Genomic DNA, 56,378 nt, shown 5'->3' with positions numbered 1-56,378 from the left:
GAACCGCGAGCTGGATGTTCGCCGGGGTGGTGCCGACCACCCGGATCGTGAACTTCTTCAGGGTGGCGCCGTAGTTGATGATCCGCTCGTAGGCCTGGTGGGTCGGGGCCTGAACCGAACAGCTCACGACAGCACAGTTGCCGGCATAGGTGGGCCCCACGGCTCGTCCATCCGCCCACCACGACCAGCTGTAGTAGCCCGAGCCGACGGAGAACGTCGCTCCGGCGTAGAACTCCGGTTTCGCCGCCACGTCGTGGACCTGGCCGAACTGGATCGAGCTCGCCGCCTGCGCGGGTGCGCCGGCGGAGCACAGGAGCGCGACCACTCCCGCCGCGACAACCGCTCCGATCTTCTTCATCGTCATCGCCCGCTCCTTATTCGCTGGTGCCTTTGCCTGCGACGCAACGGTCGCAGAGCACGACCGGCGGGACGCTGAACGGAATGCGGCAATCGGTGCCGGCTTTCCGCCCATCGCGGATGGAGGCACTGCGCAGGCACACCTCGGAATGCCCTAACGAACGGCAACCGCACCGAACCGGCGGGCGCTTAGCGTGGCGCTCGGAACTCGTTGGCGTTCAAGGAGGTTGGCACATGCAGCACAGCAGCACCATCCCGGCGAGGCTGCTGGCGTTCGCGCTGGGCGACGACAGTGGCCGGCCTGAGGTCTCGGGACGGCGGTGGGAGCGCAAGCTGCACACGTTCAGCCGGACGATCGCGAACCGCGTCGGCACCGGGTGTTCCTCACTCCAGGAAGCACTCCTCGCCGTGAGGAGGTTGGAGTTGCTCGTGCAGAGGGAAGTGTGGCCGGCGTCCCCGGCTGGTGATCTCGCCAGTGCGGCGGCACGGTCCGAGCAGGTGGCCGAACGGTGCGCGCAGCTGCGGTCCTCGGTGTTGCTGCTCCTGCTGCGGCAAAGCGGAGAGCACGGCACCGCAGAACGAGAGCTCTGGGCGCAGGCACTGCTCGCCGACCCCGGCACCGCTCACGCCGTCGCAGAAGTGCTCGGTACACCGCTCCCCCGCCGGTGGGTGGTCTCCGCCACCGCTGACGCGCAGCTCGCTCGACACCTGGCCGAGCCGGGGCACCTGATCACCTGGCACGAAGACGTGTGGTGCGTCCTCTCCGCCTGTACCGGCCCCGACGAGGAGCAGTCTGCTCGTCGGGCAGCCGGGAACGCACACCCGGTCGTCGTCGGGCTGGCAGGGCCGGTCCGGTCGGAGGACCTGCCAGACGTGGTGCGGCAGGTCGCGGGGTTCGCCTCGCTCGGTAGCGCGGGCGGGCTGGCGGGAGTGGTGACCGGGCTCGACGTCGTGGTGGAGGCGTCGGTGGCCACCGACGCCGAGGTGTCCGCACGGGTCGCCGTCGTCATGGCGCGACTCCGTGCTGCAGGGGCTCACCTGGTGGAAGCGTTGGAGGCCCTGTACGACCACGACCTGAGCCGTACCAGAGCCGCGCAGGCGTTGGGCGTGCACCGCAGCACGCTCGAGTACCGGCTGCAACGAGTCCGCCGGCTCACCGGGGTCTGCCCGACGTCCACTCGCGGTGTGCTGCTGTTCTCGACCGCGTTGACGGTGGTGCGTGCACGAGGCCGGCGGCGGCTCGCCGGCTGATCCTCAGGCGGTCACGGGTGGCCAGTCCGCCGTCTTCAGCCACCCGTGGTGGTAGGCGAAGGACGTCAGGTGGGCGCGGTCGCTCGTGCCGGTCGACCGGAGCAGGCGGGTGACGTGGTACTCGACCGCCTGCCTGCTCACGCCGAGCGCTCCGGCGATCTGCTGGTTCGTCCTCCCGGAGGCGATCATCTCGACGATCCTCCTCCGCACCGCCGACACCTCGCGCACCGCCGGCCGGACCGGACGGCCTCGCACCGATCGCACGTGCCAGGTCGTCCGCCGTGCTTCGGCCCACACGCGCACAAGGGTGATCTCCGCGGGTAGCACGCTGCCGCACGACGGCCGCGAGATCTCCACCGAGAACCGCCCTACCTCTCCGGAACGGGCCAGGCGGCGCGCACACGCCCTGTCGCGCGCGGCGTCACGGGTGGACAGGAACTCGTACCAGGACCGCCCGAGCAGCGCTCTGCCCGGCCTGCCGACCAGGTCGCTGAACGACGCGCTGACCGCCACCAGCACTCCGGTGGTCGTGGTGATCGCCTGCACCGAATCGGAGGCGTCACGCAGTGCGTGGTCGAGAAGAACGCTTGGTCCGGGCATGTTCACTCCTGGTGTCGAACGACCCCGCGACGCGGTGACTCGGCGTGGTCACAGTCGACGTTTCCGGTGACGGCGAGTGCGAGCAAGGGAGAGCAACGGTGCATCCGCACACCACCCGACCAGCGGAGGCGGCATCGGAGGGCAACACTCCCGTTCGGTGATCCACGTGTGCATGACCGGGTGGCATGCCTGCTTATCCGCATTTCAGCCCGCACCTCCGCTGCCCCTAGCTTGGGGGTGCACGAACTGCGGGAGCGGGACGGGGGCGACACCATGCGGACACCGGTCACAGCGGGCGGAACAGCAGGGCAAGGAAAGTTGGTCGCCCTGATGAGAGAAGTTCCTGAAATCCACACCGGACATACGCCGCACCCGCACGACGTGGTGCTGCAGCACGTCGCCCGTTGCGTGTCCGCCAGGTTGCAGCAGGTCACCGGTCCCCCACGGACAGAGGAGACCGCACCTCTCGTCGACCACTTCGTGGGTTCGGCACTGGCGGGAAACGCTGCCGGAGACACCAACGCGGTTCTGCGGGCGGCTTTGTACGCTGTCCTGCACCACCTGTGGGACCGTGCCGCACCGGACGACCAGCCGCGTCTGCGCGAGGTCGGAGCGTGGTGTGCCGCGCTCGAGTCGGTCGTCACCCGCAACACGCGGCACGCCCTGGCTCGTGCGACCTCGTCCCAGGTTTCGTGGCGCACGGCCAGGTCACGGCTCACGACCGCGTTGGTGGAAGGCGGACAGATCTGTCCCGCCACCGCGAGGCAGGCCGGGATAGCGGTCGCCGGCACGTACGTGGTCGTCTACCTGCTCGCCCCTCCCGACCTCGTCCTCCCAGGCCTGATCTGCGAGCAGGAGGACGTGCTGAGCTCGTCGGACGGCCGCAACCTGGTGGTGCTGCTCCCCGGCTCGCCACCGCGCGCCACCGTCGACGCGCTCATCGGCGATCTCACCGCCGGCCTCGGTGTCCCGGTGAGCGCGGGCCTGTCCCTCCCCCGTTCCCCGAGCGGGATTCCCGCCGCGGTGGCCGAGGCGCGCACCACCGCCCAGTTGGCCGCCGCTGCGGAGCAGCACGGTGGCTGCGCCCTCGACGACGTGCTCGTGGAGCGGGCGCTGTCCCGCGACGAGACGGCCAGGCGGCACCTGTCCGGCCTGCTGACCGCGCTGTCCGGCGGCCCGGACCTCCTGGCCACCCTGGAGGCGCTCTACCGGCACGACCTGGACAGAAGGGCGGCCGCGGCGGCCATGCACGTGCACCGCGCGACGCTGGACTACCGCCTCAAGAAGATCGAGGAGATGTGCGGGGTGCACCCGCTCACGACCCGAGGGGTGCGTCTGCTCTCCTCGGCGCTGTTCACCTCGCGATTGGACGCCGCCCCGCACCACAGTGCATCCGCACACCACGACACCACGCCACGCAGCCTCCGGTCGTGATCACATGCTGAAGGTCCGGCGTGCGCAGGGGAAGGGCGGGCCATGACCGCGTTGCAGGTCGCCCACGAGGCAGGTTCGGGTGCGGTGCCGGCGTGGGACGACCTCAGAGCGTTCCTCGCCGTGGCCAGGACCGGCAACTTCACCAGGGCAGCAGAGGAGTTGCACACCTCCCAACCCACGGTGACGCGGCAGGTCCAACGGCTCGAACGGCAGCTGGGAACCGCGTTGTTCGGCCGCACCCGCAGGGAGGTCTGGCTCACCGCGGAGGGCCGGACGCTGCTGAAGTGGGTCGCGCGGATGGAGGACAACGCGCTGCGCGGCATCGCCGCCTGCACGCGACCGTTGCCTGCCGAGGTGCACATAGCCAGCTACTCCTACTCGGTGGGCCACCTCATGGAGGAACTGGAGGCCGAGGACTCACAGGTGGAGTGGCACGTGGCCACACTCCCGCCAGAACCCGCGCTGCACCAGCTCGCACGGGACGAGGTGCACGCGGCACTCTGCTACACGACGACCTCCTCCCAGCGCGCCGAGATCGCCTCCTCTTCGCAGGGTCTCGCCGTGCAGGACCTCGTACAGGAGCCCGTGTGGCTCGCGCTTCCGCTGGGGCACCGGCTCGCGACACGCGCTTCGATCACCCCGGCCGACCTCGTGCGGGAGAAGTGGATCTCCGCTGGACGCGGCCCGCTGCACGAGATGCTCGCGGAGATGTGCTCCGCCGCGGGATTCGTCCCCGACGTCCGCCACGTCGCCGAGGACCCGTCGACCGTCGGCGCGCTGCTCTCCCACGGCAAGGCCCTCTCCCTCAGTTCGCCCACCATCGACACCAGGGGCGAGTTCCTGTTGAAGCCGCTGGAGAACGGCCCCACCCGGCGGATCTTCCTCGCGTGGAAACCGGAACGGCTGCGACCCGAGGCGACGTCGGTCGTGCTCGCCGCGGCCCGCCGGTGGTACCGGCGGCGGGCCGCGACCAACCCCGACTACCTCGCCCTGCTGAACTCCCAGCTGGGCGAGGCGCTGGAAGCGGATCACCGGGAACGGAGGTAGACGTTGTAGTACCGGTAGTACTGGCTGCCGGTGACGGTGGTCGTGCCGCAGAAACCCTTGTCCCACTGGCCTCCCACGACCACCTTCTCGCGGACGACCGCGTCGCAGGTCTCCTGGTTCCAATAGGAGCCGGCCGGGTAGTGGTGGCCGTCGCGGACCTGGCCGGATGGGTTCTGCGAGTTGAACGACGTGCACCAGTCACCACTGACCGGCGGCGGGGTGCTGCACGCGGGTGGTTGCGGGTCGAGCGTCGGCCATTCGCTCGCCGACGCGACGGCGGGGGCGCAGACCGCACCGACCGCCAAGATCGCCGCGACTGCTCTCGACAACACCACGAGCCACCTCCTGGGGTTCAGTTCCACGAACACGATGTGACCCAACGAAACCACCTCCGTGCGGCTTCGGGAATCCGCGAGTCGCGCAAGTGGCACGACGCGATCCGCCAAGCGTGCAGAGACGGTCGGCCGTCCACTTGGCACAGTCGAACCGATCTCGTCCCCCTTCCCAGAGGAGTCCACGTGAGAAGGTCGATCCGAGTCGGCGCGGTCCTGCTGACGACCGCCCTGAGCGCACTCGGTCTCGCGGGTACCGCGAACGCCGGGCAGTACAACGACATCGCCACCCAGACCGTGTACAGCGCCGCGTGTCCGGAGGCGTACCAGACGCTCGTCGCCTGGAACTCGTCCTCCGCCCGGCCCGGGCAGGTGGAGGCGTCCACGACGGCGAACAACGCGTTCACCGCCAACGACTGCGCCGCGGGCACCGTGCTGGCGCAGCAGTTCCTCGTGGGTTACAAGGACGGAAGGCTCGTCGACTACGGCGTGCGCACGGCAACGGTGAGGGACACGGTGTACACCTGGTCGATCGACCAGAACGCCACCTTCGACTACTCGGCTGTCGCGTACTTCCAGCTGAACAGCTGGACGTGCACGTCCGGCGCGTGCTCACGGGTCCACTACGCCCAGGTGTTCACCGACGGCCGCACCGGCACCGGAATCGCCTGACAGCGCACGGGAAGGGCGGGGTCACGTCGTGGCCCCGCCCTTCCCGTCGTTCAGCACACCTCGGCGTAGAACGTGATGGGCCCGTTGATCTGCTTGTAGGCCGGAGCCGGGCTCACCTCGGCCGATGAGAAGGAGAACCCGCGCCACGCCGTGGTCGTCGGACGCTTCGGCTGGCCGAGGGAACGCCCGGTCGCGATCGGGTCGGTGAACGCGTCGACCGGGCACGCCGGACGTGGGAAGCGGGCGGTGACGTAGTAAGTACCCGGGTTGTCCGCCGACCAGGTGAGCTGCGGTGCGCCGGTCGGTCCGGGGTACGAGTTGCCCGACAAGGACGCGAGCACGGTGTTGCGCCCGTCGACGACCTGGAACTCCAGCGCCGGGGGCGTTCCGCAGGCGGCGGGGTTCGTCAGCGCGGGCAACCGGTACTCGATGGTGATCACACCGCCCGCGGGGTAGCGCGGCGCCGCGCCGCCGGGGCACGTCGAGGCGACCGCACCGGGAGTCGCGGCGAGCACGAGACACGCCGTGGCCGCCGCCACGACGGGGAGCAGTTGGGTGGAACGCATGGGTGTCATCTCCTGGACTCGGACTGCAAGGACCTCCAGCCTCGGAGGAACGACGTGCGGCATCCATGCGCGATGCGCGGAATTCCCCTGTCCGTCATCGGCGGTCGAGCACGAAGGCGCGGCAACGCCCCCTGCGTCGAGTCCGGCGTGGACTTGACCGCCCCTGGTCCGGCCGACCGGCACGGCGTGCACAGCGCACGGACCCTTCTGATCACGCGAATCCAGTCAGCACGACCGAGCCGGCAGCCGGTCGGGCACACAGTGGCTCGGCCGCGACTCGGACCATCCGCGCGGTGCGGAACCTGATGGCGAGATTCCCGTCCTGGCCGGTGCCGGACTCACCAGCAGGACCCCGAGGATTCGAACTACCGGCACGAGCACGTGTCGAGCCGGTCCGCGAGAACAGACCCAATTCGGGAGTCCTCATGAAATTCTCCTTGCGCCTCGTCCCCGTCGTGCTGGTGGCGCTCGCCTCCGCAGTGCTCGGTGCCGCGCCGTCGTCGGCGGCACCACAGGCACCACAGGCACCTCAGGCTGCGGTGAGCGCGAATTCCGACTTGTGCGCGCCGTTCGGCTGCTACGTGTCCAACAAGAAGTTCGTCGGGTTCTACACGGTTCCGGGCGCGTCGCCGCTGTGTTCCGCCTCCGCCGTGGGAGCAGGCACGATCACGTGCGGCTACAACCGCACCTACACCGTGACCGCCGGCGTCAACGCCAGCGTCAACGTGACCCTGATCAAGGACTCGCTGCAGACGACCTTCGGTGTGGACGCCAGTCTCTCGAAGAGCATCGCGATCACCAACGGCTGCACGGCGACGGTCGGTGCCCGCGGCGGCCGGGTGTGGGGCGTGCCCGAGTACTCGAAGTACGAGTACCTCGTGCGCAACAGGGCGATCGGTGGCGGTGGCGCGAACGACGTCGTGGTGGGCAACGGCTGGATCGGCGTGCCGACCGGCATGAAGTGCTACTTCGTGCAGAACTGACCCACGCCCCAGGCGGGGTGCGGTGCTGGACGGCGCCGCACCCCGTTCATCCACGTCACGAAGTCACCACCAGCATCGACACAGCTCTCCTCCGGTGGCGGTCCCGGCTCTTCTCCAGCGTCGTCACGACGTCCCTCCGCACGAGGCCTTCGACGAGCGAGGTGAGCACCGGCCCCTCCACCACGGGGAAGATCCGCACTTCGCCGTGCGTGACGTGCACGAGTCTGAGCAGGAACTCCACCAGCTCGTCACCCTCGGGGGCATCAGGTCGCTCGTGCACGAAGTGGTTGACCAGGGTCAGCGCGAAGTGGCCCGCCGGCACGTCCAGCCCGTCGTGGGGAAGCCGGTAGTTGCGTCCTCCGGGGCGGTAGTCCACGACGAACCAGTGCGCGTTGTCCGTCCACGTGGAGACGAACTTCTCGGGATCGCGCGCGATCAGCGGTCGGAAGAGTTCGGGCTGCCGCAACGCCGTCGCCGCTTCCTGCCGCGCGGTACGGCGCACCGCGTCCAGCAGTGCCGCGCCCGGCAGACCGTAGAGGGGGTCGAGGGCCACGACCTGGCCGCCACGAGACCGCAGCTGCGCGCCGAACGTGCCGGCGGCTCCTCCGACGTCCAGGATCGGGCCCGCCTGCAGGTCGGCCTCGGCCAGCGCGAACATCGAGCGGTAGTCGTGCAGGTCGTGCGACCGCACGGCGACCGCGTGCGGAACACCGGTGCGGTCGAGTGCTCTTCGTGAGGTCACGTGCACTCCCGATGGCGCGGTCGCTGACGCTGCGGCGGTCGCAGTCGCGGCACCCATTGCACCTCGAACCGGTGTCGAACCGCTCACCCACGAGTGTGCATCCGCACTCTTGATCACCATGATCAGCCGTTGCCGTCATGTGCGAACCACGTCAGGAATGGACGATGGGAACGCAGAGCGACCGAGTGGTGGGCCGGAGGGGTCGGAAGACTGATGGGTGACGCTGGGCAGCACACCCGGTTCGACGCGTTCATGCGGCTCGCACCGGTCGGCGCGTGGATCAAGGACAAGGCCCACCGCTACGTGTGGGCCAACGAACTACACCTGCAGCACCTCGGCGGGCTGACGCTGCGGGACGTGGTCGGGCGCACGGCGGAGGAGCTCGGCGCGCCCTGGCACACCGGGGACTCCGACGCCGAGGACGACACGGCCCTGCGCCTCGGCACCCCGCTCGAGGTGCGCGGGGACTACGTCGTCGACGGCACGCGCAGGATCCAGAAAGGACAGGTCTTCCGGCTGTTCCCGAGCGGTGGCGCGGACGAGGAGGGCCTGCTGGCCGGGGTGTTCACCGACGTGACCGAGCTCGAACAGGCGCGGTCGGCGGCCGCGGTCGCGCACGACCGGTTCGAGGCGTTCATGCGGCACGTTCCCGCGGCCGCCTACATCAAGGACTCCGAAGGCAGGCACGTCTGGGCCAACCCCACGTACCTCGCCTTCTACCGCACGACCCTCGGCGAACTGGTCGGCATGTCCACCCGCGATCTCGACCCGCCGGAGCTCGCGACCGGCAACATCGCGGAGGACGAGGCCACGCTGCGCGGCCGCACCGCCCGCCGGATCCGCAACGACGGCTCGCACGGCGAGGCCTGCGCCACCGGCTACCGGTTCCCGCTGCCGTTGCCCGACGGGCAGACCGGGGTCGCCGGCATCTGGATCGACACGACCGAGCTGCACCAGGTCCGCACCGAACTGGGTCGCTGGCGCGACCGCTACCGCACCCTCTTCGACCGCAACCCGACACCGATGGCGATCACGGACCTCGACGGGGTCGTGCTCGACGCGAACCCCGCTTTCTGCGAGCTGCTCGGTCTGCGCGCATCCCAGCTGCGGGACCGCCACGTGCGCGAGTTCTCCGAAGCGGACCAGGACGATGCGGAGCACAGCGCCCTCGCGGACGTCATGGCGCGCCGCACCACCACGGCCAGGTTCCGCAAGACCTACGTGCGGGCAACGGACCAGGCGCGCACGCAGGTCGACATCACCGCCATCAGGGTCAGCGACCCGGCCGACCGCGCCGACACCATCGTCGGTATCGCGCAACCGCTGGCACCGCCACAAACACCGCGCACGACGCTGCGGCTGTCCCCGACCGAGGCCGCTGTTCTCGCCCTGCGCGCGGAGGGCCGCGCCCTCACCGACATCGCCGCCCAGCTGGACATGACGCGTCGCGGCGTCGACTACCACCTGCGGCAGCTGGCCAGGAAGCTGCGCTGTCCCGCGAACAACGCCGGGGCGATCACCGCCCGCGCCTACCACCTGGGCGTGCTGACCCCCGACGCGTGGCCGCCCGTCGTCGTGGCGAGGCACGTGCGTTCCGAGGACGGGGCCGGCCCTCGATGAACGCCAGGGCACGACGTCCGCTCGTCGCGAGCCGTCGTGCCCTGTGCATCGCGGGGTTCTCGGTACGTCAGACCTGCTTGCAGGTCGCGCGGTAGTGCACGTCGACCTTCCAGATTCCGCTCTGGTCGATCGGCACGGTCCGCAGGAGGGTCGTGTCGCCGCACGACACCTGGTGACCCCGGTCGTGGACGTACCGGGCGAGCTTGGCGCGGGCGTCGGTGGAGGCGTAGTTGAACGCCGCCGAGTAATCCGCGCTGTACCCCTGCCCGCTGTAGTAGTAGGGGCTGCCCGCGGCGTTCACGGTGGCGTTCGGCCTGGGTTCGGTGCCCAGCGCCATCGCGGGTCCGCTGTGGACGGCAACCGCCGCGAGAGCGGCACCGCTGACCACGGCGATGCGAGCAATGAGAGAACCGGAGTTCGCAAGATTCATTTCTCGCCCTCGACGTGTGCGAGGAACCTGTACCGCCCGGAAACTCATCGCTGCAGCTCAAGCCGCATATCGGTGCTCGTTGATCACCCCGCCGAGGATCCGCGTGCGGACGGGTCGACAGCCAGAGGCGTCAAGATCGTGCACCGTTCCGGTGTGTTCGTGAACGTCTGGCGGTACCTGGTGGGGCCGGTGCTCGTTGTAGTGCTTTTGGTAGGCAGCAGGGACATGACGCGCGTGACCTTCTCCCATGATGACGACGTGGTCGAGAATCTCGCGGCGGGTGCTGCCGATGATCCGTTCGCAATGCGCGTTCATCCGCAGAGCTCGTGGTGCAGTCGCAATCACACGCAGTTCCTCTGCCTCAACTACGGCATCGAACGCGTCTCCATACTTGCCGTCGCAGTCACGCAGCAAGAAGCGGAGAGACTCCATGCGCGATCCAAGCTCGTCGGCCAAGTTCCTTGCCTGCTGCACCGTCCACTCCCGCGTCGGATGCGTGGTGACGCCGGTGATGCGCAGGCGCCTGGTGCCGTGTTCGAGAAACGCCAGCGCGTACAGGCGTGCTCCGAGCACGGTGTCGATGTGGAAGAAACCCGCCGCGATGATCCCCTCGGCCTGCGCGGTCAGAAACTCCCGCCACGTCGGGCCGCATCGCCGCGGCGCCGGATCGATGACCGCGCGGTCCAGGATCTCCCAGACCGTCGAGGCACCCAGGCGATGACCAAGCCGAACCCAGCTCACCATGGATCCGCCGATGGCCCCACCGCGGATTCTCTCTGGCGAGTCGGAGCACGAGCGCCTTGATCGCTGCTGCGGTTGAGGGACGCCCGGTTCGGCCGCGCGTGGTGTACTCCCACTTGCGGGCGATGAACCTGCGATACAACAGCGAAGCGATCACCCAGGCATGCTCTCAGCTGGGAATACCTCACCGCTCACAGCACCGATGACTTTCCGGGCGGCACAAGCCTCGGCGCAATGCGGCTTCACCGCGCGAACGATCGCCCCGTGCATGCCGTCGGCCGCCTCGAAGGTCGGCGTGATCTCGATGTCGGAAAACCCCCGCGGCCTCCAGTCCGTCGCGGTACTCGGCGAAGGTGAGCGCACCGGCGACACAGCTGACGTAGGAGCCGCGTTCGGCGCGCTCCGCCGGGGTGAAATGGTCGTCGGCGACTACGTCGGAGATACCGAGGCGACCACCGGGACGCAGGACGCGGAAGGTCTCGGCGAAGACGGCGGGTTTGTCGACGGAGAGGTTGATGACGCAGTTGGAGATGACGACGTCGATGGTGTTGCCGGGCAACGGGATCGACTCGATGTTGCCCTTGAGGAACTCGACGTTGGTGGCGCCGGACTTGGCCGCGTTGGCGATCGCCGGCGAGAGCATCTCGTCGGTCATGTCGAGGCCGTAAGCCTTGCCGGAGGGCCGACGCGGCGGGCGGAGAGCAGGACGTCGATGCCACCGCCGGAGCCGAGGTCGAGCACCCGCTCTCCTTCGCGGAGTTCGGCGACCGCGGTGGGGTTGCCGCAGCCGAGTGACGCGGCGACCGCTTCGGCGGGGAGCTCCTCGCGCTGAGCCGCCTGGTAGAGCGTGGCGCCGAAGGTCTCGTCGACCGCGACGGCCTGACCGCTGCAACAGCCGCCACCGCCTTCGGTGATGGCGATCGCGGCCGCGGCGTAGCGGGCTCGGACGGTCTCGCGCAGTTCAGTCTGCTCGCTCATGAGCGGCACTCCTCCAGGTTGTATAGACGTTTGTCTATGTTGTGTTTGCACCGGGGGCGAAGTCGCGTCAATATTGAAGTATGTCGAACCAAGGTCAGGGCTGCTGCGCGCCGCTGTCAGAGGAACCGCTCGCGAAGGAGCAGGCCGAGGAGATGGCGACGGTGTTCAAGGCGCTCGGTGACCCCGTACGACTGCGCTTGTTCTCGATGATCGCGTCGGGGCCTTCGGGCGAGGTGTGCGTCTGCGATCTGACGCCAGCGTTCGACCTCTCTCAGCCGACGATCTCACATCACCTCAAGCTGTTGAGGCAGGCCGGTCTGGTCGACTCCGAACGACGCGGGACGTGGGTCTACTACCGGTCGCGGCCGGAGACCACTGATCGGATGGCCGCGCTCTTGGCGAGCGTGAGCGCAGACCGCGCCTCGGCGTCGTGAGCAACAACGAACGGGACAGTCCGACTCGGACGGTCCCGTTCGTCGTTCAGGCGCGAGCTTCGACGCCCAACTCCGCGAGCAGCCCGCGGATCTTGCGTTCGATCTCGTCGCGCACGAGGCGGACGTCGGCGACGTCCTCGCCCGCAGGGTCGTCGAGGGTCCAGTCGAGGTAGCGCTTGCCGGGGAACACGGAGCAGGCGTCGCCGCAACCCGTCGTCACGATCACGTCGGCGGCGAAAGGCGCCGAGGCCTACATCCGCGAAGAGGACGGCGGTCTCGCGGATCACCCCGTGATCAGCATTTTCGGCAGTTTCCTCGCGGCTGCCGCGGTCTCCGTGGTCCAGGTGGCTCTCACGATCAACGACCTGCTCAACAACGAGACGCTGTCAGCCTCGATCAACGAAGCCCAGGAACTGCTCGACGTCACGATCGAGCGTCCAAAGCCGAGCTGATCTTCGCCACGGTGGCCTTCGCTGTAGGCCCTACGCCGATCAGGGTCGCGGACGCGGCTCCGGTCCAGCCGCCGTAGCCGAGCAGGTGCAGACGCGGCTCCCCGATCGCGGTCGTTCCGTCCACCGCGATACGGCCGTGTTCGTCGCGCAGCTGCAACGGCGCGAGGTGACCGAGAGCGGGCCGGAACCCGGTGGACCAGATCACGGCGTCGGCCTCGGCAAGCACACCAGGATCCATCGGTGTGGCCACGAGCAGACCGCTGTCCCGAGCTTCCCGTACCGGCGGCACCGCCACGATGTCGCCAAACTCGCCGACCCCGCCCACGCGACGGCCGGCGATGTCGAACAGCGCCTTTCCGTCGATCTCGTCGGGCATGTACCGCGGCGGTCGCCGGGTCATCCACGTCAGGGACGCGTGCGGCAGGAGGTCGGCGGCGATCTGCGCGCCTGAGTTGCCGCCACCGACCACGACGACCTTCTTCCCGGCGAACTCCTGCGGGTCGCGGTAGTCGACGGTGTGCAGCTGGCGGCCCGGCAGGTCCATCAGCGGCCGGAAGGGCCGCCACCAGGTGCCGGTCGCGCTGATCACGTGCCGCGCGGACCAGTCCCCGGAATCGGTGCGCACCACCAGCTCGTCGCCGTCATGACTCACCGAGTTCACCACGACCGGCCGTTGCACCGTCACGTCGTAGCGCTTTTCGTAGGCGGCCAGGTAGTCGACCACATGCTGCGCGGTCGGGTAGCCGTCCGAGAAGGCCGGCATCGGCCATCCGGGCAACGAGCTGTGGCGGGCGATCGAGAACAGCCGCAGGGAGTTCCACCCGTGCGGCCACGCCCCGCCGGGCATCGGCTGGGCGTCGAGCACCACATAGGACAGACCGGCGCGGCGCAGGTAGAAGGTGGCGGCCAGACCTGCCTGGCCGCCACCGATCACCACGACATCAGACTTCCGCACGGGCCGCCCAACGACGCCGCAACCACAAACTCACGTAGACGAGCCCGACGAGCACCGGCACCTCGATCAGCGGCCCGACCACACCGGCCAGGGCCTGCCCCGAGGTCACGCCGAACACGCCGATCGCGACGGCGATGGCGAGCTCGAAGTTGTTGCCGGCCGCCGTGAAGGCCAGGGTCGTGGTCCGCTCGTACGACAGCCCGGACGCCTTGCCCAGCGCGTACGAACCAGCCCACATGATCGCGAAGTAGACCAGCAGCGGCAGCGCGATCCGTACGACGTCCAGTGGGCGGCTCGTGATGGTCTCGCCCTGCAGTGCGAACAGGATGACGATCGTGAACAGCAGCCCGTACAACGCGATCGGGCCGACGCGGGGCAGGTACTTCGACTCGTACCACTCCCGGCCCTTCGAGCGCTCCCCCAGCTTGCGGCTGAGATACCCGGCCAGCAGCGGGATGCCGAGGAAGATCAGCACGGACTTCGCGATCTCCCAGGCGGAGAAGTTCACCGAGGCGGTGTCGAGGCCGAGCCAGCCGGGCAGCAGGTCGAGGTAGAACCAGCCGAGCACCCCGAACATGATCACCTGGAACACCGAGTTCAGCGCCACGAGCACCGCGGCGGCCTCGCGGTCACCGCACGCCAGGTCGTTCCAGATGATGACCATCGCGATGCAGCGGGCCAGGCCGACGATGATCAGGCCCGTCCGGTACTCGGGCAGGTCGGCGAGAAAGATCCAGGCGAGCGCGAACATCAGCGCCGGGCCGAGGAGCCAGTTCAGGACCAGCGACAACACCATCGTGCGACGGTCGCGGGTGACGGTGTCGAGCTTGTCGTAGCGGACCTTGGCGAGCACCGGGTACATCATCAGCAGCAGGCCGAGGGCGATCGGGAGGGACACCTCGCCGATCTTCACCGCCTCGAGCACGCCCTGCAGGCCCGGTACGAACCGGCCGAGGCCGAGCCCGGCGACCATGGCGAGGCCGATCCACACCGGCAGCAGCCTGTCCAGGAAGGACAGTCGGTGCAGCACGTCTGGTGCCGCGGTCTGGTTGGTGGTCAACGGGTTCTCCTGGGTGTGGGCAGGCGTGATCGCCCGACGAGGGTCGGGTAGGGCTGTTCGGTCAGATCAGTCGCAGCAGGCGCTGGCGTCGCGCAACGGCCCTCCCGGCGCGAGCACGGCCGCGAGGGTGTCGATGGCGGCGTTGTCGATGCGGTACCAGCTCCACGTGCCGCGACGTTCGCGGCTGAGGACTCCGGCCTGCACGAGGATCTTGAGGTGGTGGCTCAGGGACGACTGCGGCATGTCGAACTGGTCGGCGAGGTCGCAGAAGCAGGCTTCCTGGCCCTCGGTCCGGCGGACCAGCCCGACCAGCTCGACGCGGATCGGGTCGCCGAGCGCCTTGAACAGGCGGGCGGCCGTCGTCGAGTCGAGCAGCGTCTGGTCCTGGCTCGTCATGAGCAAGACCATAGCCGCTTGGATTGACAAAAGTCGATACACCGAGTGTGATCTGCATCGACAAACTTCGGTCCAAGGAGATTTGATGTCCCGCACCAGCGGACTCCCCCAGCACGAGCTCAGCGCCCAGCTGCTCCGGATCACCGACGAACTCTCGGACAAGTTCCACGGCGTGTTCGGGCGCGAGACCATCTCCAAGGTCGTGGACGAGACCTACGACCTGCTCGCCGACAACGCCACCGTCACCACCTACCTGCCTGTCCTGACCGCGAGGTTCGCCCGCCAGCGGCTGACCGACCAGGGCCGCGCCGACGGCCTGACGACCATCACCGTGCCGCAGGTGCTGTTCATCTGCGTGCACAACGCCGGCCGCTCGCAGATCGCCGCGGCACTGCTGGAGCACCACGCGTTCGGCAAGGTCTCCGTGCGCTCGGCAGGCAGCAGGCCCACGAGCACCATCCCCCAGACCGTGACCGACGCGCTCGCCGAGCTCGGCATCGAGCTCACCGAGGCGTTCCCGAAGCCGCTGACCGACGAGGTCGTGCGCGCCGCCGACGTGGTGGTCACCATGGGCTGCGGCGACTCCTGCCCGGTCTACCCCGGCAAGCGCTACCTCGACTGGGACGTCGCCGACCCGGCCGGTGCCTCGCTGAAAGCCGTCCGCGACGTACGCGACGACATCGATCGTCGCGTGCGTGGTCTGCTGTCCGAACTGCTCCAAGACTGAGAAACCCGCTGGAAAGCAAGGAGAAACCGACGTGTCCAAGACTCCCGAAGTGCTGTTCGTCTGCGTGCACAACGCCGGCCGCTCGCAGATGGCCGCGGCACTGCTGCAGCACTACGGCATGGGCCGCATCGCCGTCCGCTCGGCAGGCTCCGAACCCGCCGAGAAGGTCAACCCCGCCGCCGCGGCCGCACTGGCCGAGTGGGGCCTGGACATCACCGCCGAGATCCCGTCGAAGCTCACGACCGCGGACGTCGAGGCGTCCGACGTGGTGATCACCATGGGCTGTGGCGACACCTGCCCGGTGTTCCCCGGCAAGCGCTACCTCGACTGGCAGCTGGAGGACCCGGCCGGGCAGGGCATCGACGCGGTCCGGCCGATCCGCGACGACATCGACCGCCGCGTGCGCGGCCTGCTCGCGGAACTGCTCGACTGACTCAGTCATGACGAGCGATCTTCACCGCTGAGATCAGCAGGATGATCGCGAGCGCGGGGATCAGGACCAGGTCGGGGACGACTCCGAGGAGCAGTCCGCCGAGCAGGGCGCCGACGATCGACCCGGCGACCATGACGGTGGCGAAGCGCAGGTTCTGACGCAGGACGCTGAAGCTGTTGTCCCTGCTGTAGCGGGCGAAGGCCACGAGCATGGTGGGCCAGGACTGCCTGGTGATCGCCACGACCGGCCGGCAGCCCGTCGACGTGCTGGGACCGTTGCCGCCCAACGTCCGTGCCACGGACTACGTCCCGTATTCGAAGCTGTTGCCGCACGTCGACGTGTTCGTCTGCAACGGCGGGTTCGGCGGCGTGCAGCAGGCGCTCGGATGCGGCGTTCCGCTCGTGCCGGCAGGGGAGACCGAGGAGAAGATGGACTCCACGGCGCACGCGGCGTGGACCGGTGCGGCCGTGAAACTCGCCACCGGCAGGCCGCACGCCGAAGACATCCGCAAGACGGTCGGCACCGTGCTGGGCGACGACTCCTTCCGCTCGGCCGCACGGCGACTCCAGGCGGAGTACGCCGAACACGACGCGCTGCGCGCGATCGGGAAGCTCGTCGCCGAGCTGGGCGAACCGGCGGCGAACGCACAGCCGCACAACCGGCCCGCCCGACTCCCTACCCGGCCTGACCCGTGCGGCCGGTACCGGCGTTGCGGTTGGTCAGCGTGACGCGGACCGAGCGTCGCCAACGACATCATTTCCCGCGAGCTCGTGACGCCTGACGACGTCGGCGGCGTGCGACCGTTGCGGGACTTCACAAGCAGCGCCGACGGGGTCGTGATGCAACGGCACAACACCGGAGACCTGCTCTTCGACCCCGTGCACCTGGTGCGGTACGTCTCGACCGCGCTGCCGGGTCGGACCCGCAAGCACCTCGTCGCTCACCTCGCAGGCAACGCCGAAGGGCTGACGAACCTCGCGACGGGGACCGCACCGGTGCCGAGACGCCGATGTACCCGTCGCCGCAGGCACGGCTCGATGCGATCGAGCAGGGCGCCACGCTGCCAGGCGCACGGCTGCGCGACTGTTTCGACGTCAGCGCATCCGCACTGGACGACGCTCCGGCCCGGATGACGGACGAACAGTGGAACGCGCGAATCCGCACCGCGCAAGGCCGAAGGTTGCCCGCGAGCGAAGAGCCGTGGTTGCGTGCCCGCGAACTGGTGGTGCACGCCGTCGACCTCGCCACCGATGTCCCGTTCGCCGCTCTGCCGAGAGACTTCACCACCGCACTGACAACGGAGATCCGCGCCAGACGCGGCACCGTTCCCGAAGTGCACGGCGAGGCAGCCGAGATCGCCGCCTGGCTGGCGGGGCGCGCCTTCCACGACGTCGTCACCGCATCGGGCCAGCCCGCTCCCGCAGTGGCTCTAACCGAGAACGCGGTGGACGAGGTAGGCGACGCAGGCCAGCCCGAGCAGCACCGTCGTGGCGGCCAGTGCCAGCACCGGCACACCGGGCGAGGGCGCGGTCCCGGCACGGACCAGGCCCCGGAGCACCCGCCCGTAGCGGAGCGCCGAGGCCAGGTACGCCCACCCGGCCAGCGCGATCCCCGCCAACCCGAGCCCGACCGCGAGACCACCACCGACGGCCTCGGCCGCGAACTTCACGGACGTCGCGCACGCCACGGCGAGAGCCAGACACGTGCGCCGCCACGCCAGCAAAGTGCGCTCGGGCTGCAAACCGGAGTCGAACGGCGTGCTCACCAGAAGAAGCCGATCACCATCAGCACGACCGCGATCACCACGCCGAGCGAGAGCACCGCTCCCAACGCGGGCGAAGGCAAGGTGCGGTCCTCCCGCAACGCGCGCTCAGTCCGCATCCAGCCGAACCAGGCCCGTACCGCCGACAGCAGCCCCAAGGCCACGAACACACCCGCAGCGGCGGTGCGGAAGCCGTGCTGAATGGGCACTTGCAGGGCCTCCAGCGCGACCCCAGCCGCGAGGAACGCCAAGGACGTGCGGATCCACGCCAGGAACGTGCGCTCGTTGGCGAGGCTGAACCGCGGATCCGGCCTGCTCCCACATCGGTACACAGAGGACGGAAAGGGTGTCAGCTCGTCCCGGCGAGAATTCCGTTCGTCCATGCCCAATTCTAACCGAGTCGACGTAGTCCAAAGAGGACAGAAGCATCGAGGGCGGGAGAATCCCGCTGCACGGCAGAAACCGGGGACGGACGGCCACATCGCGTCGGCTACGGGCACCACGAACCTGGCCGGGCGGCCTGACCTGCGCATCACGCGGCCGCAGGCTCATACTCGTCGATCAACCGTCGAATCATCGGCAGTGTCCAGGACATGCCGCTCCGCCTCACCATCGGGTGGTCGGGGCTCGGCCGCGTGCAGTGCCGCGCTCCCACCGTCGACGGCAGCCATGGCGAGACACGTAACGGTCCAGCACTGATTTCAGGTGATGAGCGACCTGACGGTGCGAGCGAACCGCGTGCACGGCAGTCGACTCACGCGAAGCGCAGCAGGCCTTCACCAAGGGAGCGCAACAGGTCGGCACCGTCGAGCTGGCAACCTCTTGCCCGAGCCAACAGCCAAAAGGCATCGTGACGACGCCCTGTCCATCGCCACCCGAACAGACCACGAGCGGGCCACACCAGAAATCCGGCCAGCTCACCGACACGGCGAACCAACTCAGCGATGTCATCCCACAGTGCTGCAGGCCCCTTCCAGATCGCAGCCGACCCATGTCGGCGGTGAGTTCGCCTGCGCCGTGCGAGGTGGTCGCCGGCCTCTGTCCCAGCCCGGAGTCCTCCCCCACGGGCCACTCAAACCAGGCTCGACATGCTCGCCTGGATCACCTTCCCTCAAGGCCCGCGTGATGCCTCGACACCGAGAGCCATCCGTCCGGGGCTTCAGCACCACGACCAGGACACGCTTCCCGAGGCCGCAAGAAGCAGCCACCCCACGGCGGCGTGGGTCAGGCGGTCGTGACGTCGTAGGTGTGGCCGGCGAGCCGCAGGCGATCGATCAGAGGCCGGCCCATCGCCGTCGCAGGCGTGAGAGAGCCGGACCGCTGCGGGAGGTCGTCGAGGGCCAGGCACAGGGCGCTCTGCCCGAGCATGACGGCCGTGGCGGCGTAGCCGGGATCACCTGGTCCGGCGACCGTGGCCCGGTAGCGGCGCCCCGAGCCGGTGGTGGCGTGCAGCACCGAACGGAACCAGCCCTTCGCACGAGCCTGCTCACTGGGCCCGGTACCGGGCGCGGGCAGCACCCGGTCGAGCAGGCCGCGGACGGGCTTGACCGACATCGCGCCGACCAGCCCGGCCAGCCCACCGGTGATACCGGCCGCCATGAGCGCTCCGGTGACGCCCTTCCCCGCGCCCATGACCTCGCCGTAGCGCAGCTGCGGCCCGTAGGCCCAGTCGAGCAGGGCGTTGCTGCGCCGCACGATGCGGGTGTTGAACGGGGCCATCACGAACGGCGCCTGCCACGTCCCGTCGGCGGCGCGGGAGGGCATCCCCGCGTCACGGGGCTGGGCGGGCGCCGGCTCCGCTGCGCGGTCGGGACTGAGCGCATGCGGATCGGCGGCGACGCGGCGCAGGCCGGGATTGCTCTCGTAGGCCTCGATCTGCGCCCGCAGCGAGTCGATCGTGCCGCCGCTGAAACCGCCGCGGACCGCAGCCACCAACCGCACGTCGGTGAGCGGACCCGCGCCGTCGGCCACGGCCCGCTCGTGCAGCAACACCATGCCCAGGTCCGACGGAATCGAGTCGTAGCCGCAGGCGTGCACGATCCGGGCTCCGGACTCCAGGGCCAGCTCGTGCACGGCGTCGATCGCGGCCCGGACGAACAACACCTCGCCGGTCAGATCCGCGTAGTGCGTGCCGGCCCGCGCGCACGCCTCGACGACCGGGAGCCCGTAACGCGCATACGGGCCGACGGTGGTGGCGAGCACCCGCGTCGACGCGGCCAGCGCCGCCAGCGCGACCGGGTCCCCCGCATCGGCGACGACCAGCGGCCACTCCCGCGCCGCCACAGGCAGCGAGGCCCTGGTGGCGGCGAGCTTGTCCGCAGACCGCCCGGCCAGCGCGAACCGCACGCCCTCGGGGGCGTGCCGAGCCAGGTATGCGGCCGTCAGCGCCCCCACGAACCCGGTAGCGCCGTAGACGACGACGTCGTGCTCACGATTCATGACCGTCAGCATGCCCCCCGGCTCCGGCCACCGCACCGGTCGGGTGGCCTCGGCGCGGTATGGGAAAAACGCGGTCGTGCTCCCACAACGCCGTGCTCACCCGCAGGCCGCTCGCGTGACTGGCACGATCGGGCCGACGTGCTGTTCGCCACGAGCCTTGCTGTTGAGCCACCGTGATCGCGCTGTCGAAGTGATCAACTCCGATCCCGTCTGCCACGCCCCTTGCTGGTGCTGCTCGGCGGATGGACCGCTCAGCGCTCATCCGCTCGCTGAGGACGTGGGCCTCTTTGCCCGAGCATTCGGCGGAGCAGACGTGGTGGCAGCCGGTGTCGGCGCACAAACCGCGTGCGTGCTCGCGCGGCACCTCGACGTCGAACGGGCTGGTGGGTCGGGCTCGCCGTTCGAGCTGCCGCCACAGATCCGCGAGCACTCCCCGGCCGGCTGATTCCCGGACCCGGTGGCTCTCGGCGGTCGCCGACGTCACCGCCGGGACCGCCAGAGATCTCCGCTGAGCCTTCCAGAACGCTCCGGCCCCAGTTGCGGTCACCGATATGGAGCATCAGGGGCGTCGCAACCTTTGCGCGCTCCTGCCGCAACCGGATCACAGCACCTCACGGGCACACGTTCCGTTGTGAAGCCTGGTGACGCGCTGCAGGAGCCTCATCCAGGCGGAGTCGGCGCCTCGCGGATGCCTGAGTCGAAGGACACCTCCACAGTGGCGAAGCGGTTCGCGTCGACATGAACGTCGACCGGTTGAGCGACTGGCAGCGGTGTTCCGGCCAGGTTCGCAGCGTGCAGCGTGTAGTCGCCCGGCGCCAGGGCGATGCGGAACCGCCCGTCCTCGCCGCTGGTGACCGTGACGACGGCTTCGTCCGAGCCCGCTCGAGTCACCCTGAGCTCGGCGGCGAGCGGTTCGTCCGGGCAGGGTGGCGCATCGCGGGCCGGCGGGCAACCTCCGTCCACCACGGTCGTCCCTTCGACGCCGGAGGCCCGCGGTGCCGCTGGCACTTGCCCGCATCCGACAGCCAGCAGCACAAGTGCCGATACCACGGTCACGCGCTTCATCGGCAACACCACCACAACATCACCGGAAGGTGGCGGGACGCCGCCGGCCCGCCACCTTCAGCTTGTCAGGAGAAGAGCACGTTGTGCGGCTCCGAGTAAGCGCCTGCCGCGCCGCAGTGCCCGCCGGTGATCGCGAACCCTGCGGCGACCCATTGGGCCGGGTTCGCCTTGTAGGTGCGCACCGTGAGGTAGTCACCCCACCGGTAGAGCCCGCCGGTGGAGGTGCAGGTGTTCCCGCCGCCCCACAGGTAGTAGTTCGGTGACGTGTCGATCGCGTTGGCCGGTGAGTTGTTCACCGCCGCGCCAGGGTAGTAGTGCGTGGTACCAGTGCCACCGCCCCAGGCGAAGGTGTTGCCGACGCGGCCAGCGTTGTTGGGCGCCATGGACATGAACTGGATCGCGCCCCAGGTGCCCCACTGGTCACCGGCACCGATGTAGGCCTTGGTCGACTCGTTGAACCACACGATCCTCGTGTACGGGAACGGGTGCGCGGCGTCCTGCTTGGCGTTGAAGGAGAATCCCAGGATGCCGCTCGCCCGGTAGGCGCCGAGCGTGCGGGAGTCGGCGAACTGGCACCAGTTGCGCACGACGCCGTCCGTGCTGCCGCAGTTCTGCCCGCTGTTGCGGGTGAAGAAACCGTACGACGCCACGGTCCGGTCCCACCAGGAGTAGCTGCCGGAGCTCTCCGCCCACGCGTAGACGCGGAACGACGAGCCATTGGTCTGACCCCAGTTGCTGCCCCAGAACAGGGTGTCGGTCGAGCCGGGGACCAGCTTGAAGGTGAAGCTGTCCGTGCGGTTGAGGAAGTTGTAGCTGAACCCGCTGCAGGTGCTCATCGGGAACTTCGGCAGCCGCACGATCGCCGAGCCCTGGGGTCCGGACGCCGGGAAGAAGTTGGTCGAGATGGCCACGAAGTTGTTGGTGATCGTGATGTCGTTGTAGTCCAGCGTGGTGCCTGCGGCCAGGCCGAACCACGTGGCGTCCATGTTCCAGAAGCACCAGTTGGTGAACGCGCCCGCGCCGGCCGCGGACGCGTTGGCGATCACGAGCCGGTTGTTGTACTGCAACAACCAGAACTGGCGGCCCGTCGCGGCGTCGTACTGGGTCACCTGGTCACAGCAGAACCCGCTGCCGAACAGCGTGAACGGGTCGAGGAAGTTCCACGTCGCCCCGTTGTTCGTCGACCGGCTCGCGTACCAGTTGCCGACCTGGAAGATGTTGGCGCCGTTGGCGTCCGTGCTCGGTTCCTGCACGAACGACGAGAACGACGCACCACCAGAAATCCCGCTCGCCGGGATCGTCGAGTTGCGCAGCACGCTCGCGGTCGCGGCACTGATCCCGCCGGGCACCGCCATCTCGGGCCCCAGGGCGCCGTGACGCGGCTCAGGTCCCTGCTTGCCGAGGTTGGCGGTCTGGTTCTCCTTGGCCTGCTTGCGCCCGGTGAGTTCGGCGATCTGCGCTTCGGTGTAGCTGCGCGGCTGGTCCGACACCGCAGCGGTGACGCGTGCCCCCGCCGTCACAGCACGGTTCTGCGTCGCGTTGATGCTGACCGGCGCAGCACTGACCGCGACCGGCGCGGACAACGTGCCCGCCACCAGCACGCTAATTACAAGAATTCGCGTGCGTCTACCACGATATTCGTCACGAAATGGCATGTATCGCATACACCCTCGCTCCACTGGTTGAAACAGGGTCCACCGAAGCGTCGTCCTGACAGACATTTCACAAACAGGGACGAAGGGCCTGACTTGCGCACACTGGACCGAATGTCGCGCATTAGAATCCTTGATGTCAGCCGAATGCGAGCCTTCGATATTCATCCAACACCAATCAACCGACGGCACAGTCGTTGCTATCTGTCATGCACGTTCTGGGGTATTCATGAGAAGAATGCGGACTATCCGTTGGCGCCGCGCGTCCTTGTGCAGCACGGTGACCGGCCTGTTGGTCGCGTCGCTTTCGACTGCGACCACGCCGGTCCTGGCAGGCCAGGACCGGGACACGGCCGTCACGAGCAGGTGATGCCCCGACCGCAGTGCGACACGTCGGGCGCCCCGGTCCGCAGGGGACCGTCCAGCCTCGGACCGTTGACCTGTCGGCCTTGCCCGGCCGCCGGGGGGGCCGCCTCGCATTCACGCCGCACCGAACGAGGCGATGCTGCCGCTGGCATCGCAGTGGGCGTTCATGCGCGGCGTCTGGGGCGCGCTGAGCGGCACCCTCATCTCGTCGGCTTCGAAGACGGCGTCGAAGGACGCGGTGTACTTGCGGTCGATCGGGAGGAAGCGGAGGGACTCGACACGGCTACCCACATCGCCGGCGAGGTCACGGGCCTGCCGGATCGCCCGCTGTGCGGTCGGATGCGCGGTGACACCGGTGATGTGGAGCGTGCGGGTGTGATGTTCGAGGAACGCCGATCAGCCGCCGCCGGAGGGCTGTGCACGCAGACTTCCACTTGCGACGACGGCTTTCACGAGCCCCACAGGTTCTCGCCGATCAGGGACGGCCCCTCCCCGGGTGACCCCGGAACGCCACTCCCGCCCACCGCCGGGAGGAAATGCCGCAGGTCCCGATCGGAGCAGGACTTTGCGACCTGACGCCCCCCGATGTTCCGATGAAAGTGTTCGTGCGTGCCGACAACCACGTGCGTCCACTTGGGCAGCGCACCGGTACTCGTGACAGACTCCGCGAGTGCGTGCTTGCACGACGTGGTTGCGCTTGACCAGTTCGTGATGCCACCTCGGCACCGCGGCCGGGCCCGCCGAACGCCGTCGCGTTTGGGCCGGCCGCTCCTGTGGTATCGACCAGAACCATTTCTGTCCCGTTCCGGAGGGTGTTCATGCAGATCCAGGTCAACACCGACCACAACATCCACGGTGGCGAACGACTTGCCACCTATGTGACCACCGACCTGGAAAGCAGTCTGTCCCGGTTCAGCGGTTGGCTGACCCGCGTGGAAGTCCACCTCAGCGAGGACGGGGGCAGCAAGCCGGAGGACAAGAAATGCGTCATCGAGGCGCGCCCAGGAGGCAAGCAGCCGGTCGCGGTCACCCACCACGCGACCACCGTGGACGACGCCTACACCGGTGCCGCGCACAAGCTGGGAAGGGTGCTGGACTCCCGGTACGACCGCGCCCACGACCACAAGGGCAGTGACAGCATCCGCCACATGCCCGCCCCGGAAGACCCCGAACTGGTCGGCACGATCGAGGACCAGCCCCGGAACTGATCGAAGCGAACTGGCGCGGTGGACGTCATCAGCCGGACCTCTGGTCGGTTCAGCCCGGCCGGAGGTCCGGGCCCGTGCACCCGACGTGGGGCGCTCGCTCCGGTCGGGTGCACGGCGCTGAGACCGCGCTGACAACGGCGCCGCGGCTGCAAGTGATCGGTGTACCCCGGCAGCGGACCTCCTCCGGTCCCGGAGCTCCTGCGAGCGTCCGGTCCGGCACCGGCGCAGGTGAACGAAGTTCCCGTCTCGGTGTTCCGGCCTCGGCCCGAACCGGGGCGGAGGACGGCCTGCGGCGGGGACCACCGGCTCTGCACCGCGGGGTGTGGCGAGCAGGGCCCCTGACGCATCAGTCGACGCAGCCAGGTGGATCTCGCGGCGGTGGCCGAGGCGGCTGCCGCGTCCTGTTCTCCCGCGGTGGACGTGGAGGGGCTGTCCAAGACCTGCGGGTCGGGCCTGGCCGACCACGACCTCCAGGCGTCGAGCGCCTTCGCCGACCTCCGCCGCTACCCGCTCGGCCACCTCGACGTGTGCTCAGGGGCAGCGTGCGATCAGATCAGCGACGAACAGCTCGCCTTCCCGCCGGCCCCACCTCTGCTCACCGGACCGGTGAGAGATGTCCCGGCCGGAGACAACACCCCCGGCGCTCCGCGGCCCGAGCGCGGGCCCTCACGCGGGTGGATCGGCCGGAGGTCTCGTGACCGCGCCGGCCGCCCTTCACGTCACGAGGTCGCCGGGTGGACCTCGTACAGGTGCTGGTCGGCGTCGAGGACCGCGAGGGCGAGACCGGCTTCGGCGACCTCGGCGGCCAGCACCCCGGGGCTCGTCACCGCCCACTCGTCGGAGGCGGTGAGCTCCGTCAGCACCTCCCCGTCACGCTCGACCCGATAGGTCATGTTCCAGGTGATGGCGTTCTCCCCGGACGGCTCGGCCGCCGCGACCCCGACGTAGGTCAGCCCGCCGACCCGCACCTCGGCCATGGGCGTCGCCGACACGCGGACCGGGATGAACGGCGGCTGGAGGTTGAGCACCGCCCGCCCACGCGCGTCGAGACGCCCGGCGAACAACCGCCAGAGGGCCTGGCGTTGTGGCGGTGGGAAGTGGCCGAGCACGTTCATCGCCACGATGCCGGACAGGCGGTCCGGCAAGGCGGCGGACAGCACGTCGTCGCCGAGAACGGTGACGCGGCGCCTGAGGTCCTCGTCATCGGCGCAGCGTGCGAGCAGCGCCGTGCGCAGGGCCTGGTTCGGTTCGACGGCGACGATCGCGGCGTCGGGCAGTGCCGCCGCGAGGACCGCGGTGCCCAGTCCGGTGCCCGCGCCGATGTCGAGCACCGGCCCGGTGCTGGTGTCCATTCCGGACACGGCACGCGTGAGAGCAGGGCCGAGCCCGGTCCACGCGTCGCGCAGCAACACGGCGACGTGCTCGGCCGTGCGGTCGTAGAAACCGTCGGACATGAAGTTCCTTTCAGCAGTGGTGCAGCGTCGTCGGGGTCTCGACGACGCGGCGTGCTCCGCACCGCGAGCCGCCGGCCCGCGCGGGTGATGACTGCGTCCGAAGAGGACGGTCAGGCGGCGGGGCCGGGCAGCAGACCCGGGGTCGACCACCCCCAGGTTGCGGGAAGCGGTGCACGACAACGCCACGCGCGCCTCACGCCGGCCCGATTCATGCACCGATCGCAATTCGACACGCAGCGTGCTCCCCGTCATAGTCGCGATCACCCCACCAGGTGAACATGATACTCGTTTTCGTGTATGAATGGTCAGCGCGTGCCGGTCGTCGCCACGCGCTGTTGCCTTGAACGCGAAGGAGATCCGGTGAGCGTGGTGCGGGCCGACACAGCGATCCCCCTGGACGAGGTCGTCGAGGCGGTGGCCGAGACGCTCGACGTTCCGCCCGCCTCGGTCGGCGTGGACACGCCGCTCATCGCGCTCGGACTGGAGTCGTTCACGGCGGTGCGCCTCCGCCGCCACCTGCTCGACACCACGGGAGTCGCTCTGGCGTTGACCGACTTCCTCGGACAGGCCACCGCGCGCACCGTCGCCGCGGCGCTGAACGCGCAGGACGAGGACGCGGGTGGTCCTTCGGCCGACGAGCCCAGCGACGAGTCGTTCCCGCTCACGCCGATCCAGACGGCGTACTGGGTGGGCCGTGACCCGGGATTTCCCCTGGGCGGCGTCGCGACGTTCTACTACCGCGAGTTCGAACACGACACACCGGTGGGCCACGACGAGGCCGCCCGGCTGGGTACCGCGTGGAACGCGCTCGTGCGGCGGCACTCCGCTCTGCGCATGGTCGTCGACGACGACGCCACCGGCCGCGTGCTCGCGACCGTGCCGCACCACGAGATCCCGGTGACCGACCTGCGCGACCTGCCGCCGGACGAAGCCGCGCGCGTAGCGGCGGAACTGCGCGAGAAGTGGTCGCACCAGACTCGACCCACCGGGTGCTGGCCGCTGTTCGACCTGAACCTCGTCCTGCTGCCTGGGCAACGCAGCCGCGTGTGCGTCGGGGTGGACGTGCTCTCGCTCGACCTCGCCGGCTGGATGCAGGTCATGGGCGAATGGGGCGCGCTCGTCGCCGACCCGGACACCCCGCTGCCCGAGCCCGGCACCACGTTCGCCGAGGTGGCCCGCCGCCGGGCCGCGCAGCGACTCGGCCCGGACGACGACCGCGCCCGCCGGTACTGGGCGGACCGCGCGCTGCCGCCGGGCCCGGCACTGCCCACCGTCACCGACGTCGCGTCCGTCAGGCGGCACAGGTTCACCAGGACCGCCACCGAACTGGACGCCGAGCGCTGGGCCGCGCTCAGGCGGGCGGCTTCCGATCACGGTGTGAGCCCGACGGCGTTGCTGCTCGCGGCGTGCGGACTCACGCTCGCCCGGTGGAGCCCGGTCGCCGACTTCTGCCTCAACACGACGCTGTTCGACCGCCCCGACGACCCCGAACTCGCGCACGTCGTCGGCGACTTCACCTCCACGATGCTCGTGCGGATGCCGGTGTGGGAGGCCCGCGACGGCTTCGCCGCCTACGTGCGCGCGGTGAACGAGCGGTTCTGGTCGGACATGGACCACCGCGGGGCCGGCGGGACGCAGGCCGTCCGGCCCGGCGGGAACGCGATCGATGCCCCACCGCACCCGGTGGTCTTCACCAGCGGGCTCGGCCTCACCACGGGCGACGCGGACCCCGCGGCGTGGCTCGGCTCCGAGGTCTACGGGATCTCGCAGACGCCCCAGGTCCTGCTCGACCACATCGTCCACGAGGAGGCCGGCCGCCTGAAGGTGTGGTGGGACGGCGTCGACGGCGTCTACCCCGAGGGGCTCGTCGCCGGAATGGCCGACGCACACCTGCGGCTGCTCACCGCCCTGGCGGGGGAGCCGGACAGCTGGGAGGACCCCTCGCTGGGCTGGACACCGTCCTTCCGGCCGGACGTGCCGCTGGACGTCGCGCCGTTCGCCGACGCCGGACCGCTGCTCGACGACCCGCTGCGGGCGGCCGCGGACCTCGACCCCGGCGCACCGGCGCTGCTGGACTCGAGGTCGTCGCTCAGCCACGGCGAGCTCGCCCGTGACGCCGACGCGATCGGCCGCCGTCTCGCCGCGTCCGGTGTCGGCCCCGGCGACCTCGTCGCGGTCTCGGCACCCAAGAGCATCGACCAGGTCGTGGCACTGCTCGGCGTCGCGGCCAGCGGCGCCGGCTACGTCCCGGTCGAGCCGTCGTGGCCGGTCGAACGAGTGGCTTCGGTGTGCGCGCAGGCGGGGATCGAGCACGCGCTCGTCACCGGCGACGTCCCGTCGATCTGGCCGGAGACCGTGCGCGTCCACCGGCTCGACGCGGCGGACGGCGGTTCCACCGCTCCCGTGCGTCCTTCGCCCGAGGAGCTCGCCTATGTGATCTTCACGTCCGGTTCCACCGGCCGTCCCAAGGGCGTGGCGATCGAGCACCGCGCGGCGCGCACCACGATCGACGACCTGGTCGACCGGTTCCCGATCACGCGCGACGACCGGATGCTCGCGCTGTCGGCGTTCAGCTTCGACCTCTCCGTGCACGACGTGTTCGGCGTCCTCGGTGTCGGCGGCGCGCTGGTGGTGCCGGACGCCGAACGGCAACGCGATCCGGAGCACTGGCTGGACCTGATGGACCGGCACGGCGTCACGCTGTGGAACACGGCACCGGCGCTGCTGGAGATGCTGGTGGAGTACGCGGAGATCGATCCCGCCCTCGCCCGCCGGGCTCTGCGGGCGCTGCGGCTGGTGTTCCTGTCCGGCGACTGGATCCCCGTCACCCTGCCCGACCGGCTGCGCGAACTCGCTCCGCAGGCGCAGGTGGTCAGCCTCGGCGGCGCCACCGAGGCGTCGATCTGGTCGATCTGCCACCCGATCGGCGAGGTGGACCCCGAGTGGCCCAGCATCCCCTACGGCAGCGCGCTGCGGGGGCAGAGCTTCCACGTCCTCGACGAGGAGGGTCTGCCCGTGCCGGTCGGCGTGCCAGGTGAGCTGCACATCGGCGGTGACGGACTGGCGCGCGGATACGTGGGCGACGCGGAGCAGACCGCACAGCGGTTCGCGGTGCACCCGGTGCTGGGCCACAGGCTCTACCGGACCGGGGACCTCGGGCGGTGGCGCCTCGACGGGACGATCGAGTTCCTGGGCCGGGCCGACCGGCAGGTCAAGGTCCGCGGGCACCGCATCGAGCTCGGGGAGGTCGAGTCCGTGCTCGACCGCGCTGCGGGCGTGCGCAAGTCCGTGGCCGCCGTGGTTCCGGGACCGGACGACAGGCCCAGGCTGATCGCCTTCGTGGTGCCCGCCGACCCCGCCGCTCCCCCGGCCGCGCCCGACCTCTCGGCGCACCTGCTGACCAGGGTGCCGCAGTACATGGTGCCGTCGCGGTTCACCTTCCTGCCCGAGCTGCCGATCACCGCCAACGGCAAGGTCGACCACACCGCGCTGCCCAACCCCTACCGCCGCGACGAGATCCCCGCGGCCGTGCCCGAACAGTCCGCTGTGGACGTTCGAGAGCCATTGTGGCTGACCGAGGCCGTGGCCCGTGCCGCCGAGCTGGGGCTCGAGGTGTCCCTGACCGTCGGGCCCGGCGCGCACACACCGTCGGACGCGCTCGCCGCGGCGGCTCAGTGGAGCCGCGCCACCGCGACGGCGGCCGCGGCTCTGGGAGTGGAGCTCCGCGAGAGCCTCAACGCGGACGGGCTGCTGCGCCTGACCGTTCCCGCGGCACCGGCACGGCAGCGGCCCGTCGCACCGCGCACGGGGGTGGCCGCACCGCCCGTCGCAGCGGAGGCGGCCGCACAAGCCGTCACGGCGGGGGCGGCCGCACCGGCCGGCCCGGAACTGGAGGAGACCGTGCTCGCGGTGTTCCGCTCGGTGCTCGGACCGCACGCCGACGCGACCACGTCGTTCTTCGAGCTGGGCGCGACGTCGCTGAGCCTGGTCCTCGCGTACCGCAGGCTGACCGCGCAGGGCTTCGGGACGCTGACCGTCGTCGACCTGTTCGCCAACCCGACCGTGCGGTCACTCGCCGCGTTCCTCGCACCGGTTGCTGCCCCCGAACCCGTTCCCGATCCCGTTGCGGCCGTGCCCCGGCCGCAGGGCCGTCGTGACGCACGCCGACGCGCCGAGCAGGTCGTCCGATGATCGCGATCACCGGACTCGCGTGCCGTTTCCCGGGCGCCGTCGACACCACCGCGTTCTGGGAGCTGATCAGGACCGGGCGCAGCGGCCTCACCCGGTTCACCCCGGAGCAGCTGCGTGCGACCGGAGTTCCGACCGACCTGCTCTCCGCACCGGGCTACGTCCCCGTCGGCGGGCTCATCGAGGACCAGGACGCGTTCGACCCCGACGCGTTCGGGCTCACCGACGCCGAAGCGGCGCTGATGGACCCGCAGCAGCGGCTGTTCCTGCAGACGTGCTGGCAGGCGCTCGAACAGGCCGGCCACGGCGGCGGCGTAGGAGCGGGCACCGTCGGCGTCTACGCGGGCGCGTCGCACAGCGCGTACCTGGAGAGCAACCTGCGCGGACGCTGGGACCCCACCGGCGGCGGAGCCGATCCGGTCGGCAGTCTGCGCACGGCGATGGCGACGCACGGCGACTACCTGCCCTTGCAGGTCGCCTACCGGTTGAACCTCACCGGACCGGCGATGTCGATCACGAGCACCTGCTCCAGCTCCCTGGTGGCGGTGCACGTGGCGGCGCAGGCCCTGCTCGCCGAGGAGTGCGACACGGCGCTCGCGGGCGGGGTGTCGCTGATCGTGCCGCAGGGACACGGCTACCTGCACGTGCCGGACGGCATCTACTCCGACGACGGCGTGGTGCGGCCCTACAGCGCCGACGGCAGCGGCATCGTCTACACGCAAGGGGTCGGCGCGGTCGTGCTGCGCAGGCTGGAGGACGCGCTGGCCGACGGCGACCCGGTGCTCGCCGTGCTGCACGGGTCGGCGGTCAACAACGACGGGGCGCTCAAGGCAGGGTTCACCGCACCCTCTCCGCGCGGCCAGGCCAGGGTGATCACCGAGGCGCAGGCGGTCGCGGGAGTCGAGCCGCGCCGCGTCGGCTACCTCGAAGGGCACGGCACGGCGACGGCGCTCGGCGACCCGATCGAGGTCGCGGCGCTGCGCTCGGTCTTCGGTCCGAGCGAACGGCCTTGGTGCGGGCTGGGTTCGGTGAAGGCGACCATCGGGCACGCGAACACCGCGGCGGGGATCGCGTCGCTGATCAAGACCGTGCTCGCGCGGTCGCACGGTGTCGTGCCCCCGGCGCCGCACCACGAGCCCGTCAACCCGGAGCTGGGTCTGACCGGGTCGGCCTTCCACCTCTCCGGTGAGGCCCGGCCGTGGCCCGAGGACGCGGAGTTCGCGGGCGTCAGCTCCTTCGGCATCGGCGGGACGAACTGCCACGTCGTGCTCGGACCGGCACCGGAGCTGCCCGCGTCCACTCCGGACGATCGACCACAGGTCCTGGTCGTGTCCGGGAAGACCGACGGGGCCGCCCGTGCCACGGCCCGCGCACTGGGCGAGCACCTGCCCGCCGTGACGGACTCCGCGGCACTCGCGGACCTGGCACACACCCTCGACGCGGGGCGCACGCACCACGAGCACCGCATCAGCGTCGTGTGCTCGCCGGGTGATCTCGGTTCCGCCGCCTCGGCACTGCGCGAGGCGCGGCCCGTGGAGGCAGCCAGACCGCGGATCGTCTTCGCGTTCCCCGGCGCGGGCAGCCAGTACTCCGGCATGGGCTCCGTGCTCCACCGCACCGAACCGGTCTTCGCCCATGCCGTCGACAGGTGCGCCGAACTGCTGCTTCCCCTGACCGGTCACGACGTCCGCGACGTCGTGCACGGCAGGGCCGCGCGGGTCGGGGACGCGGCCGTCGGGCTGCCGGCGTTGTTCGCGGTGTCCCTCGGCACGTCGGAGCTGCTGACGTCGTGGGGCGTGCGGCCGGACGTGGTGCTGGGCCACAGCCTCGGCGAGTACACCGCCGCCGTGGTCTCCGGCGGGCTCACCCTGCACGACGCCGCACGGCTCGTGGCCGTGCGCTGCACCGAGGTCTCCCGCGCCGCAGGTGGTGGGGCGATGCTGTCGGTCGACCTCGCCGACGTCTCGGGCCTGCTCGCCGAGCACCCGGACGTCGACCTCGCCGCCCTCAACGGTCCGGCCGGCACGGTGCTCTCCGGCACGGCCGATGCGATCGCGGCGCTCGAAGCCACCGCCAGGGCAGCCGGGCTGCGCTACCGGCGGCTGCGCGTGGACGCGGCGCTGCACTCGCGGCTCGTCGAGCCCGCCGTTCCCGCCGTCCGCGCCGCGGCGGCACGCCTCTCCCCCGCGCGGCCGGAGATCCCGGTGGTCAGCACCCTCACCGGTGCCGCGGTCACGGACGAGCTGGGCACCGCCGACCACTGGGCGCGGCAGCTGCGCGACCCGGTGCGGTTCTCCCCGGCGCTGCGGGAGGCCGTGGGTACGACACCGTCCGTGCTCGTCCAGGTCGGGCCGGGCAGCAGCCTCGTCACGCTGGCTCGCGCGCACCAGGACCTGCCCCTGGCCGACTCCGTCACCACGCTCGACCACGACCACGACCACGCCGGTGCCGAGGCGGAGTCCGTGCGGGCCGCGGTCGCCCGGCTGTGGGCACGCGGTGCCGAGGTTCCGCTGGACGGCCTGCGAGGAGGACGGCGCCGCCGGGTCGTCGCGCCCGGTTACGCGTTCCAGTCACGAAGGCTGTGGATCGACGCGCCCCGGGAACAGCGAGAAGCGCCGCGCGTGCCGGCGTTGCTCCAACTCCCCCGCTGGCACCAGCTCCCGCCGCTGCCGCAAGCCCTGCCCGACGGCCACTTCCTGCTGGCCGCGGACGCGGACCTGCCGGCGGCACGGGCACTCGGCCTGCCCTCCGTCCTGGAGCACGACCCGGCCACACCGGTCGACGGGGTGGTCGTGCTGACGCGACCCGGACAGGACGTCGAGTCCGTCGTGCTCGCCCACGCCGACCTCGCGCGCGGGCTCGGCGGGATCGAGGTGCCCAGGCTGCTCGCCGTCACGTTCGGCGCGGACCGGGTCGAGAGCACGGACGAGGTCTGCCCCGGCGCCGCCGCGGCCCGTGCCCTGACCCGCGTCCTGGCCCAGGAACACCGCGGGATCCGGTGGCGCACCCTCGACCTCCCGGCCTCGGCCGAACCGGACGTCGTCGCACGCACGGTCCTCGCCGAGCTCGCCGACCTGCTCGGCACACCGGACGAACGCGGCGGCGACATCGCCTGGCGGTCCGGCACCAGGTGGCGGCGCGACATCGAGCCGTGGCCCGTCACCCCGGTCACCGGTGCCACGACCGGTCTGACTCGCGCCATCGTGTCGGGTGGGCTCGGCGACGTCGGTCTGGTCGTCGCGGAACGGCTGGCCCGGCGGGGCGCCTCCGTCGTGCTCACCTCCCGCCGCGCACTCGGCGACGTGCCCGACGCCGCCAAGACCGTGGACGCGCTCACGGCGGAAGGACTCGACATCCGGACCAGGACGCTCGACGCCTCCGATGTGGACGGGTGGGCGGCCTTGCTGGCCGAGTGCTCGCCCGACGTGGTCGTGCACGCAGCGGGTGCCGCCGCCACGGCGCGAGCGGTTCCGCTGCGCGACGTCACCTCCGACGAGGTCACCGCGCACCTGCGGGGCAAGGTCGGTGGCGCGACGGCGCTCCGCGAGGCTCTCGCGGTGGTGCCCGAGTCGTCCCGGCCGGGCCTGGTCGTGCTGATGTCCTCCGCGGCCACGCTGGTGGGCGGCATCGGCACCGGGCCCTACGCGGCGGCGAACGCGGCGCTGGACGCGATCGCGACCGGTGAGCCCCGCTGGACGAGTGTGGTGTGGGACGGCTGGAGCGTCGGTCCCGGTGGCGCCGAGCGCGACGTGGTGCTGCGCGACGCGCTCGACGCCGCGACCGGGGGCAGGGCCCTGGACCTGGTGCTGGACCAGCACTTCATCGGCGTGTCGCCCTCCGTGGTGGCGGTGTCGCGCACGGACCTCGCCCGGCGCCGGAACGACGCGGCCTTCACCGAGGCCGCCGGGTCGTCCCCGGTGGGCACGCTCGCGGACCCGTTCGAGCAGCGGGTCGCCGAGCTGTGGACGGAGCTCTTCGGCATCGCGATCACGGCACCGGACGCGGACTTCTTCGCGCTGGGCGGCCATTCCCTGCTCGCCACAGGCATGCTGGCCACCCTGGGCCAGGAGTACGGCGTCCGCCTGCGCCTCGCGGACCTGCTCGGTTCCCCGACCGTGGCCGGGCTCGCCGCGCTGCTGCGCACGCGGGAGGTGGCGCCGCCAACGCCGGTGCTCCAGGCGGTGGCGGCCGAGCCCGACTCGTTCCCGCTGACCAGGGTCCAGCACGCCTACTGGATCGGCCGTGACGGCGGCTACCGCTGGGGTGACGTGCCGTGCCACTTCTTCCTCGAGTACGACTGCGCCGATCTCGACCTGGCGCGGTACGAGGACGCCTGGAACGCCGTGATCGCCCGGCACCCGATGCTGCGCGCGGTCGTGGACGCGCAGGGCCAGGCCAAGGTGCTGCACGACCTGCCGCGGTTCCGCATCCGCACGCACGACCTGACCGCACTGTCCGAAGAGGACCGCGAACGCAGGCTCGCGACGTTGCGCGAGAGGGTCAGCCGCAAATCGGGACCGGCCGACCGCTGGCCGTTGTTCACCGTGCAGGCCGCCCTCCTGCCCGGCCACGGCGTCCGGCTGTTCCTCGGCGTGGACGTGCTGATCTGCGACGCGGCGAGCTGGTGGGTCATCGACCGCGACCTGCACGCCCGCTACACCGATCCGTCCCGGGAACTCGCCCCCGTGGGCATCCATCCCGCCGCGTGCGTCCAGGCCCTGGAGGACCGGCGCCGCGGCCCGGACGGTGAGCGGGCGGCCTCCTACTGGCGGGCTCGGCTTCCCGGACTTCCCGCCGCACCGCCGATTCCGGTGGACGAGACCGTCACCGCGGGACGTTTCGCCCGGCACCGCGCGACGCTGGACGCCGGCCGCTGGGAGCAGCTGAAGCGACTGGCCGCGCAGCACCGGGTGACCCCCACCGCCGTGCTGCTCACCGTGTACGCCGACGTGCTGGCCGACTGGTCCGGCGCGGACGCGTTCAGCGTGGTGCTCACCCTGTTCGACCGGCCGGACATCCACCCGGACGTCGCGAACGTGGTCGGGGACTTCACCTCCCTGGTGCTGCACGCCGTCGAGGACGCGTCGGTGGGCACGTTCGCGGAGCGTGCCCACCGCACCCAGCAGCGGATGTTCCGCGATCTCGACCACCGCGAGCACTCCGCGCTGGACGTGCTCGCCGAGAAGTCGAGCGCGCAGGGCGGGGTCGCGTCGGTGCCGGTCGTGTTCACCAGCGCGCTGGGGCTCACCGAGGTGATCGGCGCCGACCACGACCCGCGCTGGATCGGCACGAAGGTCGCCGCGCTCAGCCAGACGCCGCAGACGCTGCTCGACCACCAGGTGCTGGAGGAGGGCGGAGAACTGCTGCTGCAGTGGGACGTGCTGGAACCCGTCGTGCCTCCCGCGCAGGTCGCCGCCGCCGTGGCCGATCACGCCGCACGGGTGCGCAGGCTCGCGGACGACCCCGCGTCGTGGACGGACGGGGCTCCGCCACCGGTCGACGACGCCGACGTGGCGTTGCTGCTGCGGCAGGGCACCACGCCCGGCAGGACGCTGTTCCTGCTGCACCCCTCGGGCGGTGACGTGCTGTGCTACACCGACCTGTCCCGGCTGATCGACCCCGGCGTCACCGTCGTCGCTCTCACCGACCCCGGGCTGTCCGGCCACGCCGCGCCGGAGAGCGTGGACGCCCTGGCCGAGCTGTACCTCGGTGTCCTGCGGCGTCACCAGCCGCACGGCCCGTACCTGCTCGGCGGCTGGTCGATGGGCGGCGACCTGGCCCAGCGCGTGGCCTGTCTGCTGCACGAGGCGGGCGAGCACACCGCCCTGCTGGTCATGCTCGACTCCAACGACCCCACGCACATCGTCGACGTGCCCGGTTCCCCCGCCGAGGCGGACGCGGAGGTGCGCCGCCGCTACGTCGCGTCGCTGGCGGGTTTCCTCGGCGTGCCGCTGGACGCGGGAGAGCAGCCGTCCCAGGACGACGTCGACACGGCGTTGCGGTCGCAGGGCCTGCTGCGCCCAGGTTCCAGCGCCGCCGAACGGGTGGCCGTCTTCGCCCGGCACCTGCGCGGCCTGGCCGCGTACGAACCGCGGAGGCTGAACGATCCCGGCACCCGGACCCTCGTGGTCAAGGCCGGGAGGAAGGCCCCGGTCAACTCGGGCGTCGGCATGGGCGTCGACGACGTGCCCGGTGACCCCGCGGACCTCGGGTGGACCGCGCTGCTGGCCCGGCCGCCCCGGACGGAACCGGTGGACGCCCACCACTACTCCCTGCTGCGCGGCGACCCCCTCGCCGTGATCGCCGCACTCGTCAACGAAGAACTCACCCGCTGTGAAAGGCCCGCACCGTGACCCGCCTCCCCCGCCGCCTCGTCCTGCTGGCCGTGGCCGCGCTGACCACCACCGCCTGCGCCACCGGCAGCACCGCGTCCACCACCGCCGAACTCGTCCGCTACGCCGCGGTGGGCTCGGCCGCCACCGCGAGCAACGACCCGCACGGCGGACTCGGCAACGAGTCCGACGCCCTGCGCTTCGCGCTGCTCTACGACGTGCTGACCGTGGCCGGTCCCGACGGCACGACCGCGCCGCGCCTGGCCACCGCCTGGGAACCCGACTCCACGCTCACCCGGTGGACGATCACCCTGCGCACGGACGCGACCTTCGCCGACGGCAGGAAGGTCAGGGCCGCCGACGCGCTGTTCTCATTGCGCCGCATGCAGAGCAAGGCCGCCGAGAACTACGGCCGCATGGCGATGTTCGACTTGGACGCGTCACGCGCGCTCGACGAGTCCACTGTGGAGCTGCGCACCCGGTCACCGTTCGCGGCCGTGCCGGAGGCGTTGCAGTCGGCGACCTTCGTCGTGCCCGAGGGCACGTCGGACTTCAGCTCGCCGCCACCGGGCTCCGGGCCCTACCGGATGACCGGCGGTGACCCGGCGAACGCCGCCCTGGAGCGCAACGACGCGTGGTGGGGACCGAAGCCGCCGACGAAGCGGATCGAGATCCGCGCGGTGGCGGACCCGCAGGCACGGGCCGACGCGGTCCGCTCGGGACAGGCCGACGTCGCGGGCAGCGTGAGCCCGACCGCCGCCGCCCAGGCCGAGAGCGCGGGCGTCCAGGTCCTCCGCCGACCGGCTGTCACGACGTACCCGGTCGTGATGCGGCTGGACCAGGCACCGTTCGACAAGCCCGAGGTGCGGGAGGCGGTGAAGCTCGCGACCGACCGCAAGCAGCTCACCGACACCGTGTTCGGCGCCTACGGCAAGGTGGGCAACGACCTGCTGACCCCCGGCGACCCGACCAGTCCCCGGCTGCCCGAGCGGAACCGCGACCTCGACCGCGCTCGCGCGCTGATGGCGCAGGCGGGTTACGCGGGTGGCACGTCGGTCACCCTGCACACCACGACGGCCTACCCCGGCATGGACTCGACCGCGACGCTGCTCTCCGCGCAGCTCGCCGAGATCGGGCTGAAGGTCGCCGTGCAGGTCGACCCGCCGGAGAGCTTCTGGACGAAGACCTACGCCCAGGCCGGTTTCTACGTGAGCTACCTCGGCGGGATCGGCTTCCTCGACGTCTCCCGCATCGCGTTGCGCGCGGCCTCGCCCACCAACGAGACCGCGTGGAAGAACCCGTCGTGGGAACGCGACCTGGACGCCGCGCTCGCCGAGCCCGACGCCGCGAAGCGGGCCGGAGCGCTGGGTGCGTTGCAGACGGCGGTGCGCGACGAGGGCGGCTACCTCGTCTGGGGTGTGGGCGACGGCCTCGACCTCGCCCGCGCGGGCGTCAGCGGACTGCCGACCGGACCCGGTTTCGCCCGCCTGTTCATCGACCAGGTGCGGATCACGGCATGAGTGCTGCCGCGTCCCTGGCCCGCGCCGGAGGAGTCGTTCTGGCGCGGGCCACCGCGACCGCCGTGGTCGTCTCGGCCGCCGTGTTCGCGGCGGTGAGCGCACTGCCCTCGGACGCGGCCGACACGCGCACCGGTGGCCGCGCGAGCGCGGAGACCTTGGCGCAGCTCAGGGAGACGCTCGGCCTGGACGCGCCGCTGTGGCAGCGGTGGGGCCGGTGGACCACGACGATCCTGAACGGGGACTGGGGACGCTCGCTCGTCACCGACCGGCCGGTGGTGGACCTGGTGGCGCCCCGGCTCCAGGCCACCGCCGTGCTCACCGCGGTGGCGGTGGCCCTGGCGGTTCCCCTCGCCCTCGCCCTCGCGCTCGCGGCCGGAACCACCCGGCCCCGGTCGGCACGGCGCTGGGCGGCGTTCGCCACGGCGGGCGCCGCGGTGCCGCAGACCGTCGTGGTCGCGGTGCTCGTGGTCGTCCTCAGTGGACTGCTGAGCTGGCTGCCGCCGTTGTCCCTGCTGCCACCGGGCGGTTCTCCCGCGGGCCGGCCCGACCTGCTCGTGCTGCCCGCTCTCGCCCTCGCGCTGCCCGCCGCCGCCTGGGCGGGTGGTCTGCTCGGCGGTGCGGTGGCGGACGCCTGGAGCGCACCGCACGTGCGCGACGCCGTCGCCCGCGGGGTGACCGGCTGGCGGCTGCGGACCCGGCACGTGCTGCCGTTCGTGCTCTCGCCCGCGATCCGCGCGGTGGCGGTGGTGACCGCGGGCACCGCCACCTCGGCGGCCGTCGTCGAGACGATGCTCGGCTACCAGGGCCTCGGAGAGCTGTTGGTGACGGCGGTGGCGGGCAGGGACACCCCGGTCGTCGCGGCCGTCGGGCTCATCGGCGCGCTGGTCGTCGTCGCGGGCACGGCCCTCGCGGACCTCGCCGCCGCTGTCGTCGAGGTGCGGAGGGACCACCGATGAGATCGGCGTGGCCCACCGCGGCCGTGTTCGCCGTCGTGCTCGCCGGCGGTCTGCTGGCACCGCACGATCCGGTAGCAGTGAGCGGCCTTCCGTTCACCGCGCCGGGTGGCGACCATCTCCTCGGCACCGACGTGCTGGGCAGGGACGTGCTGTCCCGGTCGCTGACCGGCGGCGCCGGTCTGGTGGTGCTGGCCGCCCTGGCGGGCGCCGTCACGTGCGGCATCGGGGTGGCGTGCGGACTCGTCGCCGGGTGGCGCGGAGGCTGGGCGAACCGGGTGATCACCGCCGTGGCCGACGTGCTCACCGCCGTGCCGGTCCTGCTCGTGGCACTCGTGATCGCGATCGCCGTGCCCGGTCCGGTCGCCGTCGTCGCCGCCACCGTCGCGGGAGGAGCTCCGCTCACGGCGCAGATCGTGCGGGACGCCACGCGGTCGGCGAAGTCGGCGGGCTGGGCGGACGCCGCCCGGTGCCGGGGAGAGACGACCGCCGCTCTGCTGGTGCGCGAGGTGCTGCCCGCGATGTCGGGGCTGGTCGTGGCGGAGGCCGGGCTGCGGTTCGTCCTCGGTCTCCAGCTGGCCTGCACCCTCACACTCCTCGGGTTCGGGGCCCAGCCACCCGCCGCCGACTGGGCCCTGATGCTGCGCGAGAACCTGCCGGGCGCGGCGGCGAACCCCTCCGCCGTCGCGGCGCCCGCCCTGCTCCTCGCGACGCTCGCCTGCGTGGTCGCGCTGGCGCTGCGGTCCCGCAGGGACGCGGAGGTGACGGCATGACGGACCTGACCGTGCGCGGCCTGATCGTCCACGACGGACGCGGTCGCGCCGTGCTCTCCGGGATCGACCTCGACGTGCCCGCGCATTCCGTCGTGGCGGTGACCGGCCCCTCAGGCAGCGGGAAGTCCACGGTGCTCAAGGCCGTTCTCGACGTCCTCCCACCCGGCCTGCGGCGCACCGGGGGCGAGGTCCGGTGGGCGGGCGCGCCGGTGGCGCCAGGGCGTGCGGCCGTGCGGTGGCGGCGGCGGTGCACCGGCCTGCTCGCACAGGACCCGGTGAGCACGCTCAACCCGCTCTGGACCGTCGAGCGTCTTCTGTCCGAAGTGGAGGGAGGTGCCGACGCGGCACGGCTGCACGCGCTGGACCTGGACCCCGCGGAGGTGCTCCAGCGCAGGCCCCACCAGCTCTCCGGAGGGCAGGCGCAGCGCGTCGCGCTCGCCAGGGCGACGGCGGGAGACCCGGCGCTCCTCCTGCTCGACGAGCCGACCAGCTCGCTCGACGCCGACACGACCAGGCTGGTGGCCGACCTCGTGCGGCGGCGCCGGGAAGAAGGACTCGGCGCCACCCTGCTGATCTCCCACGACCACGAGTTCGTGTCGGCGCTGGCCGACCACGTCGTCGACCTCGGATCCACCGGCTCCGGATTCACCCCGCCCGCCGCGCCACCCCCGGAGGACGACGTCGTCCTGCACGTCGACGCGCTGGGCATCGCGCACCCGGTGCCGTTGCTGCACGACGCGACGTTCGAGGTGCGCCGCGGCGAGCTCGTGGTGGTCGTCGGTCCGTCGGGCAGCGGGAAGACGACGTTGCTGCGCGCGTTGGCGGGACTGCACGAGCAGTACACCGGCCTGGTCGAGGTCGGCGGAACGGCATTGGCACCCCTGCCCCGGCGGAGCCGGGAGCACCTGCGCGCCGTGCAGTACCTGCCGCAGGACCCGTTCGCCGCGCTCAACCCGGCGCACCGCGCCACGTCCGCCGTCGCCCGCGCCGCACGGGTTCTGCTCGGGCTCTCTCGCGACCGGGCGACCTCCGCAGCGCTGGAGCTGCTCGCCGCAGTGCGGCTCGACGCCGCGACCGGGCACCGCCGGCCCCGGCAGCTCTCCGGCGGCCAGCGGCAGCGCGTCGTGCTCGCCCGCGCGCTGGTCGCCGAACCGCGGCTGCTGCTCGCCGACGAACCCACGTCGGCGCTCGACGACCGCACCGCCGAGGCCGTCCTCGGCGTGCTCGCGGACCACCGGGCGCGCGGGCTCGCGGTGCTCGCGGCCACGCACGACCCGCGGCTCGTCCGGTGCGCCGACCGCGTTCTGCGCTGGCGGCACGACGCCCTCTCCGACGAGACAACCCGTCACCCCACCCGAGGAGGAACCACCCGGTGACCACATCCGAGCTGCCGGTGCTCGCCGTGATCGAGCGCCTGCGCGCCCACCCCTGGATCGGGCACTGCGAACGGACCGAGGACGGGGTGCGCGTGCACCCCGCGCCGCACTTGCTCGACACCGCTCCCGAACCGGGCGCGCTCGTCACCGAGTACCTCGAGCAGTGGAGCGAGGTCTACCAGCTGACCTACTCCTCCGCGTCCGCCGACACCCCGGGCGACCTGGACCTGAGCGGCTGGCGCGCCTCCGACTCGGGAGAACCGCTGCCCACCGGGCACATGCGCCAGTGGGTCGAGCGCACCGTCGAACTCGTCGCGGGCCTGCGCCCCCGGTGGGTGCTGGAGCTCGGCTGCGGCACCGGCATGCTCCTGCACCGGCTCGCGCCGCGGGTGCGGGGCTATGTCGGGACCGACGTCGTCAGCGGTTCCGTGCGCGGGCTCGACCAGGCCCGTGGCGCGGTGCGCACCGTGCGGGCGGCGGCACACGAGGCCGCGGCGCCGTCCGTGGCCGCGGCGATGGCGGCCACGGGTTTCCCCGCGGCGACCCCCGACTGCGTGGTGCTCAACTCCGTGACCCAGTGCTTCCCCGACGTCGGCTACCTCAGCGAGGTCGTGCGCGAGGCGGTGCGCGTCGTGGCCGGCGGCGGGCACGTCGTGATCGGCGACAACCGGCACTCCGGGCTGCACGCCGACTTCAGCACGTGGGTCGAGGAACACCGCGGAGCCGGTCCCGACCTCGCCGAACGGGCCCGCGCCAGGAGGGAGCGGGACGAGGAGCTGCTGTTCGACCCGCTCGTGCTGGCGCGGGTCGCCGCCGAGGCGGGGGCGTCGACCGGGCGTGAGGTGCGGATCGCGACGTTCCCGAAGCTCCTCGACGCCGACTCGGAGCTGACCCGCTACCGCTTCGACTGCGTCCTGTCCGTCGACTCCGGCGCACCGGTCGCCGAGCCGCGCGCTCTGCCGTGGCCGCAGGCGGCGGACGTCCTCGACGGGTCCGGTGTGCGCGTCACGGGCATCCCGAACGGCGCCCTGCCCGGCACGGGTGACCCGGCGACGACCGCGGCGGAGCTGACCCGCCTCGTGGCAGGCCTCGACGCACGCGTGACGCTGGCGGCGCACGACCCCCGTTCGCTGGAGATCGTGTCACCCGCCTCAGCCGCGTGGCGTCCCGCCGAGGAGGTCGCCTCGCTGGGCGGCGGTGCCGCGCACGAACCGCTGCGCCGCTTCACCGCGCAGCGACTGCGCTCGGTGGTCCGCAGGTGTCTGCGCGACGTCCCCGGAGCGAAGGACGTCCACGTCGAGGTCGTTCCCGTTCCGCACCGGACGGCCGAGTCGTGATCGAGCGCTGCGACCGGGCCGGGCTCGCCGCCGTCGACCAGGCCGGCCTCTCCGCGCTGCCCGAGGCGATGCGCGCCCTCGACGAGGCCGCACTGGACACGATGGCAGCGGTGCTGCGCCGGGCGGGACTGTTCCGGCCCGGCGTGAGCCACCGCGCCGACCAGGTGCTCGACCGCCTGCGCGTGGCCGACCGGCACCGCTGGATCGTCCGCGGCTGGGTGCGCGCGCTCGTCCGGCACGGTCGCCTCCAGGCCTCCGCCGACGGCGCGGTGCTGCGTGACCTCTCCCCTGCGCCGGCTACCCCCGCGCCCCTGCCCGAGCTGTGCGCCCGGTTGGGATATCCACCCGAGGTCGCCACGTTCTTCACGTCCGCCGCCGCGCGTCTGCCGGAACTGCTGCGCGACGAGGTGACCCTGCAGTCAGTGCTGTTCGGGGCCGACAGCACGGAGACCGCGGACGGCGTCTACCGCGAGAACGTGATCAACAGCTACCTCAACGCGGCCCTCGTCGAGGTGCTGCGCGGCACGCTGCCGCCCGCACCTCGCGTGCTGGAACTGGGCGCGGGTGTCGGGGCCACCGCCGTCCCGGTGCTCACGAGCCTCACGGGTCCGCTCGAGTACCTGTTCACCGACGTCTCCCGCTACTTCCTCGACACCGCGGGAGAACTGCTCTCCGCCGACGGGCGGGTGCGGTTCGGTGAGCTCGACATCAACGAACCCGCGTCGCACACGGTCGACGCGGGCTCGTGCGACGCCGTCATCGCCGCCAACGTGCTGCACAACGCGATCGACGTCAACGCCGTGCTCACCACGGCACGCTCCTGGCTGCGCCCAGGAGGCCTGCTGCTGGTCGTCGAGTCGTGCGGCGAACTGCTGCAGGCCGCGGTCTCCATGCAACTGCTCATGTCCCCCGCGCCGGGCCGTCCCGCCGCGGGCTCGCTCGACCTCCGCGCGGGCGAGGACCGCATCTTCCTCACCCGCGACGAGTGGGTCACCGCGCTGCGCGACAACGGCCTGAGCCCTGTGCTCGACCTCCCCCACCCCGACCACCCCCTCAGCGCACTCGGCCAGCTCCTGCTGGTCGCCACACCCACAACTCCGGGAGCAACGCGATGACCGACACCCTCGACCACCGGGAGACCCTGGCCGGCATCTGGGGCCGGTTGCTCGGGCTCGACGCCGCCGCCGTGCCGCACGACGCCGGGTTCCTCACCCTCGGCGGCGACTCCGTCCTCGCCGTGCGGATGTCCGCGCAGGTGCGCAAGCAGCTCGGCGTCGTGCTGGCGCTGTCCGACGTCCGGGTCGAGATCACGCTGTCCGAGCTCGCCGACCTCGTCGCGCAGCGCGCCTCCGGCGGCGGCCGGGCGCTGCCCGTCGACGTCCTGCGCCGCACGGACCCCGACGAGCCGTTCCCCCTGCTGCCCCTGCAACAGGGCTACTTCGTCGGTCAGCAGGACGGGTGGGAGCTGTCCTACCCGTCCGCGCACCACTACGTCGACATCGGACTGTCCGAAGTGGAGGTGGACGAGGCGGCGGAGTCGTTGCAGGACGCCCTGCGCCGGCTCGTGGCACACCAGCCCACCCTGCGGGCCCGCGTGCTCCCCGACGGGCAGCAGCGGATCCTGCCCGCCGACGACCCAGCCGCCGTACCCACGCTGACCGTCACCGACCTGCGCGACACCCCCGCCGACGACGCCGCTCGCACTCTGGCCGCGACGCGGCACGAGATGAGCACCAACGGCCCCAACCCCGCCGACGGCCCCGGTATCGACATCCGGCTCACGCTGCTCGACGACGACCGCGCCCGGCTGCACTGCGCGGTGAGTCTGCTCATCATCGACGGCTGGTCCTCGAACGTCTTCTACCGCGACCTGTTCGCCCTCGTCGCGGACTGGAACGCCACCCTGGCGCCGCTGGACGTCGACTACGGCGACTACGTGACGTCCGTGCGACAGTTGCCCGGCACCGCGGCCTGGGAGGCCGACCGGGACTGGTGGTTCGACCGGCTGCCGGAGTTCGGACAGCCGCCGGCCCTGCCGTTGCGGCTCGACCCGGCGCACGCACGTCCCGATCTGATGGCCTCGACCCAGCAGACCGTGGACAGCAGCACCTGGGCGGCCGTGCGCGCCCAGTGCGCGGCTCACGGTGTCACCCCGTCGGCAGCGGTGTTCACCGCCTACGCCTGCGTGCTCGCGCGAGCGGCCGGTCACCGCGTGATGCTGCTGAACTCGTTGCAGCTCAACAGACTGCCGTTGCACCCGGACGTGCACCGCATCATCGGGGCCTTCGCCTCCACCATGCTGATCCCCGTCGAGCTCGAACCGTCGGCCTCGTTCGCCGACCTGGCCCTCGCCTGCCAGCGCCAGTTCGGTGACGCGGCGGCGCACAACCTGATCAGCGGTGTCGAGGTGTCGCGGGAACTGGGCCGCCACCGCGGCACGCACCGGCCGGTCGCACCGGTGGTGTTCCAGAGCACGCTCGGCATGGACGCGGCGATGGGCCAGCGGCTCCCGCAGGACGCCGGACCGCTCGGCGTGATCGACATGCACGACCACCACCAGCAGCTCCGCACACCGCAGGTCGCGCTCGAAGTCCGCCTGTTCGAACTCGACGACACCATGACGGCGGTGTTCTCCTACGTGGAGGAGATCTTCGAACCCGGTCTCGTCGAGCGGATGTTCCGCGAACTGCTCGACCACGTCCGCACGCTCGCCGAGCCGGGTTCCTGGGACTCGGCCGTGCCGCTGCCCGCGGCGGAGCACCCACAGCACTCCGCGGACGTGCTGGTGCTGGGCGGATACGGACGCACCGACACCGCTGGGGACTCGGAGAGCGGTCCGCCGCGCGACGACCTGGAGAAGCAGATCTCGCTGCTGTGGCAGGACGTCCTCGACGTCGCCGAGGTCGACCGGGCGGGGAACTTCTTCGCGATGGGCGGAGACTCGCTGCTGGCCGTGCGCACCCTCGCCCGGCTGGCCAGGGAGACCGGGACTGCGGTGAGCGTGCGCGACTTCCTGGCCTCGCCGACCGTGGCAGGTGTGGCCGCACGGATCCGCACCGCGCGGCCACACCCGGCGTGAGTGTCCCGCTAGGCCTGTTCCGCGGCGGCGAGCCCGGCGCGGAACAGGCCCTGCTCCAGCCACACCGCCGCCCGCACACCGTCGGCCGCCGCCTGGCTGACGAGCGTCAGCGCGTCGGGCAGCACGGCCAGCCTGGCCATGTCGCCCGCGGCCGACACACCCGCGACGGTGGTGGCCTGGAACTCGTCGACGCGCACGCAGCCGTCCGGGAGGATCTCGCAGCCGAGGTCGGCGGCGAAGGGCGCACCCTGCCGGGTAGGGGCGCGGTGGAAGACCGCCTCCCGCTGCACGACCTCACCACCTTCGAGGTGGATTTCCACGGCACCGAGCTCGCCGCCGACCCGTTCGACGCGGTCCGTCCGCACCGGGATTCCAGCCTGGTCCAGCCGCGCCAGCACCTCGGGCGGAAGCTCGTGCGGGCCGTCGGTCAGCACGACCACGTCCTTGCCGAACCGGTCGGCGACGTACAACCCGAGCATCACCTGGGGCACGTCGCGGCCGAGCACGGCGAGCGTCTTGCCGCTGGTCTCGTAGCCGTGGCAGAACGGGCAGTGGAAGACGGACCGGCCGAACCGCTCCGCGAGTCCGGGGATCTCCCACGGCTCGTCGACCTGCCCCGTGGCGAGCACGAGCCGGCGCGCCCGTTCGACCCGCCCGCCGGCCAGTTCCACGCGGAAGTCGTCGAGCGCGCCGGACACCGCGACCACCCGCGTCTGCTCCAGCCGCACGGTCTCGTAGCCGGCCAGTTCCTCGCGTCCAGTGGCGAGCAGGTCGGCCGGGGGGAAGCCGTCCCTGCTCAGGAACATGTGCACGCCGTCGGAGGGCGCGTTCCTCGGTTCTCCCCCGTCCACCACCAACACCGACCGCCGCTGCCGGCCCAGCACCTGTGCGGCGCTGAGGCCCGCCGCCCCGCCACCGATCACGACGACGTCGAACACGATCCCACCTCCAGTTTTCGATAATGACTATCACTATCAGAAACCTCGTGGGTGGTCGACACCCCGAACCGGAAGGGCACCCCGCATGACCATCGCGATCCTGGGCGGTTACGGAGCCGTGGGAGCCGCAGCCGCGCGCAGGTTGGCCGCCCGTGCCGCGTCCCCGCTCCGCATCGGCGGCCGCACCCTCCGCTCCGCCGCGGCGCTGTGCGAGGAACTCGGCGACGGCGCCACAGCGCACACCGTGGACCTGAGCGACAGCGCCTCAGTCGCCGCGTTCTGCGCGGGCAGCACCGTCGTCCTCAACTGCGCCGGACCGTCGTACCGCGTGCTCGACACCGTCGCGCTCGCCGCCCGCGAGGCGGGAGCGCACTACGTCGACGTCGCGGGCGACCTCCCCCTGCTGCGCCGCCTCCGCGCCCTGCCGCCCTCCGACCGCCTCGAGGTCGTGTCCGCGGGGGTCATGCCCGGCCTCACCGCGATCCTGCCGCTCACCCTGCTCGGCGACGATCCCGCGACCACGCGCATCGACCTCCACGTCGGCGGCCCGGTGCGCATCACCCCGGCGTCCGCGCAGGACATCCTGCTGGCCACCGGCCCCGACTTCGGCACCCCCTCAGCCACGTGGCGTGACGGCCGAGTCGCCCCCGGCACCGCGACCGCGCGCTGGCACACCACGCTTCCGCACTTCGGTCCCGACGTGCACGCCCTGCCCTACCTGACCACCGAGACCGCGGACATCGCACGCCACCACGGCCTCGGCGAGGTCCGGCAGCACTCGGTCTACGTCTCCGAACGCATCCCGACCACGCTGGCCACCGCGTGGGCGGACTCCCCGGACGACCCCACCTCCTGGGCGGGCGAACTGGCCGCCGCCGCGACAGCCGACCTCGCACAACACCGGCCCAGCTACACGATCCTGGCGGAGCGGAGGGACATCCCGTCGGGTCGCCTCGTCGGCCAACGGCTCCTGCAGGCCGACGACCCCTACCGGCTCAGCGGACTCGTGGCGGCCCTCACGGCCGAGGCTGCTCTCGCCCACGGCGGATCGGGCACGTGGCCCGCCTGGCGCTTCCTCGATGCGCACGAGACCTGGAGTGCCCTCACCTCGGATCCTCAATGCCGGACAGAAGTGCGGGCCACCTCCGCCGCACCGCTCTAGCCGGGGCGACAGTCCTGCGTCGGCGCACGGTACTCGTCGCGGCTTCCACCTCGTGGAGGAATGGCCGTCTACGAGCTGCTGCGCCTGGACCAGGTCCGCCGCGCCATCATGCAGAGCCCTGCACCCTGATGCGGGACGGCGCTGCGCCCGCGTTGCTGTCCGTGATCCCGTCCCCAGCGTGCGCATACCCGACAAGTCGGGCCTCTCCTCCTGCGCGTCGCGACGAGGGAGCATCACTGCCGGAGTGCGGTGAGCAGCGCCGCGGCCTGTTCGCGGGAAGGGACGTGGCGGCGCGCGCAGCGCCGGACTCGCGCTCACCCCGGCCGGACCACCCGGTCACCGCCCTGACCGGCGACGGCGAACAGCTGATGGGCATCGGCGCGCTCGGCACCGTCGCCGCGGCCCGTCCCGCGAACCTCACCGTCGTCGTGCTGGACAACGGCCACTTCGGCGAGACCGGCATGCGGCCGGGCCACACCGGCCTCGGCACGGACCCCGTCGCCGTGGCGCGGGGTTCGGGATCACCGATGTCTTCCAGGCCCGTCAGGTCGCCGAGGTCACCTCGCGCGTGCTGTCGGCCCGTGACGGTGTCGCCGGCAAGAACTCGTTCCGCGCCGCGCTGGGCCCGCCTACCTTCTGACGCCCTGCGCCGAGATCGCCAAGGGGTGGACGGCGGAGGTAGATGTCGCTGCCGCAGCAGTCGACGATCCTCGAACCACTCACCTCGCAATCGCGGATCCCGAGATCGCAAACATGGATACGAGCACCGCGGAATTGGTCGCTCTGGGCGTGTTCGGAAACCATCGACGCAGTCTCGTTCAGCCATCACGCCCGCACCAAGTTCCTCACCCATCGGCCGGTTCATCTTGTGGACCCGCCGATCGATTCGACGTGAATTCGACGATCAGGCCGCAGGAATTCTGCGGAGCATTTGACGGCCCGCTAACTTGGGAGCGCTCCCATAACCCTGTCCCAGGAGTCGTCATGCGAAAGACCTTTCGCGCGGCCGTCGCCGCAGGCCTGCTCGTCGCGAGCACCTTCGTCGCGACGGCGGGCCCCGCGCACGCCGACGTGACCATCTGCGACCAGTACGGGTCGACCACGATCCAAGGCCGGTACGTGGTCCAGAACAACCGGTGGGGCACGTCGGCCCAGCAGTGCGTCAACGTCACGTCGTCCGGTTTCCAGATCACCCGCCAGGACGGTTCGTCGCCGACCAACGGGGCGCCCGTGTCCTACCCGTCGGCGTTCCTCGGTTGCCACTACGGCAACTGCTCCCCCGGCTCCGTTCTGCCGATGCAGGTGAGCCGGATCCGCAGTGCCACGTCGGCGATCAACTACCGCTACGCCGGCGGCACCTACAACGCCTCTTACGACATCTGGCTCGACCCCACGCCGAAGACCAACGGGGTGAACCAGGTGGAAATCATGATCTGGTTCAACCGCCAGGGCTCGATCCAGCCCATCGGCAGCGCGGTCGGCACGACCACCCTCGGCGGGCGCAGCTGGCAGGTGTGGCGCGGCAGCAACGGTTCCAACAACGTCATCTCCTACCTCGCGCAGTCGCCGATCAGCTCGTGGTCGTTCAACGTGCTCGACTTCGTCAACGACGTGCGCAACCGCGGCGCGATCACGAACTCCTGGTACCTGACGAGCATCCAGGCCGGGTTCGAGCCGTGGAACGGCGGTGTCGGCCTGGCGGTCGACAACTTCTCGGCGTCCGTCAGCGGCTGAGCAGACCCCTCCTCCACTTGCCTGAGCGGAAAGTGCACGCTACTTTCCTCTCAGGCAACTACTTTCCCGAGGAGGATGAGATGGCGCTCACCGCACTGCGACCAGCACGAACTCCGACGCCGCCGGCCGTCGAGGGGCTGCCGGCGTGGTACTTCGTCCTGGCCGGTTCGCTCGTGGCGAGCTTCGACATCAGCCAGCAGTTCAGCCCTGCCCACCCGGCCGTCGCGGCGCTGCCCCTGGTACTCGCCGTCGCGCACATCGCGCTCTGGTTCACGGTGCTTTCGCGCCGCCGCGAGTTCATCCGCTCGGTGTGGCGCTCGAAGCGGGCGCGGCTGCTGGCCGTGCTCCTGTTCGCCGTCCGACTGGGCCTCCAGCTGGTCCTGACGAAGGCCGTGGACGAGACCGCGCCCCTGCACAGCTACGCGCACCTGGTGATGGGGCTGGTGCTCCTGGTCCTGACCACGGCAGGCGCGTGGTTCGACCAGTGGCTGATCTTGCGCACCCTGAACCGGCACCAGGAGCAGACGGAGGAACGATGACCGAACCGACGCCGGAAGAGGCCGCGGCGGCACTGCACGCGGTTCGCCAGGGCAAGGACCAGGTGGCGAGGTCCGCGCTCGGGTCCCGCCGGCTGTGGATCGCGTGCGGTCTCGCCCTCTTCGCCTACTGCGTGGTGATCGACCTCGCGCCCGCCGTGGGCAGCTGGCTGCTCTGGCCGTTCCTGCTGGTCTGCCTCGGCCTGTCCTTCGCCCTGCGCACGCGGACCGGTGGCGCCCTTCTCGGCCGTCGCGTCGCCGTGTCGAACCGCAGCCTGCCGGTCGGCCTCCGGTGGCGGTTGCTGCGCCTGGTACCCGTCCTCGCGATCGGGATCGTCGGGGCGCTGCTGATCGCGTGGCTGCAGGTGCCGCACGCCGCCATCTACTATGGGGCGCTGGCCGGGCTCTACGTCGTGTTCCTCGGTCCGAAGTTCCAGCTGTGGTTGTTGCGCAGGCAGGACGAGGTGAGTGGTGGCCGAGCTTGACCAGCTCCTGCTGGACCCGACGAGACTGGCCATCGTCTCCCTGCTGACCGCGGCGGAGTGGGCCGAGTTCGGGTTCGTCCGGGACTCGGTGGGGCTCTCCGACTCCGCACTGTCCAAACAGGTCACCACGCTGTCGAAGAACGAGTACGTCGAGGTCCGCAAGGGGTACGTCAACAAGCGGCCGCGGACCTGGCTCAACCTGACCGGTCCCGGTCGCTCGGCCCTGAGCGCGCACATCGCGGCGCTGCAGGCCATCGCGGAGAAGGCCAAGGCGGACGGGGCGAGCCACTCCCGCGGCTGACGCCGAAGCCGAGTTCAGCCGGTCGTGCCACCGGCCACCTGAACAGCGTGGCGAACCAGAACCGCGTGGAGGTGGAGAGCGTCAACTCCTTCACCGACAGGCACTCAGCCGGTGCAGAGCATCAGCGGGAACTTCCTGACGACGCAGCAACCCGCCTGGAACAACAACAAGTTCGGCCACGACACGCTCAACGACCCGTTCCGCACCGGGCCGCTCCACCTGACGAACGCGTACGACTTCCTGGACACGGCGGGCGATCGGGTGGTGCCTCAACCCGGGCACCGGGGTCCTGAACCACATCCCCCGCTCCGGGCAGAACATGAACAACGTCAGCGTCGAACTGCCCACCCCGCAGTCGCTCGTGGCCGTCGGCGGCACCTACGACGCGCCCGCGCACGACATCTCGTTCAGCGGCATCACCTTCACCGCTACGTCGTGGCTCGGCCCCGGCGGCAACCAGGGGTACGCCGACCAGCAGACCGGCGCCTACACCTCGGGCAACTGGAGCCGGCCGGCGGACGGGCTGAACTCCTGCCGCAGCGGCTGCCCGGCGTTCGAGGCGGTCCGGCCGCACTGGTCGCAGATGCCCGCCGCCGTCCAGATCTTCGCGGCCGGCCGCGTCACCTTCACCGACTCCCGCTTCGTCGACCTCGGGCAGACCGCGATCGGCATCGGCAACGACGCCAACGCGCACACCAGCCGAGTCGGCCTCGGTGCGCCGGCATCACGATCACCCGCTCGGAGATCGCGCAGAACTCGGAGGGCGGCGTGGTGGTCGGCGGCGTGCGCGCCGACGCGCACCACCCGAGCGACCAGCGGATGGTCAACCGGGACATCACGGTCAGCTACGACCGCGTGCACGACCTCGGGATCGAGTACCGGGGCATCGTCTCCGTGCTCAACACGTACGTCACCAACGCGACGGTGGCGCACAACGAGGTCTACAACCTGCCGTACTCCGGCATCTCCCTCGGCTACGGCCGGGGTTCCAACGACGCGGGCGGCAGCAACCACAACCCGGGCAGGGGTCTCCACCACTACCAGCCCCGCCACTCCACCCCCACCACGGCGTCCGGCAACAAGCTGCTGAACGACTACGTCCACGACGTGATGCAGCAGATGACCGACGGCGGGTGCATCTACACGTCGGGCTGGAACCTTAACGCGGAGATCAGCGGCAACCACTGCCCGCGCACCAACGGTTCCTTCGGCCTGTACTTCGACGAGGGCTCCCAGCACCACCGCGCGACCGGCAACGTCTTCTCCTCCACCGGGACCTGGGCCACCGCCGACTACGGCGGCGGCGAGAACGCGGGCGACTGGACGCTCACCGGAGACTGGTCGAGCAACGGCAGCAGCAACATCTCCCACGGAGACCGCGGCAACGTGGTGAACGGCGACGTCGTCGTCTCCGCCGGCAGCTGGCCGGGCGGCGCCCAGGCGGTGGTGGCCAACGCGGGACCTGGCGGCGGCACCGGGGCGGACGCGAGAACGTCACCGTCGTCGGCACCCAGTCGGGCCGGCGCCTCGACGTCGCGTCCACGGCGAACAACAGCGCCGTGAGGCTGTGGGACTGCGATGACGGAGCGAACCAGCGGTGGAACCACACGTCCGCCCGGCAGTTCACGATCGGCGGCAGGTGCCTCGACGCCAGTGGCGGTGGCACCGCCAACGGCACCGCGGTGATCCTGTGGGACTGCCACGGCGGCCTGAACCAGCAGTGGAGCCTGCGCGGCTGACCGGCACGACCACACCGCGCTGCCGTCCGCCGCGAGAGGCGAACGGCAGCGCGGCCGTACCCGCGGAAAGCTAAAAGTGTTAGCGCTCACTTTAGCAAGGGGTCGATTTGTTCGAATATTTTCGACGACATTCGACTGCGTTCGAACTGGTTCACCACTATTTCGACCCACTCCCGTGCGCCATCCAGAGCAATTATCCGGACAACTGGCACGCACCTTCTTGTGAGCGTGAACATCCAGCTGGAACACTCCTGACCGGCGCACTCGCAGTCGCATGCGGAAGGGGACGGCGATGACGCTTTTCCACCGAAGACGATTCCGCGCGCACCTCTGAAGCGCGAACTGGATCGCCCTGCCCATCACGCCCGCATTCCGGGCACCTCCGGTGAAAGTGTGGAAGATGAAACTGACATCGAGGTCGGTCTCACTCGTCCCGATCGTGGCGACAGCATCGGCGGCGGCTCTCGGCGCCGTGCTCGTCGTGTCCGCTCCCGCCAGCGCGGCGACCACCCTCGGCGCCGCCGCGGCGCAGTCCGGTCGCTACTTCGGCACGGCCGTCGCGGCGGGCAAGCTGAACGACCAGACGTACGTGAACATCCTCAACACCGAGTTCAACATGGTGACCGCCGAGAACGAGATGAAGTGGGACGCGACCGAGCCCAACCGCGGCCAGTTCACCTACTCCGGCGGGGACCGCGTCCTGAACCAGGCCGTGAGCAACGGCAAACGGGTCCGCGGGCACGCTCTCCTGTGGCACCAGCAGGAACCGGGCTGGGCGCAGCGCATGGAGGGGTCGGACCTGCGCCAGGCCATGATGAACCACGTCACCCAGGTCGCCACGCACTACAAGGGCAAGATCTACGCCTGGGACGTCGTCAACGAGGCCTTCGCCGACGGCGGCAGCGGCGGCCGGCGCGACTCCAACCTGCAGCGGACCGGCAACGACTGGATCGAGGCGGCGTTCCGCGCGGCCCGTGCGGCCGATCCCGCCGCGAAGCTCTGCTACAACGACTACAACACCGACAGCATCAACCCGAAGTCCACCGGCATCTACAACATGGTGCGCGACTTCAAGTCCCGCGGTGTGCCGATCGACTGCGTGGGATTCCAGGCCCACCTCACCAACACCGCGCCGTCGGACTACCAGGCGAACCTCCAGCGCTTCGCGAACCTGGGCGTCGAGGTGCAGATCACCGAGCTCGACATCTCCGGGAGCAACCAGGCGAACGCCTACGGAGCCGTGACCAGGGCCTGCATGGCCGTCCGTGCCTGCGCCGGCATCACCGTGTGGGGAATCCGCGACACCGACTCGTGGCGCACCGGCCAGAACCCGTTGCTGTTCACCGGTTCCGGCGCCAAGAAGGCCGCCTACAACTCGGTGCTCGACGCGCTGAACGCGGGAGGCACCGGTCCCACGACGACCACCACCACGACGTCGAACGACCCCGGTCCCGGTGGCTGCACGGCGTCGGTCTCGCTGAACCAGTGGGACGGCGGGTTCGTCGCCACGGTCAAGGTCACCGCCGGATCCCGTGCGCTGAACGGCTGGCGGGTCACGACCACCCTGTCGAACGGGACGGTCACCTCGTCGTGGAGCTCGAACCGCAGCGGCACCAGCGGAACCGTCACCTTCACCAACGTGGACTACAACGGCGCGGTGCCGGCCGGTCAGTCCACCGAGTTCGGCTTCCAGGGCACCGGCAGCGGGTCCGGGCTCAACCCCACCTGCGCCGCCACCTGACACACCACCGGACGACGGCTCCCGCGGCCCGGGCATCCGGGCCGCGGAGCCTCCCTGCCCTCGGGAGACGACGATGGCCACGAAACGAAGGTTCTGGACGACCGCCGCCGCAGTGGTGGGACTGGTCCTGACAGTGATCGCCCCCGCGCGAGCGGACAACCCGATCGTGCAACACATCTACACCGCCGACCCCGCGCCGTTGGTCCACAACGGACGGGTCTACCTCTACACAGGACACGACGAGGACGGCTCGACCTGGTTCACCATGAAGGAGTGGCGGGTCTGGTCCTCGGCCGACATGGTCAACTGGACCGACCACGGCTCCCCCATGAACCTCGCCACCTTCAGCTGGGCCAAGCAGGACGCCTGGGCCGGGCAGGCGATCGAGCGCAACGGCAAGTTCTACTGGTACGTCCCCGTCGTCACGAAGGCGACCGGGCGTCCGGCGATCGGGGTCGGCGTCTCCGACAGCCCCACCGGCCCGTTCCGCGACGCGCTCGGCAGGCCGCTGGTCGAGAACGGCGAGATCGACCCGACCGTCATGATCGACGACGACGGCCAGGCCTACCTGTACTGGGGCAACCCGAACCTGTCCTACGTCCGGCTCAACGCCGACATGATCTCCTACAGCGGCGGCGTCAACCGCATCCCGCTCACCACGGCGGGCTTCGGCACCCGCACCGGCGACCCGAACCGGCCCACCCTCTACGAGGAGGGTCCCTGGGTCTACAAGCGCAACGGCCTGTACTACAACGTCTTCGCGGCCAAGTGCTGCTCGGAGTTCATCGCCTACTCCACCGCGCCGAGCCCGACCGGACCGTGGACCTACCGCGGCACCGTGATGCCCACGCAGGGCAGCAGCTTCACCAACCACCCCGGCATCGTCGACTTCAAGGGCAGCTCGTACTTCTTCTACCACAACGGCGCGCTGCCCGGCGGTGGCGGCTTCACGCGCTCCGTCGCCGTCGAGAAGTTCAGCTACAACTCCGACGGCACGATCCCGACGATGACCATGACCACGACCGGGCCACCGGCGGCGGACACCCTCAACCCGTTCGTGCGCCAGGAAGCCGAGACCATCGCCTGGGGCAGCGGCATCGAGACCGAGCCGTCGAGCGAAGGTGGCATGAACGTCGGCTACGTCGACAACGGCGACTACGTGAAGCTGAAGAACGTGGCCTTCGGCAACGGCGCCAGGACCTTCACGGCCCGTGTCGCGTCCACCGTCGCGGGCAGCTCCGTCGAGGTCCGGTCGGGCGGCCCCACCGGTGCTCTCGCCGGCACGTGCTCTGTACCGAACACAGGCGGCTGGCAGAACTGGACCACCGTCTCCTGCCAGGTCAGCGGACTGACCGGCACCCGCGACCTCTACCTCAGGTTCGCGGGAGGCAGCGGCTACCTGCTCAACGTGAACTGGTGGCAGTTCGGCGCCTGATCCACCTGAACCCCTTGGAGAGCAGTCATGTCCGACCTGAATCGCCGCCAGCTCATGAAACTGGGCGCGGGAGTCGTGCTGACGCAGGCGGGCTGGACGGCCGCCGGCACTTCCTCGGCGGCACCCGAGGAGGTGCGGGCGGCGAACGACCTCGCACTCTGGTACGACCGCCCCGCCGGCGGCGACTGGCTGCGCGCGCTGCCGGTGGGCAACGGGCGGCTCGGCGCGATGGTGTTCGGCAACACCGACACCGAACGCCTGCAGCTCAACGAGGACACGGTCTGGGCGGGAGGTCCGCACGACTACAGCAACCCGCGGGGTGCCGGATCACTGGCGCAGATCCGGCAGCTCGTGTTCTCGAACCAGTGGACGCAGGCGCAGTCGCTGATCGACCAGACGATGCTGGGCAGCCCGGCCGGGCAGCTCGCCTACCAGCCGGTGGGCGAGCTGAGGCTGGTACTGCCGTCCAGCACCGCGTCCGGGTACCAGCGCGCGCTCGACCTCACGACGGCGACGACCTCGGTCGGCTACGTGGTGAACGGCGTGCGCCACCGGCGGGAGGTGTTCGCCAGCGCGCCGGACCAGGTGGTCGT

55 protein-coding genes and 1 pseudogene (2 of these 56 cut by a window edge) are annotated in these 56,378 nt (G+C 71.0%); 33 read left to right on the top strand and 23 right to left on the bottom strand.

Annotated elements, in window-relative coordinates:
• On the bottom strand, positions 1-364 hold the 5' portion of the coding sequence (locus BMY74_RS39480) for a hypothetical protein (RefSeq protein WP_089925998.1). The gene continues 5 nt to the left of window position 1, outside the view; the window shows 364 of its 369 coding nt (coding positions 1-364); the start codon lies at positions 362-364; the stop codon falls past the left edge of the window.
• Between the two features lie 227 nt (positions 365-591).
• On the opposite strand from BMY74_RS39480, the gene BMY74_RS39475 reads away from it, so the two are divergent.
• Positions 592-1,608, top strand: coding sequence for a PucR family transcriptional regulator (locus BMY74_RS39475; protein WP_089925995.1), 1,017 nt, complete (start codon positions 592-594; stop codon positions 1,606-1,608).
• Between the two features lie 3 nt (positions 1,609-1,611).
• On the opposite strand, the gene BMY74_RS39470 is transcribed toward BMY74_RS39475, so the two are convergent.
• Entirely contained in the window at positions 1,612-2,208 is a 597-nt protein-coding gene (locus tag BMY74_RS39470) for a helix-turn-helix transcriptional regulator (protein WP_143091895.1), read from the bottom strand.
• 330 nt (positions 2,209-2,538) lie between these two features.
• Between BMY74_RS39470 and BMY74_RS39465 the strand changes: the two genes are divergently transcribed.
• Both BMY74_RS39465 and BMY74_RS39460 read left to right on the top strand, forming a co-directional pair.
• A complete protein-coding gene (locus tag BMY74_RS39465; RefSeq protein WP_177230152.1) occupies positions 2,539-3,642 on the top strand; it encodes a helix-turn-helix domain-containing protein in 1,104 nt (367 codons plus the stop codon).
• Between the two features lie 42 nt (positions 3,643-3,684).
• Positions 3,685-4,689: a LysR family transcriptional regulator gene (locus tag BMY74_RS39460; RefSeq protein WP_089925986.1), complete on the top strand. Its 1,005-nt coding sequence runs from the start codon at positions 3,685-3,687 to the stop codon at positions 4,687-4,689.
• On the opposite strand, the gene BMY74_RS39455 is transcribed toward BMY74_RS39460, so the two are convergent.
• The gene (locus BMY74_RS39455; protein ID WP_143091894.1) at positions 4,671-5,069 is read right to left on the bottom strand and encodes a hypothetical protein; all 399 of its coding nucleotides are present in this window, start codon (positions 5,067-5,069) and stop codon (positions 4,671-4,673) included. The two genes, BMY74_RS39460 and BMY74_RS39455, sit on opposite strands and share 19 nt — an antisense overlap.
• 138 nt (positions 5,070-5,207) lie before the next feature.
• Here BMY74_RS39455 and BMY74_RS39450 point away from each other — a divergent pair, with 138 nt between their 5' ends.
• Complete coding sequence (locus BMY74_RS39450; RefSeq protein WP_089925981.1) at positions 5,208-5,693, top strand: hypothetical protein; 486 nt, start codon at positions 5,208-5,210, stop codon at positions 5,691-5,693.
• Between the two features lie 50 nt (positions 5,694-5,743).
• Here BMY74_RS39450 and BMY74_RS39445 read toward each other — a convergent pair whose 3' ends face one another.
• Positions 5,744-6,259 (bottom strand): hypothetical protein, encoded by a 516-nt coding sequence (locus BMY74_RS39445; protein WP_089925977.1) that lies wholly within the window; start codon positions 6,257-6,259, stop codon positions 5,744-5,746.
• Positions 6,260-6,684: 425 nt separating this feature from the next.
• Between BMY74_RS39445 and BMY74_RS39440 the strand changes: the two genes are divergently transcribed.
• Positions 6,685-7,242 carry a hypothetical protein gene (locus tag BMY74_RS39440; protein WP_143091893.1) on the top strand — a complete coding sequence of 186 codons (558 nt, stop codon included), beginning with the start codon at positions 6,685-6,687 and terminating at the stop codon, positions 7,240-7,242.
• A gap of 55 nt (positions 7,243-7,297) precedes the next feature.
• Here BMY74_RS39440 and BMY74_RS39435 read toward each other — a convergent pair whose 3' ends face one another.
• Positions 7,298-7,984, bottom strand: a complete 687-nt coding sequence (locus BMY74_RS39435) for a hypothetical protein (protein WP_143091892.1) — start codon at positions 7,982-7,984, stop codon at positions 7,298-7,300.
• Between the two features lie 213 nt (positions 7,985-8,197).
• On the opposite strand from BMY74_RS39435, the gene BMY74_RS39430 reads away from it, so the two are divergent.
• A complete protein-coding gene (locus BMY74_RS39430) occupies positions 8,198-9,604 on the top strand; it encodes a PAS domain-containing protein (RefSeq protein WP_089925967.1) in 1,407 nt (468 codons plus the stop codon).
• Between the two features lie 67 nt (positions 9,605-9,671).
• Here BMY74_RS39430 and BMY74_RS39425 read toward each other — a convergent pair whose 3' ends face one another.
• The 4 genes from BMY74_RS39425 to BMY74_RS46885 form a co-directional block, all read right to left on the bottom strand.
• A complete protein-coding gene (locus BMY74_RS39425) occupies positions 9,672-10,034 on the bottom strand; it encodes a hypothetical protein (protein WP_143091891.1) in 363 nt (120 codons plus the stop codon).
• A 57-nt stretch (positions 10,035-10,091) separates the two neighbouring features.
• Positions 10,092-10,778, bottom strand: coding sequence for a transposase (locus BMY74_RS39420; RefSeq protein WP_245786636.1), 687 nt, complete (start codon positions 10,776-10,778; stop codon positions 10,092-10,094).
• A 181-nt stretch (positions 10,779-10,959) separates the two neighbouring features.
• A complete protein-coding gene (locus BMY74_RS46890; RefSeq protein WP_342718408.1) occupies positions 10,960-11,430 on the bottom strand; it encodes a methyltransferase domain-containing protein in 471 nt (156 codons plus the stop codon).
• Positions 11,427-11,753 carry a class I SAM-dependent methyltransferase gene (locus BMY74_RS46885; protein ID WP_342718407.1) on the bottom strand — a complete coding sequence of 109 codons (327 nt, stop codon included), beginning with the start codon at positions 11,751-11,753 and terminating at the stop codon, positions 11,427-11,429. Before BMY74_RS46885 ends, BMY74_RS46890 begins: the two co-directional genes overlap by 4 nt.
• Before the next feature lie 80 nt (positions 11,754-11,833).
• Here BMY74_RS46885 and BMY74_RS39410 point away from each other — a divergent pair, with 80 nt between their 5' ends.
• The gene (locus BMY74_RS39410) at positions 11,834-12,187 is read left to right on the top strand and encodes an ArsR/SmtB family transcription factor (RefSeq protein ID WP_089925960.1); all 354 of its coding nucleotides are present in this window, start codon (positions 11,834-11,836) and stop codon (positions 12,185-12,187) included.
• Positions 12,188-12,233: 46 nt separating this feature from the next.
• On the opposite strand, the gene BMY74_RS39405 is transcribed toward BMY74_RS39410, so the two are convergent.
• A complete protein-coding gene (locus tag BMY74_RS39405; RefSeq protein WP_342718406.1) occupies positions 12,234-12,377 on the bottom strand; it encodes a hypothetical protein in 144 nt (47 codons plus the stop codon).
• On the opposite strand from BMY74_RS39405, the gene BMY74_RS39400 reads away from it, so the two are divergent.
• Positions 12,364-12,639 carry a hypothetical protein gene (locus tag BMY74_RS39400; protein ID WP_089925957.1) on the top strand — a complete coding sequence of 92 codons (276 nt, stop codon included), beginning with the start codon at positions 12,364-12,366 and terminating at the stop codon, positions 12,637-12,639. The two genes, BMY74_RS39405 and BMY74_RS39400, sit on opposite strands and share 14 nt — an antisense overlap.
• Here the strand turns inward: BMY74_RS39400 and BMY74_RS39395 are convergent.
• The 3 genes from BMY74_RS39395 to BMY74_RS39385 all read right to left on the bottom strand — a co-directional run bounded on the left by BMY74_RS39395 (position 12,611) and on the right by BMY74_RS39385 (position 15,050).
• The gene (locus BMY74_RS39395) at positions 12,611-13,594 is read right to left on the bottom strand and encodes an ArsO family NAD(P)H-dependent flavin-containing monooxygenase (protein WP_089925954.1); all 984 of its coding nucleotides are present in this window, start codon (positions 13,592-13,594) and stop codon (positions 12,611-12,613) included. The genes BMY74_RS39400 and BMY74_RS39395 overlap by 29 nt on opposite strands.
• Positions 13,581-14,654 carry an ACR3 family arsenite efflux transporter gene (gene arsB / locus BMY74_RS39390; protein WP_089925951.1) on the bottom strand — a complete coding sequence of 358 codons (1,074 nt, stop codon included), beginning with the start codon at positions 14,652-14,654 and terminating at the stop codon, positions 13,581-13,583. The genes BMY74_RS39395 and arsB overlap by 14 nt, the downstream gene beginning before the upstream one ends.
• Positions 14,655-14,720: 66 nt before the next feature.
• Positions 14,721-15,050 (bottom strand): ArsR/SmtB family transcription factor, encoded by a 330-nt coding sequence (locus BMY74_RS39385; RefSeq protein ID WP_245786635.1) that lies wholly within the window; start codon positions 15,048-15,050, stop codon positions 14,721-14,723.
• 85 nt (positions 15,051-15,135) lie between these two features.
• Between BMY74_RS39385 and BMY74_RS39380 the strand changes: the two genes are divergently transcribed.
• On the top strand, positions 15,136-15,777 hold the full coding sequence (locus BMY74_RS39380) for an arsenate reductase/protein-tyrosine-phosphatase family protein (RefSeq protein WP_089925945.1): 642 nt from the start codon (positions 15,136-15,138) through the stop codon (positions 15,775-15,777).
• Between the two features lie 31 nt (positions 15,778-15,808).
• Entirely contained in the window at positions 15,809-16,210 is a 402-nt protein-coding gene (locus BMY74_RS39375; protein ID WP_089925942.1) for an arsenate reductase ArsC, read from the top strand.
• A gap of 1 nt (position 16,211) precedes the next feature.
• Here the strand turns inward: BMY74_RS39375 and BMY74_RS39370 are convergent, their stop codons facing one another.
• Positions 16,212-16,451 (bottom strand): hypothetical protein, encoded by a 240-nt coding sequence (locus tag BMY74_RS39370; protein WP_218159905.1) that lies wholly within the window; start codon positions 16,449-16,451, stop codon positions 16,212-16,214.
• Between BMY74_RS39370 and BMY74_RS39365 the strand changes: the two genes are divergently transcribed.
• Positions 16,441-16,938 (top strand): glycosyltransferase, encoded by a 498-nt coding sequence (locus tag BMY74_RS39365; RefSeq protein ID WP_177230151.1) that lies wholly within the window; start codon positions 16,441-16,443, stop codon positions 16,936-16,938. The two genes, BMY74_RS39370 and BMY74_RS39365, sit on opposite strands and share 11 nt — an antisense overlap.
• A gap of 269 nt (positions 16,939-17,207) precedes the next feature.
• A pseudogene (locus BMY74_RS47060) lies at positions 17,208-17,444 on the top strand (maleylpyruvate isomerase N-terminal domain-containing protein); the annotation flags it as partial.
• A gap of 195 nt (positions 17,445-17,639) precedes the next feature.
• Here the strand turns inward: BMY74_RS47060 and BMY74_RS45490 are convergent.
• The 3 genes from BMY74_RS45490 to BMY74_RS39345 form a co-directional block, all read right to left on the bottom strand.
• Entirely contained in the window at positions 17,640-17,975 is a 336-nt protein-coding gene (locus tag BMY74_RS45490; RefSeq protein ID WP_177230150.1) for a DUF202 domain-containing protein, read from the bottom strand.
• Positions 17,972-18,355 carry a YidH family protein gene (locus BMY74_RS39350; protein ID WP_089925931.1) on the bottom strand — a complete coding sequence of 128 codons (384 nt, stop codon included), beginning with the start codon at positions 18,353-18,355 and terminating at the stop codon, positions 17,972-17,974. Before BMY74_RS39350 ends, BMY74_RS45490 begins: the two co-directional genes overlap by 4 nt.
• A gap of 841 nt (positions 18,356-19,196) precedes the next feature.
• Complete coding sequence (locus tag BMY74_RS39345) at positions 19,197-20,411, bottom strand: saccharopine dehydrogenase family protein (protein ID WP_089926097.1); 1,215 nt, start codon at positions 20,409-20,411, stop codon at positions 19,197-19,199.
• 313 nt (positions 20,412-20,724) lie between these two features.
• On the opposite strand from BMY74_RS39345, the gene BMY74_RS46750 reads away from it, so the two are divergent.
• A complete protein-coding gene (locus BMY74_RS46750) occupies positions 20,725-20,856 on the top strand; it encodes a hypothetical protein (protein ID WP_281245045.1) in 132 nt (43 codons plus the stop codon).
• Positions 20,857-21,071: 215 nt separating this feature from the next.
• Here BMY74_RS46750 and BMY74_RS44510 read toward each other — a convergent pair whose 3' ends face one another.
• From BMY74_RS44510 to BMY74_RS45485, 3 genes are all read right to left on the bottom strand, one after another.
• Entirely contained in the window at positions 21,072-21,476 is a 405-nt protein-coding gene (locus tag BMY74_RS44510; RefSeq protein WP_143091887.1) for a hypothetical protein, read from the bottom strand.
• Between the two features lie 65 nt (positions 21,477-21,541).
• On the bottom strand, positions 21,542-23,077 hold the full coding sequence (locus BMY74_RS39335) for a hypothetical protein (protein ID WP_089925924.1): 1,536 nt from the start codon (positions 23,075-23,077) through the stop codon (positions 21,542-21,544).
• A gap of 531 nt (positions 23,078-23,608) precedes the next feature.
• A complete protein-coding gene (locus BMY74_RS45485; RefSeq protein WP_177230149.1) occupies positions 23,609-23,785 on the bottom strand; it encodes a hypothetical protein in 177 nt (58 codons plus the stop codon).
• Between the two features lie 527 nt (positions 23,786-24,312).
• Here BMY74_RS45485 and BMY74_RS39330 point away from each other — a divergent pair.
• Complete coding sequence (locus tag BMY74_RS39330) at positions 24,313-24,702, top strand: HPF/RaiA family ribosome-associated protein (RefSeq protein ID WP_089926095.1); 390 nt, start codon at positions 24,313-24,315, stop codon at positions 24,700-24,702.
• Positions 24,703-25,421: 719 nt separating this feature from the next.
• Here the strand turns inward: BMY74_RS39330 and BMY74_RS39325 are convergent.
• On the bottom strand, positions 25,422-26,156 hold the full coding sequence (locus BMY74_RS39325) for a class I SAM-dependent methyltransferase (protein WP_089925921.1): 735 nt from the start codon (positions 26,154-26,156) through the stop codon (positions 25,422-25,424).
• A gap of 360 nt (positions 26,157-26,516) precedes the next feature.
• On the opposite strand from BMY74_RS39325, the gene BMY74_RS39320 reads away from it, so the two are divergent.
• From BMY74_RS39320 to BMY74_RS39280, 9 genes are read left to right on the top strand one after another with little or no spacing between them, the layout of a single operon-like run.
• On the top strand, positions 26,517-30,347 hold the full coding sequence (locus BMY74_RS39320; RefSeq protein WP_218159903.1) for a non-ribosomal peptide synthetase: 3,831 nt from the start codon (positions 26,517-26,519) through the stop codon (positions 30,345-30,347).
• The gene (locus tag BMY74_RS39315) at positions 30,344-36,697 is read left to right on the top strand and encodes a type I polyketide synthase (RefSeq protein ID WP_089925915.1); all 6,354 of its coding nucleotides are present in this window, start codon (positions 30,344-30,346) and stop codon (positions 36,695-36,697) included. Before BMY74_RS39320 ends, BMY74_RS39315 begins: the two co-directional genes overlap by 4 nt.
• Positions 36,694-38,196 carry an ABC transporter substrate-binding protein gene (locus BMY74_RS39310; RefSeq protein ID WP_218159902.1) on the top strand — a complete coding sequence of 501 codons (1,503 nt, stop codon included), beginning with the start codon at positions 36,694-36,696 and terminating at the stop codon, positions 38,194-38,196. The genes BMY74_RS39315 and BMY74_RS39310 overlap by 4 nt, the downstream gene beginning before the upstream one ends.
• Positions 38,193-39,152 carry an ABC transporter permease subunit gene (locus BMY74_RS39305; RefSeq protein ID WP_089925912.1) on the top strand — a complete coding sequence of 320 codons (960 nt, stop codon included), beginning with the start codon at positions 38,193-38,195 and terminating at the stop codon, positions 39,150-39,152. The genes BMY74_RS39310 and BMY74_RS39305 overlap by 4 nt, the downstream gene beginning before the upstream one ends.
• A complete protein-coding gene (locus BMY74_RS39300) occupies positions 39,149-39,922 on the top strand; it encodes an ABC transporter permease (protein ID WP_089925909.1) in 774 nt (257 codons plus the stop codon). The genes BMY74_RS39305 and BMY74_RS39300 overlap by 4 nt, the downstream gene beginning before the upstream one ends.
• A complete protein-coding gene (locus BMY74_RS39295; protein WP_089925906.1) occupies positions 39,919-41,298 on the top strand; it encodes an ABC transporter ATP-binding protein in 1,380 nt (459 codons plus the stop codon). Before BMY74_RS39300 ends, BMY74_RS39295 begins: the two co-directional genes overlap by 4 nt.
• Positions 41,295-42,635: a class I SAM-dependent methyltransferase gene (locus BMY74_RS39290; protein ID WP_089925903.1), complete on the top strand. Its 1,341-nt coding sequence runs from the start codon at positions 41,295-41,297 to the stop codon at positions 42,633-42,635. The genes BMY74_RS39295 and BMY74_RS39290 overlap by 4 nt, the downstream gene beginning before the upstream one ends.
• The gene (locus BMY74_RS39285) at positions 42,632-43,750 is read left to right on the top strand and encodes a class I SAM-dependent methyltransferase (protein WP_089925899.1); all 1,119 of its coding nucleotides are present in this window, start codon (positions 42,632-42,634) and stop codon (positions 43,748-43,750) included. Before BMY74_RS39290 ends, BMY74_RS39285 begins: the two co-directional genes overlap by 4 nt.
• Entirely contained in the window at positions 43,747-45,714 is a 1,968-nt protein-coding gene (locus BMY74_RS39280) for a condensation domain-containing protein (protein ID WP_089925895.1), read from the top strand. Before BMY74_RS39285 ends, BMY74_RS39280 begins: the two co-directional genes overlap by 4 nt.
• Before the next feature lie 8 nt (positions 45,715-45,722).
• On the opposite strand, the gene BMY74_RS39275 is transcribed toward BMY74_RS39280, so the two are convergent.
• The gene (locus tag BMY74_RS39275; protein ID WP_089925891.1) at positions 45,723-46,652 is read right to left on the bottom strand and encodes an NAD(P)/FAD-dependent oxidoreductase; all 930 of its coding nucleotides are present in this window, start codon (positions 46,650-46,652) and stop codon (positions 45,723-45,725) included.
• 85 nt (positions 46,653-46,737) lie between these two features.
• Here BMY74_RS39275 and BMY74_RS39270 point away from each other — a divergent pair, with 85 nt between their 5' ends.
• The 6 genes from BMY74_RS39270 to BMY74_RS39240 all read left to right on the top strand — a co-directional run bounded on the left by BMY74_RS39270 (position 46,738) and on the right by BMY74_RS39240 (position 50,870).
• A complete protein-coding gene (locus BMY74_RS39270; RefSeq protein ID WP_089925888.1) occupies positions 46,738-47,814 on the top strand; it encodes a saccharopine dehydrogenase NADP-binding domain-containing protein in 1,077 nt (358 codons plus the stop codon).
• Complete coding sequence (locus BMY74_RS46880; RefSeq protein WP_342718405.1) at positions 47,772-48,749, top strand: thiamine pyrophosphate-dependent enzyme; 978 nt, start codon at positions 47,772-47,774, stop codon at positions 48,747-48,749. The genes BMY74_RS39270 and BMY74_RS46880 overlap by 43 nt, the downstream gene beginning before the upstream one ends.
• Positions 48,750-48,798: 49 nt before the next feature.
• Complete coding sequence (locus BMY74_RS39255) at positions 48,799-49,548, top strand: GH12 family glycosyl hydrolase domain-containing protein (RefSeq protein ID WP_089925882.1); 750 nt, start codon at positions 48,799-48,801, stop codon at positions 49,546-49,548.
• A gap of 80 nt (positions 49,549-49,628) precedes the next feature.
• Positions 49,629-50,087 carry a hypothetical protein gene (locus tag BMY74_RS39250; protein WP_089925878.1) on the top strand — a complete coding sequence of 153 codons (459 nt, stop codon included), beginning with the start codon at positions 49,629-49,631 and terminating at the stop codon, positions 50,085-50,087.
• A complete protein-coding gene (locus BMY74_RS39245) occupies positions 50,084-50,569 on the top strand; it encodes a hypothetical protein (protein WP_089925875.1) in 486 nt (161 codons plus the stop codon). The genes BMY74_RS39250 and BMY74_RS39245 overlap by 4 nt, the downstream gene beginning before the upstream one ends.
• Positions 50,556-50,870: a winged helix-turn-helix domain-containing protein gene (locus BMY74_RS39240; protein WP_245786633.1), complete on the top strand. Its 315-nt coding sequence runs from the start codon at positions 50,556-50,558 to the stop codon at positions 50,868-50,870. Before BMY74_RS39245 ends, BMY74_RS39240 begins: the two co-directional genes overlap by 14 nt.
• Before the next feature lie 486 nt (positions 50,871-51,356).
• Here BMY74_RS39240 and BMY74_RS45845 read toward each other — a convergent pair whose 3' ends face one another.
• The gene (locus tag BMY74_RS45845; RefSeq protein ID WP_218159901.1) at positions 51,357-51,542 is read right to left on the bottom strand and encodes a hypothetical protein; all 186 of its coding nucleotides are present in this window, start codon (positions 51,540-51,542) and stop codon (positions 51,357-51,359) included.
• 512 nt (positions 51,543-52,054) lie between these two features.
• Here BMY74_RS45845 and BMY74_RS46875 point away from each other — a divergent pair.
• From BMY74_RS46875 to BMY74_RS39220, 4 genes are all read left to right on the top strand, one after another.
• On the top strand, positions 52,055-52,609 hold the full coding sequence (locus BMY74_RS46875; RefSeq protein WP_218159907.1) for an RICIN domain-containing protein: 555 nt from the start codon (positions 52,055-52,057) through the stop codon (positions 52,607-52,609).
• Between the two features lie 400 nt (positions 52,610-53,009).
• A complete protein-coding gene (locus BMY74_RS39230; protein ID WP_089925868.1) occupies positions 53,010-54,350 on the top strand; it encodes a glycoside hydrolase family 10 protein in 1,341 nt (446 codons plus the stop codon).
• 73 nt (positions 54,351-54,423) lie between these two features.
• A complete protein-coding gene (locus tag BMY74_RS39225; RefSeq protein ID WP_089925863.1) occupies positions 54,424-55,785 on the top strand; it encodes a glycoside hydrolase family 43 protein in 1,362 nt (453 codons plus the stop codon).
• Between the two features lie 27 nt (positions 55,786-55,812).
• Positions 55,813-56,378: the 5' portion of a glycosyl hydrolase family 95 catalytic domain-containing protein gene (locus tag BMY74_RS39220; protein WP_089925860.1), read on the top strand. 2,281 nt of this gene lie beyond the right edge of the window; 566 of the gene's 2,847 nt are visible here — the first part of the coding sequence; the start codon lies at positions 55,813-55,815; its stop codon lies off the right edge, out of view.

Origin of the sequence: Lentzea albida (assembly GCF_900111005.1) — a bacterium.
Lineage (GTDB): Bacteria > Actinomycetota > Actinomycetes > Mycobacteriales > Pseudonocardiaceae > Lentzea > Lentzea albida.
This window is presented reverse-complemented; position numbering and strand designations above follow the sequence as displayed.

Coding starts and splice junctions, on each gene's coding strand:
- BMY74_RS39225 (WP_089925863.1), top strand. CDS start 54,424: ATGGCCACGAAACGAAGGTTCTGGACGACCGCCGCCGCAGTGGTGGGA.
- BMY74_RS39430 (WP_089925967.1), top strand. CDS start 8,198: ATGGGTGACGCTGGGCAGCACACCCGGTTCGACGCGTTCATGCGGCTC.
- BMY74_RS39270 (WP_089925888.1), top strand. CDS start 46,738: ATGACCATCGCGATCCTGGGCGGTTACGGAGCCGTGGGAGCCGCAGCC.
- BMY74_RS39250 (WP_089925878.1), top strand. CDS start 49,629: ATGGCGCTCACCGCACTGCGACCAGCACGAACTCCGACGCCGCCGGCC.
- BMY74_RS39385 (WP_245786635.1), bottom strand. CDS start 15,050: ATGACGAGCCAGGACCAGACGCTGCTCGACTCGACGACGGCCGCCCGC.
- BMY74_RS45845 (WP_218159901.1), bottom strand. CDS start 51,542: ATGCCGATCGCGGTCTGCCCGAGGTCGACGAAGCGGGAGTCGGTGAAG.
- BMY74_RS39475 (WP_089925995.1), top strand. CDS start 592: ATGCAGCACAGCAGCACCATCCCGGCGAGGCTGCTGGCGTTCGCGCTG.
- BMY74_RS46880 (WP_342718405.1), top strand. CDS start 47,772: ATGCCGGACAGAAGTGCGGGCCACCTCCGCCGCACCGCTCTAGCCGGG.
- BMY74_RS39280 (WP_089925895.1), top strand. CDS start 43,747: ATGACCGACACCCTCGACCACCGGGAGACCCTGGCCGGCATCTGGGGC.
- BMY74_RS39410 (WP_089925960.1), top strand. CDS start 11,834: ATGTCGAACCAAGGTCAGGGCTGCTGCGCGCCGCTGTCAGAGGAACCG.
- BMY74_RS39350 (WP_089925931.1), bottom strand. CDS start 18,355: ATGGACGAACGGAATTCTCGCCGGGACGAGCTGACACCCTTTCCGTCC.
- BMY74_RS39470 (WP_143091895.1), bottom strand. CDS start 2,208: ATGCCCGGACCAAGCGTTCTTCTCGACCACGCACTGCGTGACGCCTCC.
- BMY74_RS39315 (WP_089925915.1), top strand. CDS start 30,344: ATGATCGCGATCACCGGACTCGCGTGCCGTTTCCCGGGCGCCGTCGAC.
- BMY74_RS39325 (WP_089925921.1), bottom strand. CDS start 26,156: ATGTCCGACGGTTTCTACGACCGCACGGCCGAGCACGTCGCCGTGTTG.
- BMY74_RS39300 (WP_089925909.1), top strand. CDS start 39,149: ATGAGATCGGCGTGGCCCACCGCGGCCGTGTTCGCCGTCGTGCTCGCC.
- BMY74_RS46890 (WP_342718408.1), bottom strand. CDS start 11,430: ATGACCGACGAGATGCTCTCGCCGGCGATCGCCAACGCGGCCAAGTCC.
- BMY74_RS39330 (WP_089926095.1), top strand. CDS start 24,313: ATGCAGATCCAGGTCAACACCGACCACAACATCCACGGTGGCGAACGA.
- BMY74_RS39460 (WP_089925986.1), top strand. CDS start 3,685: ATGACCGCGTTGCAGGTCGCCCACGAGGCAGGTTCGGGTGCGGTGCCG.
- BMY74_RS39305 (WP_089925912.1), top strand. CDS start 38,193: ATGAGTGCTGCCGCGTCCCTGGCCCGCGCCGGAGGAGTCGTTCTGGCG.
- BMY74_RS39255 (WP_089925882.1), top strand. CDS start 48,799: ATGCGAAAGACCTTTCGCGCGGCCGTCGCCGCAGGCCTGCTCGTCGCG.
- BMY74_RS39245 (WP_089925875.1), top strand. CDS start 50,084: ATGACCGAACCGACGCCGGAAGAGGCCGCGGCGGCACTGCACGCGGTT.
- BMY74_RS46885 (WP_342718407.1), bottom strand. CDS start 11,753: ATGAGCGAGCAGACTGAACTGCGCGAGACCGTCCGAGCCCGCTACGCC.
- BMY74_RS39380 (WP_089925945.1), top strand. CDS start 15,136: ATGTCCCGCACCAGCGGACTCCCCCAGCACGAGCTCAGCGCCCAGCTG.
- BMY74_RS39345 (WP_089926097.1), bottom strand. CDS start 20,411: ATGAATCGTGAGCACGACGTCGTCGTCTACGGCGCTACCGGGTTCGTG.
- BMY74_RS39230 (WP_089925868.1), top strand. CDS start 53,010: ATGAAACTGACATCGAGGTCGGTCTCACTCGTCCCGATCGTGGCGACA.
- BMY74_RS39425 (WP_143091891.1), bottom strand. CDS start 10,034: ATGAATCTTGCGAACTCCGGTTCTCTCATTGCTCGCATCGCCGTGGTC.
- BMY74_RS39440 (WP_143091893.1), top strand. CDS start 6,685: ATGAAATTCTCCTTGCGCCTCGTCCCCGTCGTGCTGGTGGCGCTCGCC.
- BMY74_RS39465 (WP_177230152.1), top strand. CDS start 2,539: ATGAGAGAAGTTCCTGAAATCCACACCGGACATACGCCGCACCCGCAC.
- BMY74_RS39295 (WP_089925906.1), top strand. CDS start 39,919: ATGACGGACCTGACCGTGCGCGGCCTGATCGTCCACGACGGACGCGGT.
- BMY74_RS44510 (WP_143091887.1), bottom strand. CDS start 21,476: ATGAAGCGCGTGACCGTGGTATCGGCACTTGTGCTGCTGGCTGTCGGA.
- BMY74_RS39420 (WP_245786636.1), bottom strand. CDS start 10,778: ATGGTGAGCTGGGTTCGGCTTGGTCATCGCCTGGGTGCCTCGACGGTC.
- BMY74_RS39445 (WP_089925977.1), bottom strand. CDS start 6,259: ATGCGTTCCACCCAACTGCTCCCCGTCGTGGCGGCGGCCACGGCGTGT.